Origin of the sequence: Iodobacter violaceini, from assembly GCF_011601265.1 — a bacterium.
In the GTDB taxonomy this organism is placed as follows: domain Bacteria; phylum Pseudomonadota; class Gammaproteobacteria; order Burkholderiales; family Chitinibacteraceae; genus Iodobacter; species Iodobacter violaceini.
In genome coordinates this window covers 399,609-457,279 of record NZ_JAAOLX010000002.1, presented here as the reverse complement: position 1 = coordinate 457,279, position 57,671 = coordinate 399,609, and the positions used below count along the sequence as shown (strand labels likewise).

General features: G+C 49.5%; 56 protein-coding genes (1 of these 56 only partly in view). 31 read left to right on the top strand and 25 right to left on the bottom strand.

Going from position 1 to position 57,671, the window contains the following annotated elements; genetic code table 11:
- Nucleotides 1-764, bottom strand: the 5' end (the start) of a protein-coding gene (locus tag HA050_RS05730; protein ID WP_166823208.1) for an autotransporter-associated beta strand repeat-containing protein. Its footprint begins 7,588 nt before the window's first position; only the first 764 of its 8,352 coding nucleotides appear in the window; the start codon lies at nucleotides 762-764; its stop codon lies beyond the left edge, outside the window.
- A gap of 332 nt (nucleotides 765-1,096) precedes the next feature.
- Here HA050_RS05730 and HA050_RS05725 point away from each other — a divergent pair, with 332 nt between their 5' ends.
- Nucleotides 1,097-1,897: a response regulator transcription factor gene (locus HA050_RS05725; protein ID WP_166823206.1), complete on the top strand. Its 801-nt coding sequence runs from the start codon at nucleotides 1,097-1,099 to the stop codon at nucleotides 1,895-1,897.
- Nucleotides 1,894-4,083: a sensor histidine kinase gene (locus HA050_RS05720; RefSeq protein ID WP_166823203.1), complete on the top strand. Its 2,190-nt coding sequence runs from the start codon at nucleotides 1,894-1,896 to the stop codon at nucleotides 4,081-4,083. The genes HA050_RS05725 and HA050_RS05720 overlap by 4 nt, the downstream gene beginning before the upstream one ends.
- 15 nt (nucleotides 4,084-4,098) lie before the next feature.
- Here HA050_RS05720 and yfcF read toward each other — a convergent pair whose 3' ends face one another.
- Nucleotides 4,099-4,734 (bottom strand): glutathione transferase, encoded by a 636-nt coding sequence (yfcF, locus tag HA050_RS05715; protein ID WP_166823201.1) that lies wholly within the window; start codon nucleotides 4,732-4,734, stop codon nucleotides 4,099-4,101.
- 28 nt (nucleotides 4,735-4,762) lie between these two features.
- Entirely contained in the window at nucleotides 4,763-5,254 is a 492-nt protein-coding gene (locus HA050_RS05710; protein WP_166823199.1) for a GNAT family N-acetyltransferase, read from the bottom strand.
- Between the two features lie 268 nt (nucleotides 5,255-5,522).
- Between HA050_RS05710 and HA050_RS05705 the strand changes: the two genes are divergently transcribed.
- Entirely contained in the window at nucleotides 5,523-6,107 is a 585-nt protein-coding gene (locus HA050_RS05705) for a hypothetical protein (RefSeq protein ID WP_166823197.1), read from the top strand.
- Between the two features lie 86 nt (nucleotides 6,108-6,193).
- Here HA050_RS05705 and HA050_RS05700 read toward each other — a convergent pair whose 3' ends face one another.
- The 6 genes from HA050_RS05700 to ppsR all read right to left on the bottom strand — a co-directional run bounded on the left by HA050_RS05700 (nucleotide 6,194) and on the right by ppsR (nucleotide 10,563).
- Entirely contained in the window at nucleotides 6,194-6,469 is a 276-nt protein-coding gene (locus tag HA050_RS05700; protein WP_099399766.1) for a hypothetical protein, read from the bottom strand.
- Nucleotides 6,470-6,533: 64 nt separating this feature from the next.
- Nucleotides 6,534-7,451, bottom strand: a complete 918-nt coding sequence (gene map / locus HA050_RS05695) for a type I methionyl aminopeptidase (protein WP_277344365.1) — start codon at nucleotides 7,449-7,451, stop codon at nucleotides 6,534-6,536.
- Complete coding sequence (gene minE / locus HA050_RS05690) at nucleotides 7,423-7,683, bottom strand: cell division topological specificity factor MinE (protein WP_099399765.1); 261 nt, start codon at nucleotides 7,681-7,683, stop codon at nucleotides 7,423-7,425. Before minE ends, map begins: the two co-directional genes overlap by 29 nt.
- A 3-nt stretch (nucleotides 7,684-7,686) precedes the next feature.
- A complete protein-coding gene (minD, locus tag HA050_RS05685; RefSeq protein WP_166823192.1) occupies nucleotides 7,687-8,496 on the bottom strand; it encodes a septum site-determining protein MinD in 810 nt (269 codons plus the stop codon).
- A 23-nt stretch (nucleotides 8,497-8,519) separates the two neighbouring features.
- Complete coding sequence (gene minC, locus HA050_RS05680) at nucleotides 8,520-9,233, bottom strand: septum site-determining protein MinC (RefSeq protein ID WP_166823190.1); 714 nt, start codon at nucleotides 9,231-9,233, stop codon at nucleotides 8,520-8,522.
- Between the two features lie 511 nt (nucleotides 9,234-9,744).
- On the bottom strand, nucleotides 9,745-10,563 hold the full coding sequence (gene ppsR, locus HA050_RS05675) for a posphoenolpyruvate synthetase regulatory kinase/phosphorylase PpsR (RefSeq protein WP_099399773.1): 819 nt from the start codon (nucleotides 10,561-10,563) through the stop codon (nucleotides 9,745-9,747).
- A 315-nt stretch (nucleotides 10,564-10,878) separates the two neighbouring features.
- On the opposite strand from ppsR, the gene ppsA reads away from it, so the two are divergent.
- The 5 genes from ppsA (at nucleotide 10,879) to HA050_RS05650 (ending at nucleotide 19,247) form a co-directional block, all read left to right on the top strand.
- Nucleotides 10,879-13,251, top strand: coding sequence for a phosphoenolpyruvate synthase (gene ppsA / locus HA050_RS05670; RefSeq protein WP_166823187.1), 2,373 nt, complete (start codon nucleotides 10,879-10,881; stop codon nucleotides 13,249-13,251).
- A gap of 164 nt (nucleotides 13,252-13,415) precedes the next feature.
- Nucleotides 13,416-14,621, top strand: a complete 1,206-nt coding sequence (locus tag HA050_RS05665) for an aspartate aminotransferase family protein (RefSeq protein WP_166823184.1) — start codon at nucleotides 13,416-13,418, stop codon at nucleotides 14,619-14,621.
- 212 nt (nucleotides 14,622-14,833) lie between these two features.
- Nucleotides 14,834-16,078 (top strand): hypothetical protein, encoded by a 1,245-nt coding sequence (locus tag HA050_RS05660; RefSeq protein WP_166823181.1) that lies wholly within the window; start codon nucleotides 14,834-14,836, stop codon nucleotides 16,076-16,078.
- Between the two features lie 10 nt (nucleotides 16,079-16,088).
- A complete protein-coding gene (locus HA050_RS05655; RefSeq protein WP_166823179.1) occupies nucleotides 16,089-16,508 on the top strand; it encodes a type 2 periplasmic-binding domain-containing protein in 420 nt (139 codons plus the stop codon).
- A gap of 48 nt (nucleotides 16,509-16,556) precedes the next feature.
- Entirely contained in the window at nucleotides 16,557-19,247 is a 2,691-nt protein-coding gene (locus HA050_RS05650) for a response regulator (RefSeq protein ID WP_166823176.1), read from the top strand.
- A gap of 33 nt (nucleotides 19,248-19,280) precedes the next feature.
- On the opposite strand, the gene HA050_RS05645 is transcribed toward HA050_RS05650, so the two are convergent.
- From HA050_RS05645 to HA050_RS05625, 5 genes are all read right to left on the bottom strand, one after another.
- Nucleotides 19,281-20,387 (bottom strand): TolC family protein, encoded by a 1,107-nt coding sequence (locus HA050_RS05645; protein ID WP_166823173.1) that lies wholly within the window; start codon nucleotides 20,385-20,387, stop codon nucleotides 19,281-19,283.
- The gene (locus HA050_RS05640; protein WP_166823170.1) at nucleotides 20,359-20,607 is read right to left on the bottom strand and encodes a hypothetical protein; all 249 of its coding nucleotides are present in this window, start codon (nucleotides 20,605-20,607) and stop codon (nucleotides 20,359-20,361) included. The genes HA050_RS05645 and HA050_RS05640 overlap by 29 nt, the downstream gene beginning before the upstream one ends.
- 49 nt (nucleotides 20,608-20,656) lie before the next feature.
- On the bottom strand, nucleotides 20,657-23,767 hold the full coding sequence (locus HA050_RS05635) for an efflux RND transporter permease subunit (protein WP_166823167.1): 3,111 nt from the start codon (nucleotides 23,765-23,767) through the stop codon (nucleotides 20,657-20,659).
- Nucleotides 23,768-24,847, bottom strand: coding sequence for an efflux RND transporter periplasmic adaptor subunit (locus tag HA050_RS05630; protein WP_166823164.1), 1,080 nt, complete (start codon nucleotides 24,845-24,847; stop codon nucleotides 23,768-23,770).
- Between the two features lie 72 nt (nucleotides 24,848-24,919).
- Nucleotides 24,920-25,294 (bottom strand): hypothetical protein, encoded by a 375-nt coding sequence (locus tag HA050_RS05625; RefSeq protein WP_166823161.1) that lies wholly within the window; start codon nucleotides 25,292-25,294, stop codon nucleotides 24,920-24,922.
- Nucleotides 25,295-25,382: 88 nt separating this feature from the next.
- On the opposite strand from HA050_RS05625, the gene HA050_RS05620 reads away from it, so the two are divergent.
- The 3 genes from HA050_RS05620 (at nucleotide 25,383) to HA050_RS05610 (ending at nucleotide 28,121) form a co-directional block, all read left to right on the top strand.
- Nucleotides 25,383-26,171 (top strand): response regulator, encoded by a 789-nt coding sequence (locus tag HA050_RS05620; RefSeq protein WP_240928983.1) that lies wholly within the window; start codon nucleotides 25,383-25,385, stop codon nucleotides 26,169-26,171.
- 82 nt (nucleotides 26,172-26,253) lie between these two features.
- Nucleotides 26,254-27,618: an ATP-binding protein gene (locus HA050_RS05615; protein WP_166823158.1), complete on the top strand. Its 1,365-nt coding sequence runs from the start codon at nucleotides 26,254-26,256 to the stop codon at nucleotides 27,616-27,618.
- Nucleotides 27,619-27,704: 86 nt separating this feature from the next.
- Nucleotides 27,705-28,121: a hypothetical protein gene (locus HA050_RS05610; RefSeq protein ID WP_166823155.1), complete on the top strand. Its 417-nt coding sequence runs from the start codon at nucleotides 27,705-27,707 to the stop codon at nucleotides 28,119-28,121.
- 111 nt (nucleotides 28,122-28,232) lie between these two features.
- On the opposite strand, the gene arsB is transcribed toward HA050_RS05610, so the two are convergent.
- The 4 genes from arsB to HA050_RS05590 all read right to left on the bottom strand — a co-directional run bounded on the left by arsB (nucleotide 28,233) and on the right by HA050_RS05590 (nucleotide 30,730).
- Nucleotides 28,233-29,300, bottom strand: coding sequence for an ACR3 family arsenite efflux transporter (gene arsB / locus HA050_RS05605; RefSeq protein WP_205836303.1), 1,068 nt, complete (start codon nucleotides 29,298-29,300; stop codon nucleotides 28,233-28,235).
- Nucleotides 29,301-29,365: 65 nt separating this feature from the next.
- On the bottom strand, nucleotides 29,366-29,875 hold the full coding sequence (locus HA050_RS05600; RefSeq protein WP_166823152.1) for an arsenate reductase ArsC: 510 nt from the start codon (nucleotides 29,873-29,875) through the stop codon (nucleotides 29,366-29,368).
- Between the two features lie 27 nt (nucleotides 29,876-29,902).
- Entirely contained in the window at nucleotides 29,903-30,373 is a 471-nt protein-coding gene (locus HA050_RS05595; protein WP_166823149.1) for an ArsI/CadI family heavy metal resistance metalloenzyme, read from the bottom strand.
- Nucleotides 30,374-30,397: 24 nt separating this feature from the next.
- Nucleotides 30,398-30,730: an ArsR/SmtB family transcription factor gene (locus HA050_RS05590; RefSeq protein ID WP_166823146.1), complete on the bottom strand. Its 333-nt coding sequence runs from the start codon at nucleotides 30,728-30,730 to the stop codon at nucleotides 30,398-30,400.
- Between the two features lie 209 nt (nucleotides 30,731-30,939).
- On the opposite strand from HA050_RS05590, the gene HA050_RS05585 reads away from it, so the two are divergent.
- Nucleotides 30,940-32,586 (top strand): vWA domain-containing protein, encoded by a 1,647-nt coding sequence (locus tag HA050_RS05585; RefSeq protein WP_166823143.1) that lies wholly within the window; start codon nucleotides 30,940-30,942, stop codon nucleotides 32,584-32,586.
- Between the two features lie 62 nt (nucleotides 32,587-32,648).
- Here the strand turns inward: HA050_RS05585 and HA050_RS05580 are convergent, their stop codons facing one another.
- The 5 genes from HA050_RS05580 to HA050_RS05560 all read right to left on the bottom strand — a co-directional run bounded on the left by HA050_RS05580 (nucleotide 32,649) and on the right by HA050_RS05560 (nucleotide 36,545).
- Entirely contained in the window at nucleotides 32,649-33,146 is a 498-nt protein-coding gene (locus HA050_RS05580) for a DUF6630 family protein (RefSeq protein ID WP_166823141.1), read from the bottom strand.
- Nucleotides 33,147-33,317: 171 nt separating this feature from the next.
- A complete protein-coding gene (locus HA050_RS05575) occupies nucleotides 33,318-34,928 on the bottom strand; it encodes a methyl-accepting chemotaxis protein (protein WP_166823138.1) in 1,611 nt (536 codons plus the stop codon).
- 169 nt (nucleotides 34,929-35,097) lie between these two features.
- Nucleotides 35,098-35,739, bottom strand: a complete 642-nt coding sequence (locus tag HA050_RS05570; RefSeq protein WP_166823135.1) for a GIY-YIG nuclease family protein — start codon at nucleotides 35,737-35,739, stop codon at nucleotides 35,098-35,100.
- Nucleotides 35,740-35,798: 59 nt separating this feature from the next.
- On the bottom strand, nucleotides 35,799-36,182 hold the full coding sequence (locus HA050_RS05565; RefSeq protein ID WP_166823133.1) for a nuclear transport factor 2 family protein: 384 nt from the start codon (nucleotides 36,180-36,182) through the stop codon (nucleotides 35,799-35,801).
- A gap of 78 nt (nucleotides 36,183-36,260) precedes the next feature.
- Nucleotides 36,261-36,545, bottom strand: a complete 285-nt coding sequence (locus HA050_RS05560; protein ID WP_166823130.1) for a hypothetical protein — start codon at nucleotides 36,543-36,545, stop codon at nucleotides 36,261-36,263.
- A 631-nt stretch (nucleotides 36,546-37,176) separates the two neighbouring features.
- Between HA050_RS05560 and kdpF the strand changes: the two genes are divergently transcribed.
- The 6 genes from kdpF to HA050_RS05530 all read left to right on the top strand — a co-directional run bounded on the left by kdpF (nucleotide 37,177) and on the right by HA050_RS05530 (nucleotide 46,085).
- Nucleotides 37,177-37,257 carry a K(+)-transporting ATPase subunit F gene (gene kdpF / locus HA050_RS22585; RefSeq protein WP_166823479.1) on the top strand — a complete coding sequence of 27 codons (81 nt, stop codon included), beginning with the start codon at nucleotides 37,177-37,179 and terminating at the stop codon, nucleotides 37,255-37,257.
- A complete protein-coding gene (gene kdpA / locus HA050_RS05550; RefSeq protein ID WP_166823128.1) occupies nucleotides 37,258-39,069 on the top strand; it encodes a potassium-transporting ATPase subunit KdpA in 1,812 nt (603 codons plus the stop codon). It begins immediately after the preceding gene.
- Nucleotides 39,070-39,152: 83 nt separating this feature from the next.
- Nucleotides 39,153-41,303: a potassium-transporting ATPase subunit KdpB gene (gene kdpB, locus HA050_RS05545; protein WP_166823125.1), complete on the top strand. Its 2,151-nt coding sequence runs from the start codon at nucleotides 39,153-39,155 to the stop codon at nucleotides 41,301-41,303.
- Nucleotides 41,304-41,695: 392 nt separating this feature from the next.
- Complete coding sequence (kdpC, locus tag HA050_RS05540) at nucleotides 41,696-42,280, top strand: potassium-transporting ATPase subunit KdpC (RefSeq protein ID WP_166823123.1); 585 nt, start codon at nucleotides 41,696-41,698, stop codon at nucleotides 42,278-42,280.
- 179 nt (nucleotides 42,281-42,459) lie between these two features.
- Nucleotides 42,460-45,123, top strand: a complete 2,664-nt coding sequence (locus tag HA050_RS05535) for a DUF4118 domain-containing protein (RefSeq protein WP_166823120.1) — start codon at nucleotides 42,460-42,462, stop codon at nucleotides 45,121-45,123.
- Between the two features lie 272 nt (nucleotides 45,124-45,395).
- Nucleotides 45,396-46,085, top strand: coding sequence for a response regulator (locus HA050_RS05530; protein WP_099399204.1), 690 nt, complete (start codon nucleotides 45,396-45,398; stop codon nucleotides 46,083-46,085).
- 148 nt (nucleotides 46,086-46,233) lie between these two features.
- Here HA050_RS05530 and HA050_RS05525 read toward each other — a convergent pair whose 3' ends face one another.
- Nucleotides 46,234-46,689 (bottom strand): YaiI/YqxD family protein, encoded by a 456-nt coding sequence (locus HA050_RS05525; protein WP_166823118.1) that lies wholly within the window; start codon nucleotides 46,687-46,689, stop codon nucleotides 46,234-46,236.
- Nucleotides 46,690-47,203: 514 nt separating this feature from the next.
- Between HA050_RS05525 and HA050_RS05520 the strand changes: the two genes are divergently transcribed.
- Entirely contained in the window at nucleotides 47,204-48,493 is a 1,290-nt protein-coding gene (locus HA050_RS05520) for a DUF445 domain-containing protein (RefSeq protein ID WP_166823116.1), read from the top strand.
- 130 nt (nucleotides 48,494-48,623) lie between these two features.
- On the opposite strand, the gene HA050_RS05515 is transcribed toward HA050_RS05520, so the two are convergent.
- The gene (locus HA050_RS05515) at nucleotides 48,624-49,619 is read right to left on the bottom strand and encodes an integron integrase (RefSeq protein WP_166823113.1); all 996 of its coding nucleotides are present in this window, start codon (nucleotides 49,617-49,619) and stop codon (nucleotides 48,624-48,626) included.
- A 113-nt stretch (nucleotides 49,620-49,732) separates the two neighbouring features.
- Here HA050_RS05515 and HA050_RS05510 point away from each other — a divergent pair, with 113 nt between their 5' ends.
- The 12 genes from HA050_RS05510 to HA050_RS05455 all read left to right on the top strand — a co-directional run bounded on the left by HA050_RS05510 (nucleotide 49,733) and on the right by HA050_RS05455 (nucleotide 57,279).
- A complete protein-coding gene (locus tag HA050_RS05510) occupies nucleotides 49,733-50,167 on the top strand; it encodes a hypothetical protein (protein ID WP_166823110.1) in 435 nt (144 codons plus the stop codon).
- 100 nt (nucleotides 50,168-50,267) lie between these two features.
- Nucleotides 50,268-50,798, top strand: coding sequence for an ankyrin repeat domain-containing protein (locus HA050_RS05505; RefSeq protein WP_166823107.1), 531 nt, complete (start codon nucleotides 50,268-50,270; stop codon nucleotides 50,796-50,798).
- A gap of 144 nt (nucleotides 50,799-50,942) precedes the next feature.
- Nucleotides 50,943-51,257 (top strand): hypothetical protein, encoded by a 315-nt coding sequence (locus tag HA050_RS05500; RefSeq protein WP_166823104.1) that lies wholly within the window; start codon nucleotides 50,943-50,945, stop codon nucleotides 51,255-51,257.
- A 106-nt stretch (nucleotides 51,258-51,363) separates the two neighbouring features.
- Nucleotides 51,364-51,852, top strand: a complete 489-nt coding sequence (locus tag HA050_RS05495) for a DUF695 domain-containing protein (RefSeq protein ID WP_166823101.1) — start codon at nucleotides 51,364-51,366, stop codon at nucleotides 51,850-51,852.
- 68 nt (nucleotides 51,853-51,920) lie between these two features.
- A complete protein-coding gene (locus HA050_RS05490; RefSeq protein ID WP_166823098.1) occupies nucleotides 51,921-52,496 on the top strand; it encodes an SMI1/KNR4 family protein in 576 nt (191 codons plus the stop codon).
- A 184-nt stretch (nucleotides 52,497-52,680) separates the two neighbouring features.
- Entirely contained in the window at nucleotides 52,681-52,998 is a 318-nt protein-coding gene (locus tag HA050_RS05485; RefSeq protein ID WP_166823476.1) for a DUF445 family protein, read from the top strand.
- Between the two features lie 186 nt (nucleotides 52,999-53,184).
- Nucleotides 53,185-53,778 (top strand): hypothetical protein, encoded by a 594-nt coding sequence (locus tag HA050_RS05480; RefSeq protein WP_166823095.1) that lies wholly within the window; start codon nucleotides 53,185-53,187, stop codon nucleotides 53,776-53,778.
- A 129-nt stretch (nucleotides 53,779-53,907) separates the two neighbouring features.
- Nucleotides 53,908-54,369 carry a GNAT family N-acetyltransferase gene (locus tag HA050_RS05475; RefSeq protein ID WP_166823092.1) on the top strand — a complete coding sequence of 154 codons (462 nt, stop codon included), beginning with the start codon at nucleotides 53,908-53,910 and terminating at the stop codon, nucleotides 54,367-54,369.
- Nucleotides 54,370-54,438: 69 nt separating this feature from the next.
- Complete coding sequence (locus HA050_RS05470; protein ID WP_166823089.1) at nucleotides 54,439-54,909, top strand: hypothetical protein; 471 nt, start codon at nucleotides 54,439-54,441, stop codon at nucleotides 54,907-54,909.
- Between the two features lie 193 nt (nucleotides 54,910-55,102).
- Complete coding sequence (locus tag HA050_RS05465) at nucleotides 55,103-55,789, top strand: FG-GAP repeat protein (RefSeq protein ID WP_166823087.1); 687 nt, start codon at nucleotides 55,103-55,105, stop codon at nucleotides 55,787-55,789.
- Nucleotides 55,790-55,954: 165 nt separating this feature from the next.
- The gene (locus tag HA050_RS05460; protein ID WP_166823084.1) at nucleotides 55,955-56,131 is read left to right on the top strand and encodes a hypothetical protein; all 177 of its coding nucleotides are present in this window, start codon (nucleotides 55,955-55,957) and stop codon (nucleotides 56,129-56,131) included.
- Nucleotides 56,132-56,262: 131 nt separating this feature from the next.
- A complete protein-coding gene (locus HA050_RS05455; protein WP_166823081.1) occupies nucleotides 56,263-57,279 on the top strand; it encodes a hypothetical protein in 1,017 nt (338 codons plus the stop codon).
- Nucleotides 57,280-57,671: the final 392 nt, after the last annotated feature.

The following is a 57,671-nucleotide window of genomic DNA, read 5'->3' as shown; positions in this document are numbered from 1 at the left end:
TTTACGCCATCGGCAATAACTTGTGCAACGTCTGCTGCAAGTACTGTACCCAGCCCTGGCGCTAAACCCGCAGTGACGAGGCCAGCGGTAGCGGCAGAAACAGCTGCAGTATGTCCGCCTACAGCCGCTGCATTTCTTACGGCTACAGCAATGTTATAGACTTGATCGGCAACCGCTTTGACGGTGTCAGCGCTGACTGCAGAGCCGTCGGAGCCAGATCCGCCCGAGCCACCTGTGCCGCCTTCGCTGCCATCGTCACCGTTGTAGCCATTGAGTCCATTGCCGCCGTTGAAATAGGCTGAGCCCGATTTCGCATCGTCACCGTTGACGCCACTTGTGTTGGCCTGGTTTTTGGTGAGGCCATTTAAGCTGCCCCCAACCGTGCCTTTCCCACCATCTCCGCCCACGGCCGAATTGCCTGAGAAATTCACATTATCCAGCACGACTTCTGCGCCGCTGTTAATGAAAATAGCGCCGCCCAAACCCGCACCGCCACCGCTGCCGTCGCCACCCTTGGTGGTGAAGTTTTTGACGGTGGCGTTTGAGATATTTAATTTGCCCGATTCAACAAAAAAACCGCCGCCTTCATTGCCATTAATTTCATTATTGCTGTCCACAGCAGCGGTGTGCTCAGTGGTGACGACCATCTTCGGTGCGGCGGCTGCGCTGCCGAAAATCATCATGCCGGTGACGGCGCAAATGGCAACAGAGATAAATTTACCCTGGGATTTGGTTAAGCGATGCGATAGTTCGATGCGTTTCATGGTGGTCTTTGTAAGAAGTTTCAAAAAAGAATCAAGCAAATACGCCGCGTACTTACAAAACATTTGTAAGCTTGTTTTAAAAATGAAATATTTGAGCCAAAGCAAGATGGCAGGGCGGTTTAGCTGCTAAGTGCTTGAGTCTGAATGAGCTTTGCTATGGGGGCTTTTGGCATAGCGGACAAATGCTTTGCCGGATGGAATAAATTTTGCTTAAAAAAGGGGTGGTTCGATTAAGTGGAAAATATATCTGTAAGCTTTTGTCAAAAAAAATTTTTATGCTTACGTTGTATAGATGTTTATGATTGCGTTTTTGCCAATACCCACTGTTACTTATGCTGCCTGATCGTCCCGCTGTGTTTGGTCCTCTGTCAGATAAACCCCATATTCTGATTGTTGATGATTCGGTGGATGAATTGCGTTTTCTGCTTGATGCCTTACGCAGCCGGAATTACCGGCTTAGTGTGGCGTTTGACGGGCAGCAGGGCTATCAGCGTGCACAGGCCAGCCCCCCTGATCTGATTCTGATGGATGTTAATATGCCAAGGGTGGATGGCTATGCCAGCTGCCGCTTGCTGAAGGCCAATCCGCAATTAATGCATATTCCTGTGCTGTTTTTATCTGCTTCCAACACGGTGAATGACCGCTTGCTGGGCTTTAGCAGCGGGGCGGTTGATTTCATTTGCAAGCCTTTTGCTGCAGAAGAAGTGATTGCGCGGGTAGGGGTGCATTTAGAATTGGCCCTGCGTCGCAGCAATGCGGCAGAGCCCGTGCCTGAATTGAAAACACCGGAGCAGGATGAAGTCCTGCTGGCTGCAGCTGTGCAAATCATTGGTGAGCAGCTCTACCGGCCATTAACGCTGGCCGATATCGCCAGCCAGATTGGCACTTATGAGAAAAAGCTCAGCAAAATATTTAAAACGCATATGGGCATGACCGTTTTTACATATATCCGGGAGCAAAAACTGCAAAATGCCCGGCAGCTGCTGGCTAAAACCCAGATGAGTGTGATTGATATTGCCGAGCAGCTTGGGTTTCAAAGCGCATGCAATTTTACAACGGCATTTAAAGAGCATTTCTCGCAAACGCCATCTGCATTCAGGCAAACAGTAAAACTGGCCGGGGCGCATGCGTGAGATTTTTGTTTTACTTCTTGTTTTCGGTTTTTGCATATGCCGGCCAGGATATTAAGCCCACAGCGGCTTATTTTCCTTTGCAATATCAGCTGATTGAAGATGACGGTTTACGCACACCGGCGCAAATAGATGCGCTGCTGCCTGAGGCTCCTGTTTTGAACGGGCCTCAGCAATTGGGGTATTCCAATTCTGTATTCTGGCTGAAGCTGAAATTAAATAATGCATCTGATCAGCCGTTAATACGCTGGCTGGATATAGGCGCGCCGCGCTGGCAATCAGTGACGTTGTATCAGCATGCAGAGGGGCAATGGCGATATATTGCAGATGCAGGTTTGGATACGCCTTTATCCTTGCATCCGGTTAAGGCAAGACAAGCTGTATTTGTGGTGCCTTTAGCGGCAAAGCAAAGTGCAACGTATTTAATCCGGCTGCAAAGTAAAACGTCGATGCGTTTTTTGCCCGGCTTATGGGATCCGCTGGCTTATAAAGACAAAGAAATAGTGAGCAGCCTTTGGGCAGGCGGGCTGCTTGGCGCATTGATGATTGTTGCGCTTTGTTGTTTTTGTTTATTTGTTTTTATGCGCGATACGGCTTTTCTTTTTCATGGACTGGCCGTTTTATTCTTTGTATTAAATGAAACCTGCATGCGGGGCTATGGCGCTTTATATCTGTGGCCGGAAAGTACCATCTGGTCGGTTCATTCTTTGTCTTTTTTCGGGCAAGTCTGTACTTTGTTTTTTTTATTGTTTGTGCGGAATTTTCTGAATCTGCCCGCTTTATTGCCATGGGGAGATACCGTTCTTAAGCTGATGCTGGTCTGGAATTCACTGGCGATGATTGTGGCACAATGCCTTGATTATCAGCGGGGTACCCAACTGGGACTGGCGCTTATTCTGATTACCGTGCCTGTTATTTTGCCAATGTGCATTCAGTTAATCCGCAAAGGTGGTTTGGCCATCCGCTATTTTGCCGGTGGTGTGCTGGTTTTAATGACGGGTAATATCTTCAGGGCTTTGGATTTGTTTGGTATTTTAGCCAGCGATCAAGTGCTGGGCGAGCATTATATGCTGATGGTGATAGTCTTTTCTATGCTTTCATTTTTAATGGCGATTATTGACCGTGTAATGCTGGCCCGGCAGGAAAAAGAGAGTGTTCAGAAAACATTAATTCATACCTTGAATATGCAGCAATCAATTCTTGAAAAAACGGTGGCAGGCAGAACCGCAGAATTAACGATTGCTGCTGATGAGGCTCAGGCGGCCAATCGTTTAAAAACTAAATTATTGGCCTATATCAGTCATGATTTAAGAGCACCACTTTCTGCCATGATTGCATCAGCAAAACTAATGCGTAAAGATGAATCCTGTTCTGTATTTGCCGTGCAGATTGAGCGAGCAGCCAAACAGCAGTTGGAATTAATTGATGAATTGCTGCGGTTTTCCCATGGCGAAATGGCAGATGAGAATTTGCAATTAAGCGTTGCCTCCCTGGAAGAATTTATTGCTGATATTTGTGATCAGGCAACGCTGCTGGCGGGGCAATATCAGAATCGGTTTCTTATTGTGCAAAGGGGTGATGCGCCTCCCGCTGCTTTGACAGACTGGAGGCGCTTGCGGCAGGTATTGCAAAATTTACTTTCCAACTCTGCAAAATTTACCCGCTATGGTGTGATTTCACTGAGCACAGAATGGCGGTGGCTGGACAGCCAGTCCGGGGTGTTAAAAATTGTGGTGGATGATACGGGGCTTGGTATTAATCAGGCCGATCAGGCAAGGATATTCTTACCATTTGAGCGGATTAATTCTGCTCAAGCGCAGGAAGGGCACGGCCTGGGCCTTGCCATTGCCTCGCAAATGGTTAAAAGCATGGGCGGCGAGCTAAAAGTAGAAAGTGCTCTGGAGCGGGGTTGCCGGTTTTATTTTAGTGTGCGCATGCAATCTGCAGGTGCATTGCCTGTACAGCAAAAGCCTGAACTGAGTGGCCTGCTGCCATTGGCCGTGGTGCAGCAACTGCGTGAATGGATTGCCAGCGGCGAAGTGACGGCTCTGGAAGAATGGGCCGATACAGCAGGACAATCGGCAGAGCATGCCCGGCTGGCCTCGCAAATCAAAGAGGCTGTTTATCTTTTGGATTTTACAAAACTTCAGGAATTAGCGGATGGGCTGGCGGTGGAGCCCACCGCTTAGCCCGCAGCTTTCGGCTTAAGCCCGCTTTTGTGCAATCCATTTTTGTACGCTGGGTCTTTGCCATTGTGCATTGGCATAGTTCAGCAACTTTTCTGGCACAGGATCGCCATTTTTAATCAGGCGCATCAGCATCAGTGCCAGATCGGTATCGGCAATGCACCATTGGCCAAATAAATGGGTCTGACCATCCTCAATCAGCAGGCTGGCTGCGGCAATCAGCTTATCTGCGGCGGCCTGGCCTTTGGCGCTGAGGGCCTGATCAACAGGCGCAAAAAACACCACATTGGTTGAACGTTCGATCCGCAAATCCAGCAGATCGCTGCGCAGCCATGCCTGAGTTTGTCGTGCTTTGGCACGCTGCTGTAAGTTAGCCGGATAAAGTGCCGCGTACTCAGGCGCAGGGAATAGCTCCTCCAGGTATTCGGTAATGGCAGACGATTCAGAGAGCGAGAAATCACCATGCACCAGCGCAGGCACACGGCTGGTGAGGGACTGCTGGCGATATGTATTTTTCTGCTGTTCCCCTGCATCCAGATCCAGCGTTTTTACTTCAAAAGGCAGGTCTTTTTCAAGCAGCGCAACAAACACTGACATCGCATAGGGGCTGGTGAAGAGCGAATCAGCATACAGCGTAAAGGGCGTGATCTTCATTCTGGCTTACCTTTTTTGGGTTGGTGGCTTAAGCAGGTTTACACCGGGCCATGATATATACATCAACAAACTGACCATTTCTGAATGCATAGTTTTTACACTGGCCTTCTTTGATAAAGCCGTGCTTTTCATAAAGGGCGAGGGCGGCGAGGTTGTCAGTGTACACAGAAAGCTCGATGCGGCTGATAGCCTGCCATTGCTCGGCGATTTCTATCGCTGCCCGCATTAAAGCGTCGGCCACGCCTTGCCTGCGCGCACTGGTTTTTACCGCCATGCCAATATGGGCCACATGCTTGCGGCGTGGGTTTTGTTCGATATGCAGGCCCAGCTGACCAAGCACTTCTTCACCTGAAACGGCGACCAGGCTGATTGCGCCTGCGTGGCTCTGCCCCAGCCGGGCTTCCCACAGCTCTGCTGACGGGTACGGACCTTGCAGCGTGGCTGAGTAATTGCCGGGTTCGGCGTAGAGCTGGCGAATCTGCTCAATGTCTTTTTTTTCACTATGCCGGATGATGTGCATGGCTGTCTCTTTAATATCTGCTTGTATGTAAGCTGAGTGTATCAAAGTGCTCTGTTTGTGGTCAGGTATTTATGGAGGCAAACCCTTTTTTTGGTTTTTTCCAAGGGGCGGTTACTTCTTATTGGTGGCAATTAATGGTATTAGTTCTCGTTCAAAGTGTTTGGAGATGGGTGGCATAATAGAAACAGCAGGGTATAAAAGCATGACGCAATGCCTCTGTGCTGAGCTGCTGACACACATTTCTTATTGATTCTGAGAGGGCTTTTTTTTGATTGAGTTGAAACTGAATAATCTGACCGGTGTTTGGGCTGGCATTTTGCTGCTGTTTTTTAACATTCATGCGTTTGCTGCGGGCAATAAGGTGGCGCTTGCATCTGCCCAGGCAGAACGCGTTCTGGCGAAGCCTTTGTTTCATGCTGCCAGCGCAGCGCACAGTGCGCCGCTGGTGATTGACCGGCGTTTATTCAGGCAATTAAGTGTTGCCCCTGATGCGAATGTTTTGCCGGATGCAAAAGCAAAGCGTGCTGAGAAAAAGCGGGCTTTTAAAGAATCAGCCATGGCCAGTGCATTAAGGCAATATAAAAAAGAAGATAATCAGCGGCGCAAGGAGCACGCAATTGAGGCCTCGCGTAAGCAGGCTTCGGTTGCAATTGCACTGAAGGAGAGGGGCTGCGATCAGCCAACAGTGAATCAGAGCGCATGCATTGCTGCGGTAAATCAGCTTTCAGCGCTGGGCGCACTGATGTTGCCAACCAGCTCCGCAGGGGTAATGGGTGGGTTTGATTCAGAAGTGCAGCCTGCCATGGGCGTCTATTGTGACGATGAAGGAAACTGCGATACTTACACTTACTGATGAGCGTTAAAGGCGCTGAGTATGCCAGACGGGGAACAAGTGATTGGCCCCTGTGTCTGGCATTATCTTTGTTTGGCGGGCAGAGACTATTTAATCATGATTAAAAAATAGCTGACAGGCAAAACCAGCAGGCCCATGCCGGATAAAAGCATTTTTCCCGGCCATGCTGCAATTTGCCAGCGGCGCAGGCAATAAACGGCCGCCAGCGGAAAAACAGCCAGCATGCCTGCAGCCCACAGCCAGTTTTTATGCCCCAATGCGGTCATTAAAGACACCATCAGGCCCACAAAACACAGTGCCACGCCAATAGAAAACACAATCACAAGCAGGCCAATCAGCCAGGGTGAAGTAAGAAGAAGCACGGTTTTGTTCCTGAGTTTAATCGTGATGCGGGCAGGCATAAAAGATGTGCCTGCCCTGCATTTTTCAGATGGCGTAGCTGTCCGGACGGGCAGGCGTGCCTTCCGACTGGGTCAGAATTTCATAACCGGTTTCGGTGACTAAAATGGTGTGTTCCCATTGCGCGGACAGGCTGCGGTCTTTGGTTACAATGGTCCAGCCATCGCTCATGCCTTTGATGTCGCGCTTACCCGCATTAATCATGGGCTCAATGGTAAAGATCATCCCTGCCTTCATTTCCGGGCCGGTGCCTGCTTTGCCATAGTGTAAAACTTGCGGATCTTCGTGAAATTTTGTGCCAATGCCGTGGCCGCAGAATTCACGAACCACAGAGTAACCTGCGCCTTCGGCGTATTTCTGGATGGCCGCACCAATATCGCCAAAGCGTGCGCCCGGCTTAACCTGATCAATCCCGATCCACATGGCGTTATAAGTGACTTTAGCAAGGCGGCGTGCAGGAGCAGAAACATCGCCCACCAGATACATACGGCTGTTATCGCCGTGGTAGCCATCTTTGATTACGGTGATATCCAGATTCACGCAATCGCCGTTTTTGAGTGGCTTATCAGCAGGAATACCGTGGCAAACTACCTGATTAACCGAAGTGCAGATCGCTTTAGGATAAGGTGTGTAGCCAGGCGGGCAGTAGTTGAGCGGTGCAGGAATGGTGCCCTGCACATCGCGCATATATTCGTGGCAAAGCCGGTCGATTTCAGCTGTGGTGACGCCAACTTTTACAAATGGGGTAATGTAATCCAGTACTTCGCTGGCTAATTTGCCAGCAACGCGCATCTTGGCGATGTCGTCGGCGTTTTTAATAACAATGCTCATGATGTAGGCCTCAAAATAGCGAAGAGAGTGCTGGCAGTGCCGGCCTCTCTTCGGGGTGCTCTTTAATGATAGTAATTCTTGTGCCTTAGCGCTTATTGGCTTCTGGCAGCACAATGTTTACTTCTAATACTTCAAAGTCATCTTTGCGATCAAGCTGCACAATGATGTCTTCCGGATTGATTGCCACGTATTTAGAGATGACGGCAATCAGCTCTTTTTGCAATTGGGGCAGGTAATCCGGGGTATTTCTACCGTTTCTTTCATGCGCCAGAATGATTTGCAGGCGCTCGCGGGCAACCGACGCCGTTTTTTTCTTTTCACCAAAGAAATAGCTAAGAATAGACATGCATTAACCCCCGAATAGCCGTTTCCAGAACGGTGCCTTGGGTGTTTCGATAAAACGCAATGGACGCTCTTCACCCAGGAAACGGGCGACCACATCTTTGTAAGCCTCAGAAACATCGCTGCCTGTCAGGTGAATGGCCGGGCTGCCCGAGTTAGACGCTTGCAAGACGCTTTCGGATTCTGGAATTACACCAATTAATTTAATACGAAGCAGATGTTGTACATCATCCAGCGATAACATTTCGCCGGAATCAACGCGCTTCGGACTATAGCGGGTAATCAGCAGGTGTGTTTTTACGGTGCCACCGTCTTCGGCTCGTTTGGATTTAGCATCCAAAATGCCAATGATACGGTCGGAGTCGCGTACGGAAGAGACTTCCGGGTTGGTGACTACAATGGCTTCTTCGGCAAAATACAGCGCCATAAATGCGCCGGTTTCGATGCCGGCAGGGCTGTCGCAAATAATATAATCAAAGCCTGATTGCTCAAGTTCTTTCAGAACTTTCTCTACGCCTTCTTTGGATAGTTCGTCTTTATCGCGGGTTTGCGATGCAGGCAGGATGTAAAGGTTGTCACAATTTTTGTCTTTAATCAGCGCCTGATTCAGCGTGGCTTCACCTTTAATGACGTTTACAAAATCGTAAACAACACGGCGTTCGCAGCCCATGATTAAATCGAGATTGCGCAGGCCCACATCAAAATCAATGACGGCGGTTTTAAATCCGCGTAAAGCCAGGCCGGAAGCGAAGCTCGCGCTGGTAGTGGTTTTGCCCACGCCCCCCTTGCCGGATGTGATAACGATGATTTTTGCCACTGTAAATCCCCTGAATTTTTTATTTAATTAGTTTCGCTTAAAGCTTCGATCACGATTTTTTCCTGATCGAGATAAATTTGTGCCGGTTTGGTTCTGATCGAATCAGGCAGGTCTTCTTGCAATGAGCGGTAAATGCCGGCAATCGAAACCAGCTCTGCTTCCATGCAGGTGGTGAAAATTCTGGCCTGATTATCGCCTTTTGCACCCGCCAGTGCACGGCCGCGCAGAGGTGCATAGACGTGAATGTTGCCATCTGCAATGACCTCGGCCCCTGCGGACACCAGTGCCAGCACAATTAAATCACCACCCTTGGCATAAACCTGCTGCCCGGTTCGTACCGGGCGGGTAATAACAAGTGCCGGTGGAGGTGGCGTCGCTTTATTGGCTGCGGGCAGGGGAGCAGAGAGCGAATCGTCTTGTAAAACAACCAATCCTGCGGCCGATGCGGCTAGCTTTTGATCACTGTTGCCACCATGCACGGCAACAGGCAGCAGGCTGAATTGCTGCAGAAGCCGTACCAGTGTGCCTATTTCAAGTGCGGAAGGCAGCTCGGGCAGGCTGGTGAAATCAATAATCAGTTGTTCGCCCGCTAAGAAATGCTCGCGTCCGCCCAGTTTTTCAAACAAAGCGGCTTCTAATTTTGCGGGGTCAAGTGTGGCCGGGACGAAAGACAGTAGTTTAATGCTGCTGCTTTTAAATTCAAAAATGCTGTCTAAGTCAGTAGCAGGATTTGTCATGCGCGTAAGCCAGGTAAGCGTTTGATCGGTGAAGTGTGAGAGTTTACCGTGTAGCGCTACGTCAAGGAAGCTGTGTTATGGCGTAAGCGCAAATGAATGATATACGGGGCCGGGGCTGATGCTTCATATCCACAGTTTGCGAAATTTTATGCAGCGGGCAAGTCCTCATACGCGCTAACCAAGTTATTTTTTATTAACAAACAGAAAAAAATGCAATAACCACGCTCTCAGCATAGGGCTTTTCTCTTCCCTGAAAACACGCCGAACGAGGAACAAGCGGGGCGGGGGTGTCGTCAATTCGTGTTTGAGCGAAGCGAGTTGACACAACGCCGCTGTCCGCAGCGAGGGGATTTCGTGCTTTGAGGTTGTGGCTTGGCTTCGTTTCTTGGTCGCGCAAGAAAGGAAGGTCCAGCGGGACGCCCGAACCTAAATCAACGTGCCGAAGGCACTAATAAAAAAGGTCTTTTGACTTTGGTTAGCGCACATGGGGCAAGGCCCGCTGCCGCCTCTTTTAATACGTGCGTCTTACAAGGCCCGTTCTGTGCATAATGGTGGTGGCCAGCTCTTCAATCGACATTCTGGTGGTATTGAGATAGGGTACGCCCACATGGCGCATCAGCGCTTCGGCTTCGGCAATTTCAAACCGGCAGTTTTCAACTGATGAATATTTGCTGGCGGGTTTTCGTTCTTCGCGGATTTCGCCAAGGCGCTCAGGCTCAATGGTTAAGCCAAAAAGTTTATTTCTGTAGGGGAGCAGTAATTTTGGCATGGTATGGTTGCCAAAATCTTCCGGGGTGAGCGGGTAGTTGGCGGCTTTAATCCCAAATTGCAGTGCAAGATAGAGGCAGGTTGGTGTTTTTCCTGATCTGGAAACGCCAACCAGAATTAAATCAGCCTCGGATAAATCTCTGGGCATCACGCCATCGTCGTGGTTGAGCGTGAAATTAACGGCGTCGATTCGGTTCTTGTATTCTTCAAAATTAACAATCGCATGCGATTTACCGACGGTATGCGATGAATCCTGGCCAAGCTCGGCCTCTAAGGGGCCGATAAACATTTCGAAGAAATCGATCACCAGTGCTTCAGGAACATGGGTCAGCTTGCGGATTACTGGATCAACTACCGTGCTGAAAACCAGCGGTCTGCAGCCATCAATCACCGAATGCTTGCGGATTTCCAGTGCGACTTCCATGGCTTTGGCCGGGGTGTCCACATAGGGAAGGGTGACGCGATGGAAAGTTACATCTTCAAATTGCGTAAGCAGCGAGTGGCCGAGCATTTCGGCAGTAATACCAGTTCGGTCGGAGACAAAGAAAGCCGTTCGACGCATCGTAAATCTCCAAATATTTAAGCATAAATAGCTTACCGTTTGGCTTTCGGCAGGCTGTCCATAAAAGCATGTTTTGTGATGAAAAAGCTTAATTTTGCGATGTTTCGCGCACTTTTTATCCCGATAGTAAGCTTTTCGTCTAAAAATGCAAGAAAACTGTCGTAAGGCAAGTGTTTTGCACAGGCAGGGAATAATTCCGCCCGTCTGCAAGTAATGGATTTTCCTGTAATGGTTTATCCTGAGTTTTCTCCGGGCGCTCTCAGCCTAAAATGCACACAGTTTATCGCAACGCAACATTTCAATAAGGCCCGCACCATGTCCGAACGCTATGTGATCGATTTCGCTCATCTGCGCATGCACGATGTAGAACAAGTAGGCGGCAAAAACGCCTCGCTCGGTGAGATGATCTCTCAGCTTACAGAAAAAGGCGTTCGAGTACCCGGTGGTTTTGCGACCACCGCTGCAGCATACCGGCAATTTCTGGCCCACCAGGGTCTTGCGGATCGTATCGATGCGATCATGAATACCCTGGATGTGGATGATGTCCGTGCGCTTGCCTCTGTAGGTAAGCAAATCCGTACATGGATTCTGGAAACCCCTTTCCCGGAACAACTAGAAGCCGAGATTCGTGAGCATTATAAACTGCTTGGCGACGATGTAACTGTTGCGGTGCGATCTTCTGCTACCGCTGAAGATTTGCCTGATGCGTCATTTGCCGGTCAGCAGGAAACTTTCTTAAATATCCGTGGCTTTGAAAATGTCTTAGTGGCGATGAAAGAAGTGTTTGCGTCGCTGTATAACGACCGTGCTATTTCCTACCGCGTACACAAAGGCTTTGATCATAAACTGGTCGCCTTGTCTGCGGGTATTCAGCGCATGGTTCGCTCGGATGTGGGCGCAGCCGGTGTGTTGTTCACTATTGATACAGAAACCGGTTTCGATCAGGTAGTGTTTGTAACGGCCTCTTATGGTCTTGGCGAAACCGTAGTGCAGGGTGCGGTTAATCCTGATGAGTTTTACGTGCATAAGCCAACGCTGCGCGCTGGCCGCCCGGCGATTGTGCGCCGCCATCTGGGCGGTAAAGCCATTAAGATGGAATTCGATCTTGAAGCGGTTGCAGGTAAATCAGTTAAAACCGTTGATGTTGACCCGGCCGAGCGTCGTAAGTTTTCGATCAGCGATGCAGAAGTAGAAGAATTGGCAGGCTACGCCCTGACCATTGAAGAACACTATGGCCGTGCCATGGATGTGGAATGGGGCCGCGATGGGATTGATGGCAAGCTCTACATTCTGCAAGCACGCCCGGAAACTGTGAAATCACAAGAAAGCAATGCCGAAAAGCTGACTAAATTCCGCATGCTGGAAAGCGGCAAGGTGCTGGCTGAAGGGCGCTCCGTAGGGCAAAAAATTGGCCAGGGCCGTGTGCGCGTGATCCGTGATGTGTCTGAAATGGATCGGGTTGAAGCGGGCGATGTGCTGGTTTCTGATATGACCGATCCCGATTGGGAGCCGGTAATGAAACGTGCTTCGGCCATTGTAACCAACCGTGGTGGCCGTACTTGTCATGCTGCAATTATTGCCCGTGAGTTGGGTATTCCGGCGGTGGTAGGTTGCGGTGATGCAACCCGTGTCTTAAAAGAAGGCGATCTGGTGACCGTATCATGTGCCGAAGGTGATACCGGCAATGTTTACGAGGGTATTCTGAAGTTTGAGCGCATGGATACGTCGCTCAGCCATATGCCTGTTTCACCCGTCAAAATTATGATGAATGTGGGTAACCCGGAGCTGGCGTTTGAATTTTGCCAGTTGCCTAACGAAGGCGTTGGCCTTGCGCGCCTGGAATTTATCATCAACCGTATGATCGGCGTGCATCCGAAAGCATTGCTGGCTTATCCGCACTTGCAGCCGGAGCTGAAAGCGCAGGTTGAAGAACGTATTGCGGGTTATCGCACGGCGGTTGATTTCTATGTTGATAAGCTTGCTGAAGGGATTTCCACCCTTGCTGCTGCTTACTCACCGAAGAAAGTTATTGTGCGTTTATCTGACTTTAAGTCCAACGAATACGCTAATTTGATTGGTGGCACCGAATACGAGCCGCACGAAGAAAACCCGATGATTGGTTTTCGCGGTGCAGCACGTTATGTCGACAAAAGCTTCCGTGATTGCTTCGAGCTGGAATGCCGCGCAGTGAAAAAAGTGCGCGATGTGATGGGGCTGACCAATGTGGAAGTCATGATTCCCTTTGTCCGCACCCTGAAAGAAGCCGAATGCGTGATCGAATTGCTGGAGCGTAATGGTCTGAAGCGTGGCGAAAACGGCTTGCGTGTGATCATGATGTGCGAGATTCCTGCTAATGCGGTGCTGGCAGATAAATTCCTCAACTTCTTTGATGGCTTCTCGATTGGCTCTAACGATATGACTCAGCTGACGCTGGGGATTGACCGCGATTCAGGCGGCCCGGTTTCTACCTCGTTTGATGAGCGCGATGATGCGGTGAAAGCCATGCTGTCGATGGCGATTAAAGCCTGCCGCAAAGCCAATAAATACGTGGGGATTTGTGGCCAGGGCCCGTCTGATCATGCCGATTTTGCACAGTGGCTGGTAGAAGAAGGGATTGAAACCATCTCTCTGAACCCGGATACCGTGGTAGAAACCTGGTTGTATTTAGCGGGCCTTGCAGCAAAGTAAGTCTCTGATTTAATAAACTTAGCGTTTCTTTTAAAAAGAAACCAAGTGCAAGGTTGTGATTTTGCTCAGCAATTAATGGGCCTTGGTATTGAATTAAATAGCAGCGGCGGGTTACGATACAAAATCGGACCCGCCGTTTTTATATTTAAAATTAGGAGTTAAGAATGTCCCACACCCGTGCCGATTTTGACCAGTATATGGTCCCTAATTACGCCCCTGCAGCCTTTGTACCGGTGCGAGGTGCGGGCAGCCGGGTTTGGGATCAGGCTGATCGCGAGTATGTGGATTTAACCGGCGGGATTGCTGTGAATGCTCTCGGCCACTGTCACCCGGCGCTGGTGGCTGCGCTGAACGAGCAGGGCAGCAAGCTCTGGCATCTCTCAAACGCCTTTACCAATGAGCCTGCGCTTGATCTGGCCCAAAAATTGGTTGATGCCACTTTTGCTGATCGCGTGTTCTTTTGTAACTCGGGTGCAGAGGCCAATGAAGCCGCGCTTAAATTAGCCCGCCGCGCCGCAATTGAGCGTTTTGGTGATAAAAAGCACAAAGTATTGTCAGCGCTGAATTCATTCCATGGCCGTACTTTTTTTACCGTTTGCGTGGGCGGCCAGCCTAAGTATTCCGATGGTTTTGGCCCAAAGCCCGCCGGTATTGAATACTTTGAATACAATAATCTGGCCGCTTTAGAAGCGCTGATTGATGACGAAACCGCCTGCGTGATTATCGAGCCCATTCAGGGCGAGGGCGGTGTGGTACCTGCGACGGCCGGGTTTATTGCTGGCGTGCGTGCCCTGTGTGATAAGCACCATGCATTTCTGATTTTTGATGAAGTGCAAAGCGGCGCTGGCCGTACCGGCAGCCTTTATGCTTACCAGGAATACGGCGTGGTGCCGGATATTCTGACCAGTGCCAAGGGCATTGGCGGTGGTTTTCCACTGGGCTGCATGCTTACCACTACCGACATCGCCAAACATCTGGCTGTGGGTACGCATGGCACCACCTACGGCGGTAATCCTCTGGCTTGTGCAGTGGGCAATGCCCTGCTGGACGTGGTGAATACACCGGCCGTGCTGGAAGGCGTTAAAGCCAGGCGCGAGTTGTTTGTGGCGGGCATTGCCAAAATCAACGCGCAATATCCGGTATTTGATGAAGTACGCGGCATGGGCCTGCTGATTGGTGCAGAGCTGAAGCCTGCTTTTGCTGGTAAGGCCAAAGATTTATTAAATCTGGCGGTTAAAGAAGGCCTGATGATTTTAATGGCAGGCCCGAATGTGATCCGCTTTGCGCCTTCTTTAGTCATCACAGAGGCGGATATCAGCGAGGGAATGCAACGCTTTGAGCGTGCTGTGGCGGCTTTTGTTGCTGCGTAAAAATGGGATTAATTAAAACGCCTCACCTGAGGCGTTTTTTTTTGCCTGTAACTTTCATTGTTTCCTGTTGTTGAAAGTTTTTGGAAAGTTTTAATTGTTTTCTTGTTATAAAAAACATATTAAGCAGCCAGAGCTTGATGTTATGCGCTTCTTAGCTATCTTCAAGGAGGTGTCAGTATAAAGTTGGGTGAAGCAGTAGCCGGGAAAGGAAGATGTTCAGAGACTTGATTCGATACCCTTTGATGTTATTGATGCTGCTACCCGGCTTGGGGCGGGCAGAGGAATACGCTGAGCAAGATCTGTTTTCGCTTAGTGGCTTTGCCACCTTGGGTGCAGTTTATAACAGCACCGATCAGGCCGATTTTTTACGGGATTTATCTCAAAGGGAAGGTGCAGGCTATACACGGCAGCTTGATTTTGGCGTGGATTCCTTAATAGGCCTGCAGCTGGATGCAAAAATTAATTCTGAAATATCCGCCTCGGCTCAGCTTCTCAGCCATCGGCGCTATGACAATAGCTATACTCCTGAATTAAATTGGGGATTCGTTAAATACACGCCAAATGACAGTGTGCAAGCGCGTGCCGGGCGCCTGGGTTTTGATGTGTATATGCAGGCTGATTCCAGAAATGTGGGCTATTCCTATTTGCCGGTTCGCCCGCCGGTGGATTATTACGGTGGCTTGCCTATCAGCTATCTGGATGGTGTGGATTTTGTTTTAAAACATCCCATCGGAGAGGGCATTGCGCGGCTTGAATTAGCCATGGGCTATGCCCGCGAAAAACTTCCCGTTCAGGGTTCAGATAATTCACTGGATTTAAATGGCTCTCCGCTCTGGGGTGGCTATTTGGATTATCAATTACAGAACTGGCAATTCCGGGTGGGCTATGCCCGATTAACGCTGGAAAACGAATTACCAGATTTAGATCTCCTGCTGAATGTATTGCGCTCGCCTCAGCTTCAGTCTTTCCCTGGCCCTGCGCAATTTGCAGACGATGCCATGATTAAAGGAAAAACGGTTGAATTTATTTCAGCCGGGATGGTTTATGACAATGGCCCTTTGCAAATACAGCTGATGCTGCGCAGATTATTAGCTACCACCATTTCTTATCCGGATAACGATGCCGGATATTTAATGCTTGCTTATCGCGTCGGCCCGTTTACCCCATATGCTTCTTATTCTATCGTCAAACCTAAGATCATTAAACACGATCTGGGTTTACCAGATATACCTGCATTTGCTCAGGTTAATGGTTTATCAAGGCTGATTCAGCCTTATCCTTTAAGTGATCAGTCTACCTATTCTCTCGGTGTGCGTTACGATGTAATGCGCAATTTAGATCTTAAATTTCAAGTTGACCAGGTTGATGGCCGGGATTCATTTCAGTGGGCTAATAAACAGCCTGCCTGGGATGGGCGCGCAACCATTTACAGCTTGACCTTAGATTTTATCTTCTAAGGTGATCTTGATGAGAATCCTCTTTTTCTTTATCAGCCTTTTATTTGCAAATATAGCGTGGGGTGGCGATTGGGTGGTGATTGTGCATCCGAATAGCGGCGTTACACAATTGAGCAAAGCAGAAGTTATTAATATCTTTATGGGCCGCTATCGTAAATTTCCATCCGGGCAAAGCGCAATGCCTCTGGATGTATTGCACCCTGTATCAGGAAGAGAGCAGTTTTATCGTGGTCTATTAAATAAGGAATTAGCCGAGGTCGATTCTTATTGGGCCCGGCTTAAGTTTTCAGGGCAGATTGCCCCGCCCTTGCCCATAGAGAACAGTGATGCAGTGATTCAAATGGTGGCAAGTAATATTAATTATATAGCCTATTGCGATAAGAGTAAGGTCACCGACAAAGTGAAAGTTGTTTTTGATTTTAACCGGTGATGAAAGCGATATGCCTTTGTTTTTTGCAAATCTCGCAAAGCGATTGGTATGCTGAATGTATTTAGTACCAGCCTGGTTTTTCGCAGCGCAGCGATTGTGCTTTGTATCGCCTTACTTGCCGGTGCTGTTTTCTCAGGTATGACTTATGTGGTAATGGCAAAAAAAGAACGTGCCCAGCACCATATACGCATGAATGAATTACTCAGTACTGTAGAAGACACCGTAAAAATAGCCTGTTTTTTAAATGATAAAAATCTGGCCGCAGAAGTCGGGCGGGGCCTGCTTAAAAATCATTTTATCAGTCAGGTGATGATTCAGAATGACAGTCATATTCTGGCCCAGGTGGGCGAGGTTAAAGAAGGTTTACAATTACTGGGTGACGGGCAAATAGTACGGCAAGTCACATCGCCATTTAACTCCCAGGAAGTTGTTTGTAAAATCATGCTGGATTTAAATCCGGATGTGATTCAGCAAAGCGTGGCCGAGCGCTCCCTGCTGGTGGTTTATTTATTGCTGATGCAGGCCTTTGTTGTTGCCTGCGCGGTGGTGCTGATTGTTCTTAAACTGATTACCCGCCCAATTAAAAATATCTCTGATCGTTTGCATCATTTATCCGCTGAATTAGGCGCAAAATTAAATATTCCTGCGGGCCATCAGCATGATGAAATTGGCCGGCTGGTTGATGACGTTAATGCGTTATTAAACCGCCTTGTGATGATTTTAGATGATGAGCGCAATTTGAGAATTCAGCGGGGAATTGAAGAAAAGAAATTCAGGGCGATTTTTGAAAATGCTGAAACAGGTATTTTTGTGGTAGATCGCTTTGGCCGTTTATATTCTTATAATCGGGCCTTTGCCCGTGTGCTTGGGCTGAAAGAGCCCTCTCTGGCCCATTCCCCCGTCAGAATGCTGCAGGAATATATGGGAGAAGCTTCGGCTAAATGCTGCGAGCTGATTGAATTATCTTTGAGAGAAAACAGAGGGGTTAGCGAAGATATCTTTGTGTCTTTTATTGAAGAGAAAGAAAATAAATGGCTGAGCCTTGTACTCAACCCTATTGAAGAAGATATGCTGCAGGGTTTATTAAATGATATCTCTGACCGGAAAAGGGTAGAAGAATCAACCCGTCAACTGGCCACAACATTAAGAGAAGCAAAGCTGGCAGCAGACAGGGCAAATCAGACAAAAAGTGACTTTCTGGCCAATATGAGCCATGAAATACGCACCCCCCTGAATGCTATTCTGGGGTTTTCTGCCTTACTGCTGGATACCGGGCTGACCCCGCAGCAAAGGGATTTTTTAGAATCAATTAATACCGGCGGCGATGCCTTATTATCACAAATTAATGATTTGCTGGATTTCTCTAAAATTGAAGCGGGCAAATTAGAGCTGGAATATATTGATTTTGATTTGCGCCGCTCTGTTGAAGAATCTCTGGAGCTGGTTGCAGCTAAAGCGGTTGAAAAAAGACTGGAATTAGTTGGTCTGGTTGATCCTTCGGTTCCATGGCGGCTGAATGGTGATCCGGTACGGCTCAGGCAGATCGTTTTGAACTTGCTTAATAATGCGATTAAATTCAGCTCTGCCGGCCCTGTATTAATCCGGGTCAGGGCGCAGGCTGTATATCACGATCAATATCAATTGCATATAGAAGTAGAAGATCATGGCATTGGGATTGATCCGGAAATAAGAGCGATTTTATTTCAGCCTTTTTCTCAGGCCGATGCCTCAACGACGCGCCGTTTTGGCGGTACCGGGCTGGGGCTTTCTATCTGCAAACGCCTTGCTGAAGCGATGGGCGGAACAATAGATGTGATCAGCGAGCCCAATAAAGGCGCTACCTTCTGGTTTGAAATTATTTTAAACCGCGCCAAAGTTAATGTATTGCCGCCTTCTTTGCCATTAAGCATAAAAGGTAAACGGGTTTTAATTGTGGATGATTTAGCGGCAAACCGGGAATTACTCTCGCTGCAATTGCAATCTATGGGTTTAGAAACTGAAGCATTTGGCTCGGCTGTGGCGGCTTTACTCAGGCTTAATGAAGGCAATGATTTCAGCGTGGCCTTTCTGGATGGCCATATGCCCTATATGGATGGCTTTTCACTGGCTAAATCCATTAATGCAATGCCTGCCCATGCCGATATGCCGCTGGTGTTATTAAGCTCGATTGGTGGCGTGGGGCAAACGGGTATGGCACAGGAGGCAGGATTCACCGCGTTTTTAAGTAAGCCAATTCGTACATCCCAATTATACGGTTGCCTTGAAGTGGTTTTTAGTTTGTCTGTGGTGAAGCCACCAGAGCGTGAATTACTTACTCTGGGCGTGATTGAAGAGCAAAGGGCGGTGATTAAGCCCTATTTATTACTGGCAGAAGATAATTTATTAAATCAGAAAATTGCCGTGTTAATGCTGGAGAAAATGGGTTTTCGGGTTGATGTGGTGGGCGATGGTGTGGCTGCGGTAAAAGCCGTTGAGCAGCAAAATTATGATCTGGTGCTGATGGATTGCCAGATGCCGGAAATGGATGGCTTTGAGGCAACACGCACAATCCGCAATTTAGAAAATGATAAAAAAAATATAATCATTCTGGCCCTGACCGCGAATGCCTTTAAAGAAGATATGCGGCGTTGCCTTGATGCAGGCATGAATGGCTTTTTGTCTAAGCCCATCAGTATTGATGCGCTGCAATTAGAAATAGAAAAATGGCTGCCTGTGAAATACATTCAGGGTCATTCATAAAGCCGGTATTAAGCCGGCTTTATTTTGGGCGTTTTATTGCGGGGTGCTTTTTCCTCCCAAAGCCTTATACAGGGCGACTTGCGCCAGAAGCTGATCCCGTTTTGCGGCAATCAGCTCCAGCCTGCCATTAAATAAGTTTCTTTCACTGTCAAGCACCGTCAGATAATCGCTGTAGCCATTGTCGTAACGCATGATGGCGAGTTTAAGCTGGCGCTCTAGAGCCTTAATCTGACGCTGCTGCCCATGGGTTTTTTCCTGGCTGTACTGACGGCTTTTCAGTGCGGCCAGTGTGTCGGCAAAGGCATTTTGAACGGTAAGCTGGTAGCCTGCTGCGGTCGCTTTATCTTTTGCCCTGGCCTGATCAATTTGCGCTGCGCTGAGGCCTCCGTCAAAGAGGGGCATGGAAAGATTGCCCGCAAATTGCCATGCTTTGCTGCCTGCTGTAAATAAATCAGTTAAAGGATGGCTGGCCACACCCAGCAGACCGGATAAAGAAATACGGGGAAACCATGCCGCGCGGGCAGCGGCTACTTCTGCATGGCTGGCACGCAGCGTGGCTTCTGCCTGGGCAATATCGGGCCGGCGCAGCAAGAGGTCTGATGGAATGCCCGCTGCGCCGGAGCTGCTGCTGTTGATTTCGCTGATGCTTTTGCCGCGTGGAATACCCGCTTCAATCAGTGCTCTGGGGGAAAGGCCACACAGCACTGAGAGGGCGCTTTCTAATTGGGCAATCTGGCTTTGGTACTGGGGCACAATGGCTTGTGCGGCGGCCAGATCACTTTCTGCCTGACGCTCTTCCAGCTCGCTGATCAGCCCGCCCTTAAAGCGTGTTGTTTGCAGGGTAAATGCTTTTTGGCGGGCTTCTGCGGTTTGCTTTGCCACGATCAGCTGCGCATCTGAGGCGCGCAAATTAATATAGTTTTGGGCTACGTCTGCTGTAAGCGCCAGCTGCAGGCCGGTATGTGCGGCCTGGCTGGATAAAAACAGTTGCCTTGCCGCCTCGGTTTCATTGGCCAGCCGGCCCCATAAATCCAGCTCCCAGCTTGCTGCACCAGCCAGATGAATCCGGGCGGGCACATCATCGCGCTGACGCTGCGTACCGGCTTGTAAATCAAGGCCTGGCCATTGCGCAGACTTCATCCATATTCGCTACAGCGATGGCCAGGCTGGCATTGTGCTGCAAAGCCTGGCTGATCAGCGCATTTAGCACCGGGTCGTTAAAGCTGGCTTCGCCAGGATCTGCCAGAGAAAGCGGGTTTTGCGTCCGGGGCAGATCAAGCTTGGGCAGGGTTTGTACAGTACTGATGGCGCATGCGGTGCAAAGCAGGGCCAGCAGGCTGGCAATCAGAGAGGGTTTCATCGTGAAGATCTCAAAGTGTGCGCCTGCCGTTGCCAGCAGGCGCGCGGGCTTATTGGCCTGTGGACTGGTTTTTCCTGAAGCTCATAATCAGGCGGAAAAACAGCGGAATAAAGAAAATGGCAATAAAGGTAGCGGCCAGCATGCCGCCAATGACCGGTGTGCCCAGCGAATGACGGCTGTTTGCCCCTGCGCCGCTGGAGGTAATCAGCGGCACGCAGCCTAAAATAAAGGCCAGCGAAGTCATCACAATAGGCCTGAAGCGCAACCTTGCTGCCTCGATGGCCGCATCAGATAAACTCATGCCTTCTTTGAATTTCATCACGGCAAACTCCACAATCAGAATGGCGTTTTTAGCGGCCAGACCGATCAGCGTCACCATGCCGATCTGAAAATACACATCGTTATTCATATCCCGCAGATACGCTGCCAGCAGTGCACCAAAGAGCGCGAATGGTACGGCGGTGATGACGGCAAATGGCAAACTCCACCTTTCGTATTGCGCGGCCAGAATTAAAAACACCATCACAATACCCAGTAAAAAGGCAATGCCTGCTGTGCCGCTGGCTTCTTTCTCCTGATAGGCGCTGCCTGTCCAGTCTAAGGTGTAATCGCTGCTGAGTGCGGCGGCGGTAACGCTTTCCATGGCCTTGATGGCTTCTCCCGAGCTAACCCCTGCTGCAGGCTGAATCATGATTTTGGCCGCGCCAAAAATATTAAAGCGTTCTACCAGCTCCGGCCCGCTGGTGTCTTTAATGGTGACGAGGCTGGTGAGCGGAATCATGTCGCCCTTGGCAGAGCGCACAAAAATATTCGCCAGATCTTTGGGGCGTTTGCGATATTGGGCTTCAGATTGCAGCTGCACCTTGTAAGTACGGCCAAAGCGGTTGAAATCGTTGATATAAAGCTGGCCCAGGGTGGCTTGCATGGTGCTGAATACATCATTGATATTTACGCCCAGCGCCTTGGCTTTTTCGCGATCCAGGTCAACAAAATATTGCGGCACACCGGCGCGGAAGGTGGTGGTGATTTTGGCAAATTCCGGGCGTTTTTTTGCAGCCTCAATCAGCTTTTGTGCCGCCGTACTGAGCGCCTGAGCGCCTGCACCATTACGGTCTTGCAGATAGCCTTCTAAGCCGCCGGTGGTCGACATGCCCATAATCGGCGGCGGGGTGAAGGCGGCGATCAGGCCATTCTGAATGGTGCGGGCCTGATGCATTACTTTTTCTGCCAGCGAAAATGAATCCTGCCCCGGCGCCTTGCGTTCGTCCCAGGGCCTGAGCGTCACAAAGCTGGTTGCGTAGTTGGTGAGCTTAGAGCCGGATAAAATATCAAAGCCGGTAAAAGTGGTGACATTTGCTACTTCGGCAAGCTTGCTGAGCGCCGCATCTGATTCGGCGCTCACCTGACGGGTACGGGCCAGCGATGCGGCGTCGGGCAGGGCCACACTGACAAACATCGAGCCTTGATCTTCGCCGGGCACTAAGGAGCCGGGCACCATGATATACAGCGCTGCAGTGCTGGCTAAAATCCCTGCAAACAGTACAAAGGCCACACCTGCGCGGCGGTTCAGAAACTTAACCCCTGCAATATAGCCGCCTGTGATCCTTTCAAAAGAACGGTTGAACCATGCAAAAAAACGTGCCGGTTCGTGGTGGCCAGGTTTGAGTAACAGCGCACACAGGGCAGGGGATAAGGTCAGCGCCACAATGCCGGAGATAATCACCGAGATAGAAATCGTGATGGCAAACTGCTGATACATCACGCCCGTCATGCCGCTCATAAAGGCTACAGGCAGGAACACCGCGCACAGCACCAGCACAATCGCCACCACCGGGCCGGATACTTCCTGCATGGCCAGGATTGAGGCCTCTTTGGCTGAGCAGCCTGTTTCACGCATAATCCGCTCGACGTTTTCAAGCACCACAATGGCGTCGTCCACTACAATGCCGATGGCCAGCACCATGCCAAACAGTGTGAGCAGATTGATAGAAAACCCAAACATCGCCAAGCCCGCAAAAGTGCCCAGCAGGGATACCGGCACGGCAATGCAGGGGATCAGCGTGGCGCGGAAATTTTGCAGGAATAAATACACCACACAAAACACCAATACCATCGCTTCGAGCAGGGTGACTACGACTTCTTCAATCGATGCTTTTACAAATTGAGTGGTGTCAAAGGGAATGGTGAAATCCATGCCCTGCGGAAACCGCGTGGATAATTCCTGCATTTTGGCTGCAATGGCTTTGGATACATCCAGCGCATTGGCGCCGGGCTGGGCGTAAGTGACCAGCCCTACCGAGGGCTTGCCATTACGCATACTGGAAATATCGTAATCATTGCCGCCCATTTCTACCCGGGCCACGTCTTTAAGCCTGATTTTTGCGCCATCGGGCATGGATTTCACAATAATCGCTTCAAATTCTTTGGGGTCTGCCAGGCGGCCCCTGGCGTTAATGGTATAGGTGAAATCAACCGGATCATTGTCTGGCTCGGACCCCAGCTTGCCTGCGGCAAATTGCGAGTTTTGCTCCTGCACGGCTTTAACGACATCGGCAGGGGTGAGCTTCAGCTGGGCTAAGCGATCGGGCTTCAGCCAGATCCGCATGGCGTAATCGGTGCCGCCCATCATGCTGGCGTCTCCCACGCCAGGTATGCGTTTTAAATCGTCCAGAATATTGAGCAGGGCGTAGTTGGCAATAAAGTTGCGATCATACTGGCCGGTCGGCGAGCCTAAGGAAATCACAGACAATACTTCGGTGGATTTCTTTCTGACTGATACGCCTTGGCGTTTGACTTCATCCGGCATTTTGGCCAGTGCCGCCTGTACGCGGTTGTTTACGTCAATCGTTGCCTGATCCGGGTCTGTGCCTGCAGCAAAATAGACGTTCATGCTCATTTGCCCGTTTGCTGCAGATTTGGATTGCAGATAGAGCATATGGTCCACGCCATTAATCTGCTGCTCCAGGGGGGACGCCACGGTTTGCGCAATGGTTTCAGCGGTGGCGCCGGGGTAGTTGGCGCTCACCGAAACTACAGCAGGCACAATATTGGGGTATTGCTGAATGGGCAGCGTAAACATGGCGGCTAAGCCCGCCAGCACAATGACAATTGAAATCACCGTGGCAAAAATGGGCCGGTGGATAAAAAATTTAGAAAACATTCAGCCCTCCTTTCTGATGGTGACTGGCTGGCCGGGGTGCGCTTTAACCAAGCCATCGACAATAATGCGATCGCCCGCTTTCAGGCCGGATTGCACAATGACTTCGTGCCCTATACTTTCTCCCAGCTCTACTTTGCGTGATTCAACAATGTTTTTGTCACTGAGCAGCAGCACGCGTTTTTCGGCCTGCAGCTGCACAATGGCGCGCTCCGGAATGGTGATCGCCTGCTGGCGGATACCCTGATTAACCAGCACGCGTACAAACTGGCCCGGCAGCAAATCCCCTTTGGGGTTATCAAATTGCGCCCGCATATTGATGGTGCCGGTGTTGTTATCAATGCGGTTATCGTGGAAATTTACCGTACCCTGAATAGGGTACGTTGCGCCATTGGCCAGCCTGAGCGCGGCCTGCAGTGATTTGCCGGGGCTGAAGTGCTGGTAATCCTGTTCGGAAACCGAAAAGTTGGCGTACAGCGGTGACATTTGCGAGATGGTGGTCAGCGGCAGCGTGCTGTTGTTATTAATTAAGCTGCCTTCTGATTGCACCTCCTTGCTGCTGATGCCGGAGATCGGCGCGGTGACTTTGGTGTAGCTTAAGTTGAGCTGCGCGGTACGCACCTGCGCCTGGGCCGCTTCTACGCTGGCTTTCGCGGCTTCAAAAGCGCTGATGCTGTCGTCGTAGTCTTTTTTTGATACGGCGTTTTCTTTAAACAGCGGTGCGATGCGTTCCTGATCGGTGCGGGTTTTATTAAAAATAGCCACTTGCCGTGCCAGCTCCCCTTTGGCCTGATTTAATGCGGCTTTGTAAGGCTCAGGATCAATCTCAAACAGCACTTGCCCCTGTCTGACAGGCTGGCCTTCTGCATAGGTACGCTTTAATAAAATACCCGCCACCCGGGCGCGTACTTCAACATCACGAACACCTGCTGTTTCGCCTGTAAATTCGCTTTGCAGGGCAATATCATGAGGCTTAATGACGAGTTGACTTACTTCAACGGGGGCGGCCCGGGTTTCGGCGGGCGGAGCCTGGCAGGCGGCAAGCAGCGACACTGCACAAAGGGAAAGCCATTTTATTTGCATCTTGGCGCTCTTCCATTAAATAAAAAACCCCGCGAACCGGGGCTTAAGTTAAAGCAATCAGGGGTACAGGCTTTAGCGGTAGACCGTGTGTTTAAGGCGGCCCGGATGCCAGTTGCTGGAATCCTGATCGTTGGATGCAGTGACCTGGGGCTTTTTAGTTTTTTGGCTTTGATTATTCATGGCCGGGCGTTCGCGCTGCGAAAAAGGGGTGATGCGTGCTTGCGTATTGGTCGCAGCGGGTGCAGCAATAGATTGATTCATTGCAGGGCGGCTGCGCTGGGAGAAAGGCCTTATCTTTTTCTGTGATGCGGATGCCGGAGCGAGTGTTGAATTGTCATCCATCGCCGGGCGGCTGCCTTCAGCAAAAGGGGTTGCAGCGGCAAGGCTTAATGTAGGAAGGCTAAGTGCTGCGCTGATTATCAGGGCCAGTGTGGCTGCCTTTTTCATGATTTACTTCCTTTTAGTGCCGGGTTGACAGGGGCTATTTAACAGGCCGGATGTAAACCGTTTGATGGTGAAAACAGGCATTTTGTAAATGCAATGTAAACAGCGCCTCTTTATGGTCGTAAGCGGCGCGGGCGCGGGGTATTCTGTAACAAACAAAATGGATGGGCAGAGCATGGGTGCGCTAATACTCCTCGTGGATGATGACGCTGTTTTACGCGCTTTATTAAGTGATTACCTTGGTGAGCAGGGTTACACCGTGACAGCGGTGGGCGATGGCATGGCCATGCACCGGGCCATGGAGCAGGGGCAGTTTGACCTGCTGATTCTGGATTTAATGCTGCCAGGTGAAGATGGCTTAACGCTGTGCCGTAATTTGCGGGCCAGCTCTAATTTGCCCGTGCTGATGCTGACGGCCAGAGGCGATGAGCTGGACCGGATTATTGGCCTTGAAATGGGCGCGGATGATTATTTGCCCAAGCCTTTTAATCCCAGAGAGCTGCTGGCCAGAATTAAAAGTATTTTGCGCAGGGCCGCAGATCACACCACGGGCAGCAAAGCCACACGCCTGTGCTTTGCAGGCTGGGAGCTGGATTTGGCCGCGCAATATTTACTGGGGGCCGACGGCGTGGTGACTTCATTATCTGCTGGCGAGTTTCGCCTGCTGCAAGCCTTGGCTGAAAACGCTAACCGTGTTTTATCCAGAGATCAGCTGATGGATGCCATTAATGGCAAGGATGCGGCACCGTTTGACCGCACTATTGATGTGATGATCGGGCGTTTACGCCGCCGCTTGGGCGATGAAGCCCGTGAACAAGTATTGATCAAAACCATCAGAAGCAGCGGCTATATGCTGGTTTGCAAGGTAGAGGCCAGGTAGTTGCCGGCATATGTGTCTTCAATTAAGCCCCTGGACACTGCCGGGCGCTGGCCGAATCCGCCCTTAAAAGGTAAATCAATTTATGCGTTACTGGCCTAAAACCTTACTCGGGCAAATCTTGCTGGTCATGCTGGCAGGCTTGTTTACAGCCAATGCGGCCGGTGTCTGGCTGGTGATCAATGACAGAGCCCGGCTGGCCCGCGTATTGCGGGTTGAATATGTGGCAGAGCATATTGCCAGCTCGATTAATGTGCTGGGCGAAACTCCCGCAGCTTTTCGTACTCAGCTACTAAGGGCCTTAAACAGCCCGGCTTTGCAAGTAAGCCTGGATACACCGTGGCAACAGGCAAGGCTGCCCGGTGCAGAGGTGCTGGAGTTTGAAAAGCTGGTGTCAAAGCAATTGCAAAAGCAAGAGCGTATGCAGGTGGTTTCGATGAGCTACGGTGCTTTGCCAGAATCTGTGCGCAGTGTGTCTGGCGGGCTGGAGGCTGCAGAAAGCGTGTTGATTAATCTCACCTTACAAGCGCAGCTGGAAGATGGCACGGTCGTGACGTTTTCTTCTTCCCGAATGAGTAATGTTCTTATCCGGGAGCCATGGCGGATTGTGGGCTGGCTGGCCTTAGTGGCGCTGGCCGCAGCCCTGTTATCTGTTTGGGCGGTGAGGCGCTTAACGCAGCCGCTTTCGGTTTTTTCCGCCGCGGCTGAGGGGCTTGCCCAGAATATTAACCAGCCGCCTTTGCCCGAAACCGGCCCCAAGGAAGTGCGTCATCTGGCCAGAGCCTTTAACAGCATGCAATGCGCCATTAAATTGTATTTAAGTACCCGCTCGCAAATGCTGGCAGGCATCTCGCATGATCTGCGCCTGCCCATCACCCGCATACGCTTGCGCCTGGAAAAGCGCGCAGACCCCGCACAAAACCTGGCGATTGAGCGGGATTTAGAAGAAATGGAAAACTTAATTGCTGATACCCTGGCTTTTTTGCACGCAGGCAATAGCGCAGAAGCCAGCGTAAAACTTAATTTTATGGATTTACTTGAAGGCGTTGTGGAAGACATCGAGGCGCTGGGTGCACAAATCAGCGTAAGAGGCCAAGCCCGGCAGGTGTTCACAGGCCGGCCCCAGGCGTTGCGGCGCTGCCTGAGTAATTTGCTCGATAATGCCCGCCGTTACGGGGGAAATCAGATTGCCCTTACCGTGCAGGAAGACGCTGCCGCGCTGCAGATTTTGATAGAAGATCAGGGCGCAGGCATTGAAGACGCCGAGCTGGAGCGGGTGTTTGAGCCCTATGTCAGGCTGGAGACTTCCAGATCGCGCCATACCGGCGGCAGCGGCCTGGGCCTGGCTATCGCCCGCGCCATTGCCCGCACCCATGGCGGGGAAATCTTGCTGACTAACCGGAAAGAAGGTGGTTTAAAGGCGATGGTACGCCTGCCATTTGTTGTGTAAGTTTGATTGGTTTTTATTAAAGCTGTTTTGAATTCTGGCTTATTTATTGCTTTCTGTTTGCTTAATAAATTATCGGAAAGCGATCCATGAATGTTTCAGCAGCCTCGCCACTCAGTATTTTGCCCGCGCATCTGCGGCCAAAGATTCCTTATCAGCCTGATGCCCCGGCGGGGGATTCCAGATTGTACGATCCGGCCAATATGACGGCAGGTGAAGCGGCAAAATTGGCCACAGATCTGTACAACGACGGCAAAATCAGCTTTCTTGAGCTGGGGGTGATCTCCCTTTCTCACCGGCTGAATATCAATGAAGATGGATCGCCACGCACTGAAGATGAAAGCAGCCGTTTAAAGAAATGGAATTTCATTGATTACGCTAAACAAAGCGTTTTGGCCTGTCAGTTTAGAAACGACACTCAGGGCGTTGGAATCTACCAGCATATTCTGGATGTGCTCGAACAAACCGCTGCAGAGCCGGGCAGAAGGGTCAATGTTGCGGTGTGATGGTGTGCATAAAAAGAGTCAGCATCCCGTATGCCCGCCGTAATAAAATCTCCAGTATGACTTTAAAATGCGGGCATGAAACAGCGCTGTATTTAAGTTACACCCGCGCTGTCAGGCGCGTTCATACCAGGGTTTCGTGCGATTCACGATATTGACTACCAGCAGCATCACCGGCACTTCAATCAGAACGCCAACAACCGTTGCCAACGCTGCGCCTGAATTAAAGCCAAACAATGCAATTGCCGCCGCAACGGCCAGCTCGAAGAAATTTGATGCCCCAATCAAGGCAGACGGGCAGGCGATATTGTGCTTTTCGCCTACCATACGGTTCAGCAGATATGCTAAACCTGAGTTGAAAAATACTTGGATCAAAATAGGTATGGCCAGCAAGGCAATGACCAGTGGCTGATCCAATATTGCTTTGCCTTGAAAAGAAAAAAGCAAGATCAGAGTGGCCAATAAAGCAGAAATTGACCATGGGCCAATCTTGTTCATTATGTTATCAAAGGCGGCCTGGCCCTGACTGAGTAAACGCTTTCGGATGATTTGTGCAATGATCACCGGAATAACGATGTACAGCACGACTGAAATAATCAGTGTATCCCAGGGCACATGAATGGCCGACATGCCGAGTAAAAACGCCACGAGTGGCGCAAAGGCCACAACCATAACCGCATCGTTCAATGCCACCTGAGACAAGGTAAACAACGGGTCGCCATTAGTCAGCTTGCTCCATACAAACACCATTGCAGTACAAGGTGCAGCTGCAAGCAGAATCAGGCCAGCGATATAACTATCAATTTGACCGGCGGGCAGATATGGAGCAAACAGCTGCCGGATAAAGATCCAGGACAATAATGCCATTGAGAATGGTTTAACCAGCCAGTTCACAAACAAGGTAACGCCAATCCCGCGAACATGCTGGCGTACTTCATGCAAAGCCGTAAAATCAACTTTGATTAGCATGGGAATAATCATGACCCAGATCAGCATACCCACCGGCAGATTAACCTGAGCAACCTCAAGCCGGCCAATCGTCTGAAATACACGGGGGAATAACTGCCCTGCAATAATTCCGGCAACAATGCATAAAAACACCCAAATGGTGAGATAGCGCTCGAAAAAACTCATGGGTGCAGCAGTGATACGTTTGCCGGTAACTTCACATTGTGCGGACATCATGACTCCAGTTTTTAATTTTTGAACGCTGCACGGTACTGACAAACGCGTGCAGCACGGGGCTATCACTCTGCTAGCTGGCCGGGCTTGCTTTCGCCTATATCACGCACCACGTCTTTCAGCGCTAAGCTGGCCAGCTTTTCGTCAGGCAGGCTTACAAGGAGCGAGATGCGCTGCTTAATCTGCAAAAAGACTTTGCGGAACGAAGCAAGTTTTTCTTCCTCTGTTTCTCCGTGCGGGTCTTCATAGCCCCAGTGTGCTGTCAGCGGATGCCCTGGCCAGATTGGGCAGACTTCGCCTTTGGCGTTGTCACAAACGGTGATGACAATATCCATGTGCGGTGCGTCAGCGGCTTCAAACTCTTCCCATGATTTCGAGCGCAGTGCGCTGGTGTCGTAGCCGATGCCATTCAGCAAGGTGATCGCATGCGGGTTGATTTGGCCGCTTGGGTGGCTGCCCGCACTGAATGCTTTAAAGCGTCCCTCACCCAGCATATTCAGCCAGCCTTCGGACATGACGCTGCGCGCCGAATTGGCGGTGCACAGGAAAAGGACGTTGTAGACTTTGTTGCTCATCGTGAATCTCCAGTGTTTACACGGGTTTTAGCAGCAGTTACTGCCGGGGGCGCAGCTGTTCTTGGGTTGGGGCGTTACTTCGACCGCTTTGGGCGCACAGCAGGTGTTGGTTGTGGATTCGTTGCCGCTGAAAGTCGGGATGCTGCCAAGGGTGCGATAGCTTTCCCATGCAATACCCGCCGGATCTGTAACCCAGTGCTTGTCCGATTGGGCGTAGCAACAAGCTGTACCCGGCTCGCTGAGCACCGAGATATCCGCAGTGGCTAATTGCTTTTGTAAGGCGGTCAGCTCGTCGTCGCTGTCGACCTGAAAACCGAGGTGATCAAGGCCTGCCGGTGCACCTCGCTGCGAGATGGCGAAATTGATGCGTGGATCGTCGAGCATCCACTTTGCGTAGTCAGGCTTGAGTACGGTTGGCTCTGCCGCGAACAGCGCAGTGTAGAAGCGTATGCTGTCGTCCAGCTTCGGTACCGATATATGGACATGAAAGCGTTTCATTTTTTAACCCCAGTCAGAGAAAAGTTAACAACAGCTGTTGTCGCAAGATTTATGATCAGAGGGCTCACAAGCCTGGCCCTGGCAGCAGTTTTCAGTCATAAAACCGAGCAAATTATTCATTTGTTCGTAGTTTGCGGAGTAATAGATAAAGCGCCCGTCTTGCCGCCGGTTGATCAGGCCAGCGTGCGTTAACTCCTTCAGATGGAAGGACAGGGTGGCATTGGCAACCTCCAGACGCTCACCGATTTGGCCCACAGCCAAACCTTCTGGTCCTTCTTGTACCAGCAGCCGGTAGATTGCTAAACGAGTGTCCTGAGCGAGAGCGGCCAGGAGTATTACGGCAGTTTTTGTATTCATATTTCTATAATCTTGGAAATATAGAATTGAGTCAAGAAGGATTTACTGCGGGATTTAAGTTTGCTCAAATAGCATGAGCAAAGCATTTGAGCAGAAACGAAGTCTCTCGTTAAAGTGGCAGTTCACAGAAATATTTCTAAAATAATTAATCCGTCTTGCTAACGCGCTTTGTTTCCTTGTTTGTTCCCCTTTATTTAGGACTTCATGCCATGACTAAGCTTCCCCTGTCCCTGAGTGTTTTATCCGGCGTTGTATTACTTGGCGCCTGCGGAGGGACGGCATTTAATAAGTACGATGCAAGTCTTCCCCGGCACAGCCTGCCTGCAGAGCAAGTAGCCGCACCTTCGCCTGTCGCCGGCAAAATGCAAGCAATTGCCGATGCAGGCGTGCGCACACAGGCCAATACGCCGCTTGCCTCTGCCGAACCCGGCCGCGAAAACTATAGCAAGCTGGAAGAGCTGTCAGTGAAGGCGGTGTCTGCCGAGCCGGTCTCCACTTTTTCGATCGATGTGGATACCGCCAGCTACACCAATGTGCGTCGTTTTTTGCAAGCGGGCCAGTTGCCGCCTAAAGACGCTGTGCGGGTAGAGGAGATGATTAATTATTTTCCTTACAATTATCCCCATCAGGCCGGCAGCCGCCCCTTTGCCGTGTACACCGAAATAGCACCCGCGCCATGGGGCGTGGATAAGCATCTGATCCGTATTGGCATCAAGGCACAGGACATCAAAGCAGCTCTGCTGCCTGCGGCAAACTTAGTGTTTCTGGTGGATGTGTCCGGCTCGATGAATGAGCCCAATAAATTGCCGCTGCTGCAAGCTTCGCTTAAATTATTGGTGGATCAGCTTAAAGCAGGAGACCATGTTTCCTTAGTGACCTATGCCTCCGGTACGAAGGTGGTGCTGGAGCCCAGTGCAGATAAAAACCAAATCAAGCGGGCTATTGATCAGCTGGTTGCCGGGGGCGGCACAGCAGGCGCCGCAGGTATTCAGCTGGCTTATCAGATGGCACGGCAGGGTTTTATTAAAGGCGGGATCAATCGCATCCTGCTGGCTACCGATGGTGATTTTAATGTGGGTGTCACCAGCATTGATGCGCTGAAAGAGATGGTTGAAAAAGAGCGTGAGGCAGGGGTTTCTTTAAGCACTTTGGGCTTTGGAATGGGAAATTACAATGACGCACTGATGGAGCAGGTGGCCGATATTGGCAACGGCAATTACCACTACATTGATAATCTGAACGAGGGGCAAAAAGTGCTGGTGGATGAAATGAGCTCCACGCTGGCCACCGTGGCCAAAGATGTCAAAATCCAGGTTGAATTCAACCCGGAGCAGGTCAAAGAGTATCGCCTGATTGGCTATGAAAACCGCCAGCTTAAGCGTGAGGATTTTAATAACGATAAGGTGGATGCCGGTGATATTGGCGCAGGCCACACCGTGACTGCCCTCTATGAAGTGACTTTTGCCGGTAAAGCGGGGTATCTGGAGCCACTGCGTTATGAAGCCAAACCCGCTAAAAAAACTGCGCAGAGCGACGAGCTGGGCTTTTTACGCCTGCGCTATAAAGCGCCCGATGGCAAAAACAGCCAGCTGATCGAAATCCCGCTGCAGCGCCGTGATGTATTAAGCAGCTTTAATCAGGCCAGTAACGAATTCCGCTTTGCCACTGCTGTGGCGGGTTTTGGGCAATTACTGCGTAATGGGCGGTATATCAGTGACTTCAACTACGCAAAAGTTGCTGCCATTGCGGGCAATGCCCGAGGTGATGATGTATTTGGCTATCGTGGGGAATTTTTGCAATTGGTTAAACTGGCAAAAAGCCTGACACCTGCGGCCGTTGAGGGCGGGCGGGATTAGCGCGTTTGAGCCAGGCAAAAAAATCGGTAAATTCGTGATCTGTGAGATGGGATAAGGTAGGTTTAAGGGTGAATTGGCGCTGGATAAGGTTCCGCGCCATCTTCCCTTGTTATTCGGAGTGATAGCGCTTGGGCCAGCTCCAATATTCTACTCGTGTCTTTTTTATAAACAATTAATAGTCGAAGCTGATCGTCAGTGCCGGGGTCAATAGAGAGGAGCTCATATCCGCCTTCTTTAATGGCATACCCAGCTAAAACACAGTTGATCCAGCGAAAATAGGCAAAGGAATTGTTCTGGATTTCTATATCGTCATAAGGGAATGCGGGTAAAGGATCTGAAAACATATCTTCCAATTGTTCATGGATCTCATCTATTTTATCTCCTTCCACTGTCCAGCTATACAGTTTGTCATAGATTGCGAACGTCATGGCTGAGGCGGCGCTGCCTGCCCATTCCAGCTCCGGATTATCCGGCGCATTTTCTACATATTGGGCGGCTTCAATGATTTCGTTTGCGCTAAATTCATTGCATGAAAGCAGGCGTAGCAATTCTTGTATCACTTCAATTCCTTTGTTATCTTTGTGGAACGTAGCTCATTTTACTGAAAAATAAATATAATTCTATTGTTTATAAATCAGGAACAACGCGCTGTGTGGCAATTAATTGGATATTGCCAGCTGTTCAGCCACACAGCCTTTTTATTAAAAACTAAGAGCGCCGCTTGCCCCCTGTTATTCCAGATTAAAGCGCAATACGGCGCCGCGCATTTGCTGTGCCAAGGCCGAGAGCGCTGCCGCTGATGAAGAGCTGCCTTTAGCGGCCACACTACTTTCTGCTGTCATTTGTGCAATCCTCTCTACGCTGCCTGCAATTTGCCCGCTGGCTGTGGATTGCTCCAGCAGGGCAGAAGAGATGGCAGATATAGCGGCTTCGGCTACTTTGGCGCTGTCTGCAATGCTGCCTATGGCATCAGCGGCAAGGCTGGCCAGGCTCACGCCACTGCTTACTTTTTCTACTGTGCGATTCATGCCTGCTACCGAGCTGTCGGCCCTGTCCTGGATCAGTTTGATCATATCGGCAATTTCTCTGGTTGCTCCGCTGGTGCGCTCGGCGAGTTTTCTTACTTCGTCGGCAACAACGGCAAAGCCGCGTCCTTGCTCACCTGCCCGTGCTGCTTCGATGGCCGCATTCAGCGCCAGCAAATTGGTTTGTTCGGCTACTTCGCGGATCACGGCCACAATGCTGGAAATGCGTTGTGATTCCTCCCCCAGGGCTGCTACTTTTGTGGCCGTTTCTGTGATTTCAGCAGCAATGCTGTGGATTTCATCCGCTACATTCCGGATCACCACCGCGCCCTCATTGGATCTGGTTTCGGCCTGCAGCGATGCCTTTTGAGCATCTCCTGCGTTATTGCTGATTTGCCCGATGCTGACAGTCATTTCTTCAACTGTTGCAGCCATATTGGATGCGGCATCGCTCTGAAGGCCCGCACTGAGCGATACATGTTCTGAATGCTCTACCATTCCGGCGGCGGATGTGGCCAGCGAATCGGCATGGGCGCGCATGGCAGAAATGGCTTGCCGCAGCGCAGTTTGCATATCGCCTAAGGCGTGCATCATCTGTGACGTTTCATCGTGGCCCTGGCTGCGGGTGTCATTGGTCAGATCGCCAGAGGCAATGCGGTTGGCAATACCGATGGTGCGCCGTAAGGGCACAACAATGCCACGCGCGGTGATAATACCCAGAATGAGACTTAAAATGGCAGCCAGCACACCGCAAACAAGAAATAATTGCCTGGCCAGCCCAAATGCACTTTGTGCATCTTTATCGCCCTGATTGGCCAGCGCAACATTAAAGCCACGGTGAGCCTCGATTAAAGCGCGTACTTTCTCAAAAGACCTGACGCTGTTGTTTAATAAGCTTCTTGCCTCATCTGCCTGATTGCCTGCAGAAGCTGTTAAGGTTTGTTGCCGGATGGCATCGTAGCCTGCCACTGCAGCCCGGTCATCAGCCAGCAGCTGCCTGTCGCTGTCATTGCTCAGCAGGGGTTCATACCGCTTGAATTCGGCCTCAATGGCAGAAAGCAGGGGCGGCATTTTTTGCGCTATGTCTGCTTTGGCTGCGGCATCCATGGTTAATACATGCTCGCTCAGCAGTTTATCCAGCTGAACAAAATGATCAAAAGCGGCGTCGAGCACTACAAGGCTGGGTACGCTGTTTACCGTGGCATAGTTGGCGCTGTTATACACTTTGTCGATCTGATAAAGCCCCACTCCGGTAACGGCAATAACGCCCAGCAAGGCGGTTCCAACCAGCGTTAATAATCTTTGAGTAACGTTCATTATGGGCTCCTTGGGTGAACAGCAGCTGCCTTGCTTAAGCGGGCTGCATGCTTTCCTTACTACTGATGTTCACCATAGGATAGCGTTGTAGTACATACCAATACGCTGGCTGGACGGTATTGCGGGGGATGCAGAGCGGAGGGGGGGCGTTTTTTTAAGACCTTAAAAATCACGCCTCTTCGCCCTCTGAGTGAAAAGCCTCGTAAATTTCTTTTACGGTTTCGCCATTAAACGTCCAGTAAGGGGAAGGCTGAATGGGAGTGCCTTCTGCTAAACCCAGTAATCTTCGGGTTGCTTCAGTTAAAGAGATGATTTCGTCTGCGAAGCGTACTTTTTTTTCTTCAATCACAATGGCCTGCTGGCTGCCATCTTTAGAAATTAAAATGGATCCGTCCGGAATACCCAGCTCATGGAAATTCATTCTGGGGCGTTTGGTTGTTTTGTAATGGTCTGCAGATTGCTTATCGATATCTTCAATATCCGAATCTAACTGTTTTTCAAATTCAAGCGTTATGTCCTCTGTTTTTAATAATCTGAGCACAGAAATAACCCGCTCAGCCTCAATTTTAAAAAACTCCCGGTTGGGGTTGATCCTATGATTGCCAAAGGCGAAATGAAGTGCTTTTTCAACTTCGCCAGCATCTTTTACCTGGCAGGCAAAAGCGCAATCAAAGGGCACAGGCACGCCTGTTCCATATAATTGCTTCATTCTTTCTTCGACTTCCGTTTGCGATGTTTTCCCGATCTTAACGAGGCCGGGCATGGCTGGATTAGTTAAAACATAAACAATTTGTGAACTGATATCGGCCATAGAAAGTGCTCTGGGTAAAATTGGAGGCTTATGGAGCTACATGCCAAGATGATGGCGGGCTAGCTTAAATCTGTAATCCTGGCAATCAAGCCGTCTTTAAATTCAAATTCAGACCGGCCGGATAATTCCAGCGTCTGGCCTTTCTTTAAGCCATTGGGCAAATCATTGGCAACGACAGCACGAAAGGCGATGGTTGCGCTGGCCATGTGGGTACTGCTTTCAAAGCTGAGTATTTCCTGATGCCGTTCTGAAAATATGGCGACAGATTGCTCTGCCAGCACTTTTAATTCTTCCCGGCCTGTGGTGTGGGTATTTACATGCCCGCCAGCGATATTTTTGAATTCCACATCATGGTGCACAGTCAGCAGCATGGCTGTTACGTCTTTGCGGTTGTAAGCATTGATGTACTGATCAATCCGTGCGCGAATTTCGGTGGGGGTCATCGTGTATCTCCTGCATTGGCTGGGCTGGGGGGCATGATCTGCTGAATAAATGCTTTTTAGTTTTGCCTGAGCTGTTTTTTATGTATTCGGGCTGATGTACTTTTCTATCGCTTCCTTTGCCTCTTTAAGCCCCGCACCTTGTTGCTTGCGATAAAACCTGAGTGCGCTGATTTTTTCCCCGGCCCTCGCTAATTTGATTACTTCAGCGGATGGCTCCTGCCATTTGTTTTCATCAATCCCCTGCAGGGCGAGCAGCCGGTCAAGCTTGGCTTCAATCCGACTTAAGCGATCAGTCAATGGCTGCAAGAGCATAAAGCTAAGGCCCCCCACGATCATCAGCACCATCCAAAAATCTTCTGTCATTTTGCTTCCCCAAAGTTAAAAAAGCGGGTGATGTAAAGGTCATGTTTTATGGCTGATTTTACCCTGTTGTATATCTTTCTGAAATGGAAAGTAAAAGACAGTAATGGATTCAGCCATTTTTTCACAGATTATTTTGCACTGAGCAGCCTGATAAAACATGCACCCAAGGAGCAGGGAAGAGCGCTGATAAAAGATCGGCCCGGGCGATATGCAGGGGAGCAGACAGAAAAAGCCATTTTTCATTACATGGAGCCATTTATTGTGTAAGCAATCTATCAGGTATAAACGGTCGTCATTGCTGTGCTGCCCGGTAGGCAAGCCATTTGCAGAAAAATTTATACCTGCACCTTGATGTTGCCGGCCTTCTGCAGGCTCCATGTCTTGATTGCGCTCAAGACCTGAGTCTGGTTATTACGGCTCTTTTAAGTACAAATTTTTATAATTTTTATACTTTCTTTATACGAGGGCCTGCGTTTTTACCACAGTCTTTACGCTGTATTCCATAAAGTATACGGGTCGATTCCTCTTAATAAGAGTTAGCCATGGATGTGATTTATTTAGGCGCTTTATGCGTAATAGCGGTATGCCCCGCCTTACTTTTACTGCTGTGCAGCCACCTTAGGGGTGAATCATGATCGTTCTGATTTCGCTGGTTACCGTTATTTTATTTGTTTACCTTTTTTACGCGCTGTTTAAACCGGAGCGTTTTTAAATGACTACCGATGCTTTGCTCCAGCTGGGGCTGTTTTTATTCGTTTTGCTGCTGTTGTCATGGCCGCTGGCGATTGTGATCAACAAAGTGATGCAGGGTGAGATTCAAGGCCCTTTGCGTGTTTTAAAGCCGCTTGAAAACGGGATCTATCGTTTGGCAGGTATTAATTCCAGCCAGGAAACAGGCTGGAAATCCTATGCGATCAGTTTGTTGCTGTTTAATGCAATTGGCGCATTGGCACTTTATCTCTTGCAACGTGCGCAAGGTGGCCTGCCGTTTAACCCTCAGGGGTTTGGCGCGGTCAGCCCGGATTCTGCGCTTAATACCGCAATTTCCTTTGTCACCAATACCAACTGGCAAGGCTACGGCGGTGAATCCACCATGTCTTACCTCACACAAATGCTGGGTTTAACAGTGCAGAACTTTGTTTCTGCAGCCACCGGTATTGCGGTAGTGATTGCCCTGATCCGTGGTTTTGCCCGGCACAGCGCCAGTACCGTGGGTAACTTTTGGGTGGATTTAACCCGCAGCACTTTATATATCTTGCTGCCGCTGTCTCTGGTTTTATCTTTGGTGTTTGTGGGCCAGGGCATGATTCAAAACCTGTCCGCATATAAAGAAGTGCCTACAGTCCAGGCTAATGCATTTCAGCAGCCAAAGCATGACAGCCACGGTGATGTGGTGAAAGATGCCAAGGGCGCACCTGTTATGGAAGACGTGGTCAGCCATACACAAACTCTGGCTATGGGCCCGGTTGCATCGCAAGAGGCAATTAAGCTTTTAGGTACAAATGGTGGTGGTTTTTTTAACTCGAACTCGGCTCATCCTTTTGAAAACCCAACGCCATTTGCAAACTTTTTACAAATGCTGGCGATTTTCCTGATCCCTGCTGCGCTGTGTTTTGTTTTTGGCCGCATGGTTGGGGATAAACGTCAGGGCTGGGCGATTATTGCTGCCATGACGGTGATTTTTGTGGCGATGTATTCCGTGCTGGTGGTGGCCGAGCAAACAGGTACGGCCGGTCTGAATCCGCTTGGTGTGGATCAGGTGCTGAGCAGCACGCAAGCTGGCGGCAATATGGAAGGTAAAGAAACACGCTTTGGGATTACGGCAACATCACTGTTTGTGGCGGTTACTACCTCTGCTTCATGTGGCGCAGTGAATGCGATGCATGATTCCTTAACACCGTTAGGTGGTTTGATCCCGATACTTTTGATGCAGCTGGGTGAGGTGGTGTTTGGTGGTGTGGGATCAGGTCTTTACGGCATGCTGGTGTTTGCGATTCTGGCGGTGTTTATTGCGGGGCTGATGGTAGGCCGCACACCTGAATACCTGGGTAAAAAGATCGAAATCTTTGAAATGAAGATGAGTGCTTTATCTATCCTGGTGACACCGATTCTGGTGCTGGTGGGTACAGCGGTTGCCTTGATGTTGACTGATGGTAAGGCAGGGATTCTGAACCCGGGAGCGCATGGCTTAAGTGAAGTGCTCTATGCCTTTACCTCGGCTGCAAATAATAACGGCAGTGCTTTTGCTGGTTTATCTGCAAATACCCCGTTTTATAACGTGATGCTGGGTATTGCGATGTGGCTGGGCCGCTTCCTGATTATTGTTCCGGTATTGGCAATGGCGGGTTCTTTAGCTGCTAAAAAACGCCTTGCCGTAACAGGTGGAACGCTGCCAACGCACGGGCCTTTATTTGTAGTGCTTTTGGTTGGAACCGTGCTCTTGGTGGGGGCATTGAACTACGTACCTGCTCTGGCACTGGGCCCTGTGGTTGAACATTTGCAAATGATTGCACCTGTTAAATAACAGCCTTGGGCGGGAAGGCCTGTGGTTTTTCCCGCCCGGTAAATTTGCAATCAAACCATTGCAACTCCTTTTGGTAAAAAGCGATGAATACTACTGACGTGAATCGTACAAAGCCCGCCGCAGCGCCTGTTGCTGCTGCCGCAGTGGCTGCGCACTCTGTACCTGCTGCAGCAGGCAAAAAACTTTCTTTACTCGACCCGCAACTGATTGGGCCAGCGGTGGTCGATTCGTTTAAAAAGCTGGCACCTAAGACCCAGCTTAAAAACCCAGTGATGTTTGTGGTGTATGTGGGCAGTATTTTAAGCACCTTGCTGCTGATTCAGGCCCTGGCCGGCCACGGTGAAGCAGCGCTGAGCTTTATTGCCGGTATCACTGCATGGCTGTGGTTTACCGTGTTGTTTGCTAACTTTGCTGAAAGCCTGGCAGAGGGGCGCAGCAAGGCACAGGCCGCATCATTACGTAATACCAAGAAAAACGTCATTGCTAAAAAGCTGACTGGCCCGGGCCGCAAATTTGGCAAATCCATTGCCGACAGCGCCAGCCTTCGCAAGGGTGATTACATCCTGGTGGAAGCCGGTGATGTGGTGCCTGCGGACGGTGAAGTAATCGAAGGTGTGGCTTCGGTGGATGAATCGGCCATTACCGGTGAATCTGCACCCGTGATTCGTGAATCGGGCGGCGACTTTACAGCAGTAACCGGCGGTACGCGTGTGTTGTCAGACTGGATTGTGGTGCGGGTGAGTGTGAACCCGGGCGAAGCCTTTCTGGACCGCATGATTGCCATGGTGGAAGGCGCAAAGCGCCAGAAAACACCGAATGAAATCGCGTTAACGATTTTGCTGGTGGCTTTAACCATCGTGTTTATGGTGGTGACGGTAACGCTGCTGCCTTTCTCTATGTTTAGTGTGGAAGCCAGCAAAGCAGGCTCGCCAATTACCATTACGGCCCTGATTGCCTTACTGGTATGTTTGATTCCAACTACTATTGGTGCACTTTTATCAGCCATTGGTGTGGCGGGTATGAGCCGTATGATGCAGGCCAATGTGATTGCCACATCAGGCCGCGCAGTAGAAGCAGCAGGTGACGTGGATGTGCTGATGCTGGATAAAACCGGCACGATCACACTGGGTAATCGTCAGGCTTCCGCTTTTGTACCGGCTCCTGGTGTGACGATGGAAGAGCTGGCTGATGCCGCACAATTGGCATCCCTTGCTGATGAAACCCCGGAAGGCCGCAGTATTGTGGTATTGGCTAAGCAGAAATTTAATCTGCGCGAGCGCCAGCTTTTAAGCCACGCGGTAGAGTTTGTAGCGTTTACTGCACAAACCCGTATGAGTGGTGTTAATTACGATGAGCGTCTGATCCGCAAGGGTGCTATCGACGCGATTAAAAAACATGTTGCATCCATGGGGGGGGTATTCCCTGATGCTGTAGGCAAGATTGCAGACGATATCGCCCGCCGTGGTTCTACACCATTGTTGGTCAGTGATGGCCCTAAAGTAATGGGCGTGATTGAGCTGAAAGATATCGTGAAGGGCGGCATTAAAGAGCGTTTTGCCGAGCTGCGTCAGATGGGGATTAAAACCATCATGATCACAGGTGACAATCCGCTGACTGCTGCAGCCATTGCTGCCGAAGCCGGTGTGGATGATTTTCTGGCTGAAGCAACACCAGAAGCCAAGCTGGCATTGATCCGCCAGTATCAGGCCGAAGGTAAGCTGGTCGCGATGACCGGTGACGGTACCAATGATGCTCCTGCACTGGCGCAGGCTGATGTGGCCGTGGCCATGAATACCGGTACGCAAGCGGCTAAAGAAGCGGGCAATATGGTGGACCTGGATTCTAACCCCACCAAATTGATTGAGATTGTGGAAATCGGCAAGCAGATGCTGATGACACGCGGCTCACTCACCACCTTTAGTATTGCCAATGATGTGGCCAAATACTTTGCCATTATCCCGGCCGCTTTTGTATCGACTTACCCGCAATTGGGCGCATTAAATGTAATGGGATTAAACAGCCCTAATTCGGCGGTGATGTCAGCGGTGATTTTTAATGCCTTAATTATTGTGTTCCTGATTCCACTGGCATTAAAAGGCGTGAAATACCGCGCTCAGGCTGCCGCGCAATTACTGCGTAATAATTTATTGATTTACGGTTTGGGTGGCTTATTAGTGCCTTTTGCCGGGATTAAAATCATTGATATGGCATTGGGTGCGATGGGCTTAGTTTAAGTGGTGCGTCATCCGGCCGGTGCCGGATGATTTGGAGGGCACGCGTATGGATATGATTGGAAACTTATTGCTGATTATTTTCATTCTGGTGTTGGCGTATGGGATGAGGTGCTGCAGTCTTTGGTTTTGGCGGCGCTCGCCCACGCTTAAGGAGTATCTGGCTAAGCATGTCACGTGCAAGGGGGAAGGAGAGGTGGGCTGCTATCGCTGCGGCGCATTTTACCCTTTAACCAGTGATCATCTGTACGCCGTGCGCTCTAAAACGATGTGCAGCTGCTGCAAAACCGTACTGTGGCGCAGCGAAATTTGATGTGGTGTGCCATTGCCCGCCACTTATGGATAGATTTACCTCTTGAAGCAAGCCTTATGGCAAGCGCAATGAAGGATTTAAAATGAATGCTCAATTAAGACCCGCTCTGGTCATTTTTGCTCTACTTTCTGTGATCACTGGCCTGGCTTACCCTTTGCTGGTAACCGGCGTTTCCCAGGCTACCATGCCGGATCAGGCCAATGGCAGCCTGGTGCAATTGCAGGGTAAGGCCGTAGGCTCAAGCCTGATTGGCCAAAATTTCAGCGAGCCACAATACTTCTGGGGCCGCCCGTCTGCAACAGGCCCTATGGGCTACAATGCGGGCGGATCAAGCGGCTCAAACTTGGGCCCGACTAATCCGGCGTTTCTGGATGCGGTAAAAGGGCGTGTTGAAGCGTTGAAAAAAGCCCACCCAAACCAGGCTGGCGCTATTCCGGTTGATCTGGTTACGGCATCAGGCAGTGGTCTGGATCCGCATATCAGTATCGCCGCTGCGCAGTATCAGCTTGAGCGTGTTTCGGCTGCTCGTAAGCTGTCTGGCGACAAAGTGAGTAAACTGCTGGCAGAAAATACAGAAGGCCGTCAGTTTGGTGTATTTGGCGAGCCGCGCGTAAATGTGCTGAAGCTGAATATTGCACTGGATGAGCAATATCCATTAGCGAAGTAGTCAAATTCGCAGGGCGCAATTGCCTTGGCAATGCGCCCCGCAAATTGGCGCATTGCCGCTTCGCGTTGAATACGCTCTGCTGGTTTTAGCTTCCCCCTTGTAAAAGGGGAACAAGTACCGCTGACTTGTGCTGATGCCTGTGTTCTTTTTACCCCCAACTCTTAGCCACAAGCCCATCAATGACCGATACCCGCCCCGATCCCGATTCTCTGCTCGATAAAATCAAACGAACCGACGAGCAAGCCGCCCGCGGGCGCTTGAAGATTTTTTTTGGTGCTTGTGCGGGTGTGGGTAAAACTTACGCAATGCTGGCTGCTGGCCATGTACAGCAGCGTTTGGGCGTGGATGTGCTTGTTGGGGTGGTTGAAACACACGGACGCAGCGAAACAGCCTCTCAGCTGATCGGTTTAAAAGTGTTGCCGCCTGCAAAAATAGAGCATCGCGGGCAAACTCTGCCCGAGTTTGATCTGGATGCGGCGCTGGCGATCAAACCACCGCTGATTTTAATCGACGAGCTGGCGCATTCTAATGTGGCCGGATCACGTCACCCAAAGCGCTGGCAGGATGTGGAAGAGCTGCTGGCAGCAGGGATAAATGTTTACACCTCGCTGAATGTGCAGCATCTGGAGCGCTTAAACGATGTGGTCGGGCAGATTACAGGGATTGTGGTGCGTGAAACGCTGCCGGATCACGTGTTTGATGCTGCAGATGAAGTGACCCTTGTCGATTTGCCGCCTGATGAATTATTGCTGCGCCTGGCCGAGGGCAAGGTTTACCGGCCGGAGCAGGCCACGCGGGCCAGCCAGAATTTCTTTCGTAAAGGCAATCTGCTGGCGCTGCGCGAGCTGGCTTTGCGCCGCACGGCCGACCGGGTGGATGCGCAGATGCGCGCTTACCGCGCGGATCAGTCTATTCAGCCTGTATGGAAAGCACACGAGCGTTTATTGATCAGCATTGGCCCCTATTCAGGCGGGGATAAGCTGATTCGCAGCGCATGCCGGCTGGCCGCCAGCTTGCATGCTGAATGCCTGGTGGTTTATGTAGAAACGCCGGAGCTGCAGCGGCAGGGTGAGGCAACGCGTAATCAGGTATTAAAAACACTGAAGCTGGCCCAGGAATTGGGTGCGGAAACCAGCGTGCTGGCGGGGGTGGATCTGGTGGATACCCTGCTGGCCTTTGCGCGCAGTCGTAATGTATCCAAAATGGTGGTGGGTAAATCACAGCGCAGTACATGGTCGCGGCTATTGCGGCGGCCTTTATCCGAGCTGCTGATCGATAAGGCCAGCGATGTTGATGTTTACGTGGTGGCGCACGATATAAGCGATCCGCTGCCCGGCGATACAAAACCCAATAGCCTGCTGTTTGACGAGGCAACGCCCAAGCTTCAGCGCCATGGCTATTTTGCCGCGCTGGGCGCAGCCGCTTTAACTACGCTGCTGACAGCAGGCTTGCTGCACTTCTTTGATTTAGCCAATGTGGTGATGTTGTATTTGCTGGCGGTGGTGCTGGTGTCGGTGCGTTATGGGCGCGGTGCAGGCGCCGTGACGTCTTTATTGTCGGTGGCCGCATTTGATTTCTTTTTTGTAGCGCCGCGCATGTCTTTTACGGTGTCAGATACTCAGTATTTGCTGACCTTTGCGGTGATGTTATCGGTAGCGCTGATTATCAGCCATCTGACTTCCAGATTACGCTTTGAGGCCAATGTGGCCACCTACCGCGAGCGCCGCACGCGGGCCTTGTACGAGCTGGGGCGCGAGCTGTCTGGCGCGCTGACGGCTACCCAAATTGTAGAAATGAGCGTGCGCCATCTGGATGGCTTGTTTCAATCGCAAACACTGCTGTTTATCCCCGATAGCGAAGAAAAAGTGCGTGCATCGCACGAGCATGCCAGCGCCGATTTAGGTATTGCCCAGTGGGTTTATGATTATCAGCAGCCTGCGGGCCTTGGCACGCATACGCTGCCTGCCGCGCCGCTGCTCTATATTCCTTTGAAAGCCCCGATGCGCACCCGTGGTGTGCTGGCGGTATTGCCCAGCGACAGCCAGCATGTGTTTTTACCAGAGCAACAGCGCTTACTGGAAACCGCGGCCAGCCAGATTGCACTGGCGCTGGAGCGCGTGCATTACGTAGAGGTTGCACAAGACGCCATTGTTGCCATGGAATCAGAGCGCTTAAGAAACGGTGTTTTATCTGCGGTATCGCATGATTTACGCACGCCGCTGACCACGCTGGTTGGTCTTGCCAGCCTGTTGGATAAAGATGAGATCCCTGCAGAATTGCGGCATGTTTCACAAAGCTTGCAAAAAGAAGCGATGCGCATGAATCATATGGTCAGCAATTTGCTGGATATGGCCAGATTGCAATCGGGGGTAAAGCCAAATAAAGAATGGCAGCTATTAGAGGAATCTGTAGGCGGCGCGGTGAGGGTGGCAGGGGCCAGCCTCACCGCGCATCAAATTAAGGTGGAGCTGCCTGCTGATTTTCCCATGCTGGAATATGACGCCGTGCTGATGGAGCGCGTGCTGGTAAATTTATTAGAAAACGCTGCTAAATATACTCCCGCTGGCAGTACCATGACGATTTCTGCAAAAAAAGACGGCAATATGGCGCGCATAGCGGTTAGTGATGACGGCCCCGGCCTGCCTGAAGGTACACGCTTATTTGATAAATTTACCCGTGGCACCACCGAATCCGGCGCGCCTGGTGTGGGGCTGGGGCTTGCGATATGCCGCAGCATTATCAATGCCCACGGCGGACAAATCAGCGCCCGGAATTTAGACCCGCACGGCGCAGAATTTGAATTTACCCTGCCACTGGGCACGCCACCCGTGCTGGCAAATTAAGCGCTGATTGAAAGCCTGAATCTGCAGACACTGAGCACGCAGAGAGTTAAGGCCGACCGGGGAGAAAACTCAGGGAATGGATTTCGCAGGCTGTGCAAATTGCTTTACTTGCGCACCGGTTTTTAGCTTCCCTAAGTGCTAAATAGCTGAAGATTTTGACCTTAACTGCCCTCCTTTTGCAAAAAGGGGGTATTCAATTAATGCAGCCCAGTACGTGTTGAACGCAGTATTTTTAATTGTTTTGTATTTCCCCATATAAAGAATAGGCAAGCATGACAGATATCCCTATTACCGTTGTGATCATCGAAGACGAAAAGCCGATCCGGCATTTTTTGTCCGAATCCCTGCTCGATGTGGGCATGCAGGTGTTTACGGCAGAAACCGGTAAGCAAGGCCAGATCGAAGTCGCTACCCGCAAGCCTGATCTGGTTATCCTGGATTTGGGCCTGCCTGATATGGATGGCGTTACGGTGATCGAACGTCTGCGCGAATGGTGCGAGCTGCCTATTTTAGTGCTCTCTGCCCGCACGCAAGAAACAGAAAAAGTAAGGGCGCTGGATGCCGGAGCCGATGATTTTCTTACCAAGCCCTTTGGCGTGCCCGAATGCCTGGCGCGAATCCGCGTTTTGCTGCGCCGCCACGCGCGCGGGCAGGGCGCACAGCAGTCTGTCGAGTTTGGTCAGATTAAAATCGATCTGGTCAATCGTCAGGTTTATAAAAGCGATGTGCCGGTGCACCTTACACCTATTGAATATCGCTTACTCACTACACTGACACGCTTCCCCGGTAAAGTGCTCACGCACCGGGAACTGCTCAAAGCCGTATGGGGGCCATCGCACTCGGAAAGCAGCCAGTATCTGCGTGTGTATATGGGGCATCTGCGGCAAAAGCTGGAAACAGACCCTGCCTTACCACAACACATCGTCACCGAAACCGGCGTGGGTTATCGATTGATTAGCTGAGTTTTTAAACCCTCATCTTTAACCCCGGGTAAAAGGAGGGCACAGAGTGCCACGGAGAAAAACAACAGGCAGCGGGTTTTCTCAGTGAAACGCCGTGTTCTCTGTGCCCTCCGTGGTGAAAAACTTGGGGTTTAAATTACGAATGATTTCAGGATTTGGGTTTCATTTTGTTTAGGATGCTATCCAGCGCCCGCGCAAAGTTTTGCCTGTCTGCAGTGCTCATGGCACTGGGGCCGCCGGTGTCTATGCCGCTGGCGCGTAAGGTATCCATAAAGTCACGCATATTCAGGCGCTCGCCGATATTCTCTTTACTTAAACGTTCGCCGCGTGAATCCAGTACCAAGCCGCCTTTGGCGATCACGTCTGATGCAAGCGGAATATCTGAGGTAATAATCAAATCCCCTGCCGCGCATAGCTCCACAATCCGCCGGTCTGCTACATCAAAGCCTTGCTCCACCACCAGCGATTTTAAAAAGGGTGAATTTGGCGTTTGAATATACTGATTGGCCACAAAAGTGCAGACGATCTTGCAGCGCTCGGCTGCGCGAAACAGAATCTCTTTAATCACCTTGGGGCAGGCATCGGCATCAACCCAGATTTGCATGGCGTTTACCTGTGCAGAATATAATGCGGTGGATTATAGCGCGTGTTGATGCAGCTAAACCCAAGTCTCTATGCGGGGATAAAAACGCTTACACACCGTAAGGCGGGTGAAACCAAAACACCCTAACCTAATGGTTTTGTATTAGCAAACATAGAAATAACTCTATATCCACGCTCTCGATATGGGGCTTAAATCCCCCTGAAGCACGCCGAAGCGAGGAACAAGCGGGGTGGGGCCGTCGTCAATTCGTGTTTGAGCGAAGCGAGTTGAATTGACGCCACCTCGATTGTCCGCAGCAAGGGGCTTTCGTGCTGTTCGGGGCGGCCTTCTTTCGCTTCCTTTCTTGGCCGCTCAAGAAAGGAAGGCCCCCGCGGTGGCCAACCGCTCCAAAATCAACGTGCCGAAGGCACAAAAAACAAGGTTTTTGACTTTGCATGGTGCGCAAGGGCCTAAACGTAACATCCACCCAAAGACAGTGATACCCTTAGTCCATGATTCAATTTTGATTATGCCAATGACCTCATCCAATCATCTTTATCAGGCCATAGAAAGCGCCGAAATAGCGCTTAAACGCCAAAAATTAAAGCAAGCCAAACTTTTGCCACTGGCATTATTGCTATTCTTTGCCGCGGTTTTTGTGATCAGCGCAATATATAAATCCCGCTATCCGGCGCTGGCCTATATTACTGCGTTTGCAGAGGCGGCCATGGTAGGGGCTTTGGCGGATTGGTTTGCCGTGGTGGCTTTATTTCGCCGCCCCTTAGGCCTGCCTATTCCGCACACCGCCATTGTGCCCAGAAATAAATTACGCATTGCCGATAGCATGGGCAGCTTTATTCAAAGCAATTTTTTATCGCCCGAGCGCATTGTGGGCAAAATTCGCGAATTTAATCCTGCGCTTAAAATGGCCGCATGGCTCACGCAAAACGCACGGCCTTTTTCTAATTTATTAATCAGGGTGCTAAGTTACAGCCTTAATTCCCTGCATGATGGGCGCTTACTGGCTTTTTTAAAAAGCACCTTAATTGCCGAATTACAGCGCGTGGATATCAGCCGCTTTAGCGGCCATGTTTTAGAATCGCTCACGCAAAATGGCCGCCATCACCATGTATTAAGCGAAGTACTGCACGAATTACAAAAAATACTTGGCCGCGCCGAAACGCAAGAAGCCATGGCCCAGGTGGCCGCCGAAGAAATATCATTTCTAAAATATATGGTGCTGGATAAAGTGGCCGGTAAATACCTCGCTGAAAAAATGCTGGGTGCGGTACAAAAAGAATTAAAAGCCATGCAGGATAATCCAAACCATCATTTACGCCTGCAATTTGATCGCTATATTGCGGATTTTGTTGAAAAATTAAAACACGATGCCGAATTCAAACAAAGAGGCGAAAAGCTAAAAAACGAATTGCTTGCCCATCCGGCGGTAGGGGAATATATCGAAACACTCTGGTCGCAATTATTACGCTGGCTGCATAGCGATTTGCACCGTGTGGACTCCACTATCCGCGCCAATATCATGTTATTGGCTGCTGATATGGGCAAAAAGCTGAATGAAAATACCGAAATGCAGGAATGGATTAACACCCAATGCGAGCGCGCCATTCCCCCAATTATTGAAGAATACCGCGAAACAATCGGCGTATTTATTTCAGATCAGGTTAAAACCTGGGACGAGCAATATATGGTGGAGCGCATCGAATTAAACATCGGCACCGATTTGCAATATATCCGCGTGAGCGGCACTTTGGTGGGCGGCTTGGTGGGGCTGATGATTTATGTAGTGGCGGGGTGGTTGGGCTAGGGGCTGAGCCGGAAAACAGCCATTCACTGCCTTATGCTCCTCGGAAATAACCAGTTATTGCCTTCGTCGCATGCCTTGTGCCTGGCCATTTTTCGGCTCAGCGTAATTGTGAATGAAGCGTCAACAGCCCCTAGGGAACCAGTTCATCCAGCGGGCTGCTTACACCACGGCCACCTTTGTTCAATACATGGGTATAAATCATGGTGGTGGCTACATCCTTATGGCCGAGTAATTCTTGGATGGTGCGGATGTCGTAACCCGCTTGTAAGAGATGCGTGGCAAAGCTGTGGCGCAGGGTGTGCGGCGTGGCCGGTTTGGCAAGGCCCGCCGCCTGTACCGCCCGTTTCATTGCCCGCTGTAACAGTTTTTCATCCTGGTGGTGGCGGCGCACCGCGCCGCTTCTTGGGTCGCGTACATAGCCGGTGGTAACAAACACATACTGCCAGCCCCATTCCTTTGCTGCGTTGGGGTATTTTCGTGCCAGCGCATCAGGCAGATAAACATCCGCCATTCCTGCCGCCAGATCCGCTTCATAAAGGGCGCGCCGGCTCTGTAGATGGGCCTGCAATGGCTCGACCACGCTCTGCGGCAGCATGGTGACGCGATCTTTGGCGCCCTTGCCATCCCGCACAATGATTTCCTGCATGGCAAAATCGACATCCTTCACCCGCAAGCGCATGCATTCCATTAAACGCATCCCCGTGCCGTAGAGTAGCCGCAGTTGCAATGCATACAAGCCATTGGCCAATCTCAAAACTGCCGCCACTTCGCTTTTACTTAATACCAGTGGCAAACGGCCAGGCTGCTTGGCCCGCACCACTTCATCCAGCCAGGGTAAGTTGATTTCAAGCACATCACGGTATAGGAATAGCAGCGCAGACAGTGCTTGATTTTGCGTGGAAGCCGACACGCCACCTGCCACGGCTAGGTTGGTCAGAAACGCCGTTACCTCGGCAGCACCCATCTCACGAGGATGCCGCTGAGGGTGAAAACGCAAAAACCGCCGCACCCAGTTGACATACTGCTGCTCTGTCCTTAGGCTGTAATGCCTTACGCGAATCTTATCGCGCAATACATCCAGCAAACGCGGCGCAGCAGTCCCTTCGGAAGGTGTACTATTTGGCATAGAAACCGCCATGCGATTGAAGATCAATGTAAAATCTTGATGGTATGTTTTGTTATACACACAGATAAACTAAATATACACCTGCATAGGTGTATATTTCACGTTAGGCAAAGATGGATATAGTCACCTTCAAAGCAGAGTTAAAAGAAGCCTTGGCACAGGTGCTAATCGCACTAGCCGATAATTTCTCAGCGTATGAGATGATGTCCTTTGATTTAGGAATCCACCCTTGGCACGGCTACATTGAGCCTTCATTTCTGACAACCCAAGATACAGTTGGGCTAAAAGAGATTGGTAGTTGGATGCTATATAACTTCGCGGATACAAACATTGAAAAATGGTCGGCAGTGAAGCACCTTGCCGAATGGATGCGTTCGTTCTACGAATTAGACCCTGAGCAGCACCTCATTCAGTTATTTATAGCCGCCGCAGAGGTAGTTAAAAGCCCTGAGGTGCTAAGGGCTTTTAAGCACTATCGTACGACACCATATTTTTTCGTCAGTGTTTACAATCCAGATGATTCGACATTTTCAAACTACTGCGCCTAACATGGCATTCAAGCAGAATGGCCGGAATGTGCGGCTTTTTTATCCAATTGCAGCGTAGGTCAGCTGCTTAATTTTGACGTTAGGCACCTAAGGAGGCTTCGTGCCAGAAGTCACAAGCAGAGATTTACTAAGAGCCGTAATGCGAGGCGAGATCGAGAAATTGGCCGCGCTTATGGAGTCTGGCGTCTCTCTGACAGAAAAATCGAAGGAGGAGGGTTGGAGTTTAATACACTCTGCATCTCTATCTGTAAGTAGAAAGGTGCCACCTGAATCGCTCAGATTTCTCATCTCTTCTGGCATTGATGCGACTGGCACCGATATGTATGGGAACACGCCTCTTCACTATGTCGTCCGAAATTCTGATCTTGAGTCGGCAAAAATTCTGGTTGAATCCGGTTCAGATGTGAACCTTCCAAATAACGAAGGCATCACGCCGCTTCACCAAGCGTTGGTAAGTAACCCAATAGACTTCTCCTTGGTTGAGTATTTATTGTCTGTGGGTGGAGACCAGAACCACAAAATTGGTTCGGAAAAGACAATCAGAGACTTCGTAACTGTCATCTCCCACGGAAAGAATGCATCGCTTAAGGGGTTGTTTGAAAAGAGGAAACCGGGGGCAGATCACGGTTAATTAATGTTTTCGTGGCGTGCTTATTTATTTTTTGTACAGTGGCAATACGCCTAACATGGCATTCAAGCAAACTGGCCGGAACGTGCGGCTTTTATATCCAATTGCAGCGTAGGCCAGCTGCTTAATTTTGACGTTAGGCATTGCATGAATTCGCTGGTACTCACACTCGATCCAGACAAACTTAAAAACCCGGACCTTGATCTACGTTATGCAATCCCTGATCTATTGAAGGCTCAGTCCAAAGGAAACATCGATGACGACGGCTATGACTACGAAGATCAAGACAATCAAACAAATCCATTGCTAATCATTTTTCTTACTGCAAATGACTTATCTTTAGCGATGGCAACAATTATTCAATTTATTCGCCATGAGCGAGTACTGGGCAACGATCTCTCAAGCGCGGCTGCCCTCTACATTGAAAAAAAGGGTGTTCGTTCAAAGGTTCCATTCATATAACTGTTATGCCTAACATGGCATTCAAGCAGACTGCCCGGAACGTGCGGCTTCTTTATCTAATTGCAGCGTAGGCAAGCTGCTTAATTTTGACGTTAGGCGTCAAATCATGCCCGATCGCACCTCCATCGAGGTTCCAGAGCCGCACTACACGCTCTTCAATGCCACTCGCTCCGGTCAGCCTGAGGTCATCGTTGTAAACGATGCTCTTCTGTCGTTTCCCCTCGCGGAGATCTTTCCTTGGCATCTGGTCGTCACTCTAGAAGTGGCTGACACCGTCGAGAACGGGATGCCTTCCTCCACGGAGAGCGCGATCCTCTTTCAGATTGGAGATGAGATCGAATCTACCGTCCTCACCAGCAGGACCGAGCATGGCTCACAGAATGCTCTTTTTCTCGCTCGCAGCACTTGGAACGTCCAACGCGAGTTGCTCTTTCAGGTTCACGATCCCGAGACGGCCAATCAGGCGCTGCAACAGCTGCTTGGCTGTCGCAAATGGGAGCGCGAGTGGAGCTATCGCATGGCAAACGATGCAAGTAGGGAGGCGGCAGCCAATGTCTTTCAGCTATTCCCGCAAGCAAACGGCCCCGACGCCTAACCCCTCCGTCAAGGGGCAAAGTGCGGCAAGCCGCACTTTGCCCCTTACGTCGAACGTTAGGTGAATCTATGAAGTGTAACGGTATAGGTTGCCGAAGCGACTATCCTGAGCCAGATATTATTGATGGCACAGCATATTTCGTATGTTCTAGTTGTGGTGATTTCCACGAAGTGGAGAACTATCGAGTCTATTCAACGGAAGAAAGAATAAAGATGTTTGAGGACGAGTATGGAGTCAGACTACCTCCTGAATACACCCAGTATGCTGGCACTAACGGCTCAAGAGTGGTGAAGTTACCATCGTGTTACAACGATTCAACTCAGTACTATTTTGGAGAAGGGTTTTATACCATTGGTGAATTTTCAGGCATCGAACCTAACCCTTACGGCTCTTCTATCTTCGACAGTGCCAGCCTAATAGAGGAATGGGGATTACCTAAAAAATTATTGTTAATCGAAGGGGATGGTCATACATGGTTAGCCCTAGATTATAGGGAGTCTAGTACAGCCCCAAAGGTAATAGTCATAGAGTCCGATGAAGGTAACAGCCTCCTGGTAGCGAATAACTTTAAAGAATTTGTGGAATCACTTTTGCCATATGAAAGCGTTTACGACACAAATGGCAATGTTATCTTTAATGGCTAAATCACCTAACCCATCATTCAAGCGGGACGCGCTAAACCGCGCCCCTTAATTCAAACGTTAGGCCGCACAAGCGAGGCCATAATAACTGGGGTCAGAGTAAAGTTAAATCCGCTTTCTTTGGCTCTGAGAGTGTTAAGCATTGTAGGATTTAATGTTGTTCTGACCTCAGTTATTTCAAGAATGGATCAATACTCAATGCGAGCGTGTCATTCCCATAATTATTGAAGAATGCCGCGAAACAATCGGCGTATTTATTTCAGATCAGGTTAAAACCTGGGACGGGCAATACATGGCTGAGCGCATCGAATTAAACATCGGCAGCGACCTGCAATATATCCGCGTCAGCGGCACTTTGGTGGATGGCTTGGTGGGGCTGATGATTTATGTGGTGGTTGGATATTTGGGGGAGAAAGTATGGGGTGAGAGAAAAAATATCTGTACGCAGTTGACATACGGTTGCTTGGTCTTTAGGCTGCAAAGTCTTACACGAATCTTGGTGTAGGGTGCTTCTGGCAATCGTGATGCTGAATTTTTGCGTTTGCTTCGCTGGTCGTAATTTATTCCATATATTGGACATGCATAGAGCGTGGTTTTTATTAATTGTTATGTTTTTGGCATAAGTAAATATACATTTTAGAATGCGTATGTTTATAGTTTGGAATTATTTAAATATATCTGAGGTATTTTCGTGGAAGTAATTCAAAAAAAGGGTTCGAATAAGCATACATTTTTGTTTAAGGATGATGTGATCAACTTTGCATATAAAGATAAAAATGGTTCAGGTGATGTGGACTTATATTATGCAGATATACCTAAAAAGTCGAGTATTCGTATTGAACAAAATGACTGGCTTAAAAATGTTGGTTGTTTATGGCTGATCTTAGGCGTGTTTCAGGCAGGGTTTGCTGTATACGAAGGTTATTTTACTATTGCTAAAGCAACCTGGGTCTTTCTTGGTGCGATGTGTCTTGCCTGGTTTTATTTTACAAAAATTAAATATACTGTGTTTCAGGCAGAAAAAGGCAGCTTGTTTATTATTCAGACAGAGAGTCATGACAAAATAATAGAAGAAATTATGACCAGGAAAAACAAGCAATTATTAGCTTGGTATGGAAATATTGATTTTGATAATGAGCCTGAAAGAGAAAAGTCAAAATTCAAATGGTTGTGTGATCAGGGTGTAATAACAAATGAAGTTTTGGAAATGAAAATTGCGCAAATTGAGTTATACCGGCTAACGGACAGCACGGGCAGCACAGACAGCGCTCGTGTTTTAAACTAAATACTTGATGCTGTTTACCTAAGGCTACCCGTGCTGATTACTGAACAGCACGCTGCCAGTGCCTATTATTTTCTTTTGTTGGCTGCCTGGCTTTAAGCTTGCCCCAAGCCGGGGGTCGGGATTAAATTGATGAATCATGTAAGGATGGCAACGCCAACGGATAGCCACCGCATTGCTGAACTCTACGCACAGCTGGTTGAGAATCCGGCAGTTAATGTTCTGCCCGAATGCATCGCGAAGATTTTAGCTGACCACAAAACTGGTCTTTTTGTCTGTGAGCACAATGGTTTGGTTGAAGGAACCGCGTTGGTATGTCTTTGTGCTGATGTTATGTTTGGTTTTCAGCCCTTCGCAGTCGTTGAAAATATTGTTGTCAGTCAAATATACAGAGGCCGTGGTTTGGGGGCTGCTTTGTTGCAGCATATTGAAGGGTTTTGCTTAAGCAGAAATTGTTCAAAGATCATGCTTCTAAGCTCCGCACAAAGAACTGATGCTCACCGTTTTTTTGAGCGGGCAGGTTTTGCAGGTTCTTCAAAACGGGGTTTCGTTAAGTACAGAAGTAATTTTGAGTGTAAGCATGCCAGTGTCTGATCCTTTTTTAAAAGGCCGCCTGTTGGCAAGGCCATTTCGCCCACATCATTAACGATCGCGGTAAAAATTATGGATTTGAAGTTTGTATGGATGGCAGTTTTGTTTTTAGCCTCTGCTGCAGCATCAGCTGAAACCTACGATACAGAGGCAAATCCTCTGTTTATAAAGCTGCCGGCTAGAATAGAGAAAGCAATGTATGGTTCAAAAGGAAATGCGGAGTTTTTTAAAGATTCCGGGTGCAAAGTTGTTGGTGTAGCTATTGGGCTTAAAGATCCGCAAAAGCAAGATGCTTACGTGGTAGCAACCCGTGATGGCTGTGGATGGGGATCGGCTGGTGGCTCTGTTTGGATTGTTCAGGATGCTGGGGTTGCTCCCGATATCGTCCTTGATGGATTTGGGGTTTCAATCACGCTGAATGACAAGATTAAAAATGGATTTCGTACAATCAGTACATTAGAAGGAAATGCAGGCTCATGTTCAAAAAGCTTTTATGAGTATAGTGGTAAAGGATATTCATTAGTGAAAAGGAAGCGCTGTTAATTGCTTGCTGAATCCCTTGATTTCAAAGTATGCGGGGAGCAGCTTGTTCGTTTTTCTGGTAAGTGCCATGTTCGGTTGTTACCACCTTTGGCTTGAGTGCATATCGCAGTATGTTGTGATAAATAATGCTTAAATAAGCGGACGTATTAAAAAATTTTGCGTGCTTTCTTTTTTGGAAATTTTAGGCAATCAAATGAAGCTGTTAATTCAAACCCAATTTGCCTTGTCCGTTTGTCTTTTTGCAGCCGCAGCACAGGCGGCAAGCTTCCTTATTCCTGATGTAGCGAATGAATACACAATAAAAGTCATTGCCGAATGTAATAGTGAACAATGTGAAGGGCCCGCTGAAATTCATATTACAAAAAAGAATGCTGGCCTGGTTCAAACCCTTAAGACCCCTGATCTTGCTGTTTATTTAAATGCAAACGGAAAGTTGCCGGCGAATCATACTGTGCTTTATAGCGATCAAAGCGCGGTGGTGGCGGATGATTTTAATTTTGATGGCTCCACAGATATCGCAATCAGAAATGGCAACAATAGCGCATATGGCGGCCCTTCCTATGATGTTTATGTTTACAATATAAGTAAAAGGAAGTTTGTTTTAAGCGATGAGCTGACAGAATTAGCCACCTCAAAGCTGGGCATGTTTTCAGTTGATAAAGCCCGCAAGCGGCTGATTACTTTTGAGAAAAGTGGCTGCTGCTGGCATCAGACAACGCATTACGCGATTTCTCCCGGAAGGGGACTTTACGTTGTTTATTCGCTGGTTGAGGCTGCTACTTCCGATGGCAAGAATGTAGAGGTGACCACTTCATCACTTGTTGGTAAAAAGATGAAATCAAGCACGAAACTCTACCCCGTAGATTCTTATTATAAATAAAAACTTATCCTTCAATTAGGTCGCCTGCACGAGTGATTGCGCTCAACGGAGTGGTGTAATGGGATACAGGGCTTGGTGAATTTTATTCAATAATTGGGAATCGGTTCTTAAGATAGCTGATCCTGTTATGCGGGGCCTGATCCTGTTATGCGGGGCGTTTTAGGCTTGGCTAAGGCAAAAGGATTACAGCCTCCAGAGCTTGAGTTCCCAATAAATGGAAATACGCCAATTGAAGTTGCTTGGGCACGCGATCGTATCGCAATTTCACTGGACTTCGAAATTAAGCCTCTTGCTGGATGGAGAGTTTTATCTTTGCGTGAAGCGCATCCCCATTTTGAATAAGATTGAGTAAATCTGGGGCCAAGCCTTGTATTAACACATTTAACAAGAAATCGATTTAGTTAATTAAAATTATTGCAACACAATGCCTCGTATCTGGCCCTGCATTTTATTTTCAATTCTTTGGAGTATGCGTGGATCTTCATAAGCAATACCAAGATCAGCTGCTGCTTGCGGTTCATGCTTTGGCGAAATCTCATGCATGTGGGCATTCGTTGGATAATGCTTTGTCACAGCTTATTGCAGTCACATCTAATTTGCCTGCGCAAAAGTATGATAAATGGGAAAGATTTATTCGCTGGGCCTTATGGCAGGCAAAAAGCATTTATAAACCTGCAGTATGGAGATTCTGGTTAAAACCGGCCGAGTCTATTCCATGGGTGGATTTATGCAGCGAAAATGGTTTCAAACGTGAGCATGCGCTTAGAGCGATGATTGTGGGGGCACCCAATGTTTTTTTCTTTATTGTTACGTTTCGACGATTAAATGACTGGGTGCCTCAGGTCAGGGAGTGTGCAAAAGAAAACTTCATGGCTATGGCTAAGAATACAGATCCATCTATTGTGGTAACCGCACTTTTCAGATTGCTGCCATGCTGGAATTCATGGACGCGAATGGATGAAGATTCGAAAACCTTGATACTTGGCATAGCCTCATCGCCAGATGTGAAAGGCCAAATTGTTTCCAGAATTGTGCACTCCTCTGTAGGGCCATTGAGCTTGATTTTTTCACAGTTATCAAGAAATGAAATATTCGATTCCAGGCTGGATGAAATAGCTAAGCATGCAATCCAGCCCATGGTTCGGGCTAGAGCCTATCAGTCCTTGTTGGATGGAAAAATGACTTGGTTGAGTGCCAGGGTGTGGGAGTGGAGGGATATTCGTTATTGCAAAGGATATTATAAACCGGTTTTGGGTAGCCGCCCTGTAAGGTCTGCTGAAAATAAAATAGCTATTTTGCAGATCGCGTCTATTGATCCCTCTCCAGTGGTCAGGAAAGTGGCGGTGGATTACTTAATTCGTGAAATGACAAATAACGCCCTGGATCATGCATTAGTCAGCCTTGTAAATCGATTCGCTGCAGATAAATCTGCTTCGATTGCTGAACGAGGTAAATTTGCTTGCAAAAAACTTAATATTAACCAGCACTAATTGCGGCCCCCTCCAAGTGGGTAATTATGGAAATACCGTTAGAAATCATCGGAACAATACTAAACAGCTGCTACATTGATCACCGAGTATAGGTGTCTGATGATTCAGAAAATACAGGGAGCTTTTTGATTTTTGAATGCTGGCAAGGAGCTGGTGGTCCAAATGCAGGCAATGCTTTTGACTCATGAGTTCAAAACGAGGATGAACTTGTCAGTTTTTTCAAGAATCAGCTGGCAGGGTAATTTCAGCATATAATCATTAAAAAATTGTCCAATATTTATATTGGAAAGTGGACTGATTTTGTAGTAATAATTATTTAAAATAGATTATTGCATTTAAAAAACTGGCACGGGGCCTTCTTCGCCATTCTGATGAGCATATATGCTAAATAA

Coding starts and splice junctions, on each gene's coding strand:
- HA050_RS05725 (WP_166823206.1), top strand. CDS start 1,097: ATGCTGCCTGATCGTCCCGCTGTGTTTGGTCCTCTGTCAGATAAACCC.
- yfcF (WP_166823201.1), bottom strand. CDS start 4,734: ATGAAGATCACGCCCTTTACGCTGTATGCTGATTCGCTCTTCACCAGC.
- HA050_RS05710 (WP_166823199.1), bottom strand. CDS start 5,254: ATGCACATCATCCGGCATAGTGAAAAAAAAGACATTGAGCAGATTCGC.
- minE (WP_099399765.1), bottom strand. CDS start 7,683: ATGTCTATTCTTAGCTATTTCTTTGGTGAAAAGAAAAAAACGGCGTCG.
- minC (WP_166823190.1), bottom strand. CDS start 9,233: ATGACAAATCCTGCTACTGACTTAGACAGCATTTTTGAATTTAAAAGC.
- ppsR (WP_099399773.1), bottom strand. CDS start 10,563: ATGCGTCGAACGGCTTTCTTTGTCTCCGACCGAACTGGTATTACTGCC.
- ppsA (WP_166823187.1), top strand. CDS start 10,879: ATGTCCGAACGCTATGTGATCGATTTCGCTCATCTGCGCATGCACGAT.
- HA050_RS05665 (WP_166823184.1), top strand. CDS start 13,416: ATGTCCCACACCCGTGCCGATTTTGACCAGTATATGGTCCCTAATTAC.
- HA050_RS05660 (WP_166823181.1), top strand. CDS start 14,834: ATGTTCAGAGACTTGATTCGATACCCTTTGATGTTATTGATGCTGCTA.
- HA050_RS05655 (WP_166823179.1), top strand. CDS start 16,089: ATGAGAATCCTCTTTTTCTTTATCAGCCTTTTATTTGCAAATATAGCG.
- HA050_RS05650 (WP_166823176.1), top strand. CDS start 16,557: ATGCTGAATGTATTTAGTACCAGCCTGGTTTTTCGCAGCGCAGCGATT.
- HA050_RS05645 (WP_166823173.1), bottom strand. CDS start 20,387: ATGAAGTCTGCGCAATGGCCAGGCCTTGATTTACAAGCCGGTACGCAG.
- HA050_RS05640 (WP_166823170.1), bottom strand. CDS start 20,607: ATGAAACCCTCTCTGATTGCCAGCCTGCTGGCCCTGCTTTGCACCGCA.
- HA050_RS05635 (WP_166823167.1), bottom strand. CDS start 23,767: ATGTTTTCTAAATTTTTTATCCACCGGCCCATTTTTGCCACGGTGATT.
- HA050_RS05630 (WP_166823164.1), bottom strand. CDS start 24,847: ATGCAAATAAAATGGCTTTCCCTTTGTGCAGTGTCGCTGCTTGCCGCC.
- HA050_RS05625 (WP_166823161.1), bottom strand. CDS start 25,294: ATGAAAAAGGCAGCCACACTGGCCCTGATAATCAGCGCAGCACTTAGC.
- HA050_RS05620 (WP_240928983.1), top strand. CDS start 25,383: ATGCAATGTAAACAGCGCCTCTTTATGGTCGTAAGCGGCGCGGGCGCG.
- HA050_RS05615 (WP_166823158.1), top strand. CDS start 26,254: ATGCGTTACTGGCCTAAAACCTTACTCGGGCAAATCTTGCTGGTCATG.
- HA050_RS05610 (WP_166823155.1), top strand. CDS start 27,705: ATGAATGTTTCAGCAGCCTCGCCACTCAGTATTTTGCCCGCGCATCTG.
- arsB (WP_205836303.1), bottom strand. CDS start 29,300: ATGTCCGCACAATGTGAAGTTACCGGCAAACGTATCACTGCTGCACCC.
- HA050_RS05600 (WP_166823152.1), bottom strand. CDS start 29,875: ATGAGCAACAAAGTCTACAACGTCCTTTTCCTGTGCACCGCCAATTCG.
- HA050_RS05595 (WP_166823149.1), bottom strand. CDS start 30,373: ATGAAACGCTTTCATGTCCATATATCGGTACCGAAGCTGGACGACAGC.
- HA050_RS05590 (WP_166823146.1), bottom strand. CDS start 30,730: ATGAATACAAAAACTGCCGTAATACTCCTGGCCGCTCTCGCTCAGGAC.
- HA050_RS05585 (WP_166823143.1), top strand. CDS start 30,940: ATGACTAAGCTTCCCCTGTCCCTGAGTGTTTTATCCGGCGTTGTATTA.
- HA050_RS05575 (WP_166823138.1), bottom strand. CDS start 34,928: ATGAACGTTACTCAAAGATTATTAACGCTGGTTGGAACCGCCTTGCTG.
- HA050_RS05570 (WP_166823135.1), bottom strand. CDS start 35,739: ATGGCCGATATCAGTTCACAAATTGTTTATGTTTTAACTAATCCAGCC.
- HA050_RS05565 (WP_166823133.1), bottom strand. CDS start 36,182: ATGACCCCCACCGAAATTCGCGCACGGATTGATCAGTACATCAATGCT.
- HA050_RS05560 (WP_166823130.1), bottom strand. CDS start 36,545: ATGACAGAAGATTTTTGGATGGTGCTGATGATCGTGGGGGGCCTTAGC.
- kdpF (WP_166823479.1), top strand. CDS start 37,177: ATGATCGTTCTGATTTCGCTGGTTACCGTTATTTTATTTGTTTACCTT.
- kdpA (WP_166823128.1), top strand. CDS start 37,258: ATGACTACCGATGCTTTGCTCCAGCTGGGGCTGTTTTTATTCGTTTTG.
- kdpB (WP_166823125.1), top strand. CDS start 39,153: ATGAATACTACTGACGTGAATCGTACAAAGCCCGCCGCAGCGCCTGTT.
- kdpC (WP_166823123.1), top strand. CDS start 41,696: ATGAATGCTCAATTAAGACCCGCTCTGGTCATTTTTGCTCTACTTTCT.
- HA050_RS05535 (WP_166823120.1), top strand. CDS start 42,460: ATGACCGATACCCGCCCCGATCCCGATTCTCTGCTCGATAAAATCAAA.
- HA050_RS05530 (WP_099399204.1), top strand. CDS start 45,396: ATGACAGATATCCCTATTACCGTTGTGATCATCGAAGACGAAAAGCCG.
- HA050_RS05525 (WP_166823118.1), bottom strand. CDS start 46,689: ATGCAAATCTGGGTTGATGCCGATGCCTGCCCCAAGGTGATTAAAGAG.
- HA050_RS05520 (WP_166823116.1), top strand. CDS start 47,204: ATGACCTCATCCAATCATCTTTATCAGGCCATAGAAAGCGCCGAAATA.
- HA050_RS05515 (WP_166823113.1), bottom strand. CDS start 49,619: ATGCCAAATAGTACACCTTCCGAAGGGACTGCTGCGCCGCGTTTGCTG.
- HA050_RS05510 (WP_166823110.1), top strand. CDS start 49,733: ATGGATATAGTCACCTTCAAAGCAGAGTTAAAAGAAGCCTTGGCACAG.
- HA050_RS05500 (WP_166823104.1), top strand. CDS start 50,943: ATGAATTCGCTGGTACTCACACTCGATCCAGACAAACTTAAAAACCCG.
- HA050_RS05495 (WP_166823101.1), top strand. CDS start 51,364: ATGCCCGATCGCACCTCCATCGAGGTTCCAGAGCCGCACTACACGCTC.
- HA050_RS05490 (WP_166823098.1), top strand. CDS start 51,921: ATGAAGTGTAACGGTATAGGTTGCCGAAGCGACTATCCTGAGCCAGAT.
- HA050_RS05475 (WP_166823092.1), top strand. CDS start 53,908: ATGAATCATGTAAGGATGGCAACGCCAACGGATAGCCACCGCATTGCT.
- HA050_RS05470 (WP_166823089.1), top strand. CDS start 54,439: ATGGATTTGAAGTTTGTATGGATGGCAGTTTTGTTTTTAGCCTCTGCT.
- HA050_RS05465 (WP_166823087.1), top strand. CDS start 55,103: ATGAAGCTGTTAATTCAAACCCAATTTGCCTTGTCCGTTTGTCTTTTT.